Source organism: Brevundimonas sp. UBA5936, assembly GCA_002430835.1.
In the GTDB taxonomy this organism is placed as follows: Bacteria; Pseudomonadota; Alphaproteobacteria; order Caulobacterales; family Caulobacteraceae; genus Brevundimonas.
On sequence record DJDA01000045.1, the window covers coordinates 1 to 54,528 of the forward strand.

At 66.7% G+C, this 54,528-nt stretch carries 59 protein-coding genes (1 of these 59 only partly in view); 34 read left to right on the top strand and 25 right to left on the bottom strand.

Annotation, left to right across the window (positions count from 1 at the left end):
• A partial coding sequence (locus tag B2Y21_RS04590) for a D-alanyl-D-alanine carboxypeptidase family protein (RefSeq protein ID WP_292057434.1) occupies positions 1 to 1,037 on the bottom strand: 1,037 nt, incomplete at its 3' end.
• A gap of 268 nt (positions 1,038 to 1,305) precedes the next feature.
• On the opposite strand from B2Y21_RS04590, the gene B2Y21_RS04595 reads away from it, so the two are divergent.
• Positions 1,306 to 1,776 carry a phasin family protein gene (locus tag B2Y21_RS04595; RefSeq protein ID WP_292057435.1) on the top strand — a complete coding sequence of 157 codons (471 nt, stop codon included), beginning with the start codon at positions 1,306 to 1,308 and terminating at the stop codon, positions 1,774 to 1,776.
• A 56-nt stretch (positions 1,777 to 1,832) separates the two neighbouring features.
• Here B2Y21_RS04595 and B2Y21_RS04600 read toward each other — a convergent pair whose 3' ends face one another.
• Positions 1,833 to 2,372, bottom strand: coding sequence for a nuclear transport factor 2 family protein (locus B2Y21_RS04600; protein WP_292057439.1), 540 nt, complete (start codon positions 2,370 to 2,372; stop codon positions 1,833 to 1,835).
• 140 nt (positions 2,373 to 2,512) lie between these two features.
• Here B2Y21_RS04600 and clpS point away from each other — a divergent pair, with 140 nt between their 5' ends.
• Both clpS and clpA read left to right on the top strand, forming a co-directional pair.
• Positions 2,513 to 2,842 (top strand): ATP-dependent Clp protease adapter ClpS, encoded by a 330-nt coding sequence (gene clpS / locus B2Y21_RS04605; RefSeq protein ID WP_003164443.1) that lies wholly within the window; start codon positions 2,513 to 2,515, stop codon positions 2,840 to 2,842.
• A 12-nt stretch (positions 2,843 to 2,854) separates the two neighbouring features.
• A complete protein-coding gene (gene clpA / locus B2Y21_RS04610) occupies positions 2,855 to 5,161 on the top strand; it encodes an ATP-dependent Clp protease ATP-binding subunit ClpA (protein ID WP_292057440.1) in 2,307 nt (768 codons plus the stop codon).
• Between the two features lie 71 nt (positions 5,162 to 5,232).
• Here clpA and B2Y21_RS04615 read toward each other — a convergent pair whose 3' ends face one another.
• The 4 genes from B2Y21_RS04615 to B2Y21_RS04630 all read right to left on the bottom strand — a co-directional run bounded on the left by B2Y21_RS04615 (position 5,233) and on the right by B2Y21_RS04630 (position 8,556).
• Positions 5,233 to 5,538, bottom strand: a complete 306-nt coding sequence (locus B2Y21_RS04615; RefSeq protein ID WP_292057441.1) for a CsbD family protein — start codon at positions 5,536 to 5,538, stop codon at positions 5,233 to 5,235.
• A gap of 88 nt (positions 5,539 to 5,626) precedes the next feature.
• The gene (locus B2Y21_RS04620) at positions 5,627 to 6,772 is read right to left on the bottom strand and encodes a GNAT family N-acetyltransferase (protein WP_292057442.1); all 1,146 of its coding nucleotides are present in this window, start codon (positions 6,770 to 6,772) and stop codon (positions 5,627 to 5,629) included.
• Entirely contained in the window at positions 6,769 to 7,227 is a 459-nt protein-coding gene (locus tag B2Y21_RS04625; RefSeq protein WP_200166643.1) for a RidA family protein, read from the bottom strand. The genes B2Y21_RS04620 and B2Y21_RS04625 overlap by 4 nt, the downstream gene beginning before the upstream one ends.
• Before the next feature lie 54 nt (positions 7,228 to 7,281).
• Positions 7,282 to 8,556, bottom strand: coding sequence for a DNA polymerase IV (locus tag B2Y21_RS04630; protein WP_292057445.1), 1,275 nt, complete (start codon positions 8,554 to 8,556; stop codon positions 7,282 to 7,284).
• Positions 8,557 to 8,680: 124 nt separating this feature from the next.
• On the opposite strand from B2Y21_RS04630, the gene B2Y21_RS04635 reads away from it, so the two are divergent.
• On the top strand, positions 8,681 to 9,058 hold the full coding sequence (locus tag B2Y21_RS04635) for a response regulator (RefSeq protein WP_003164449.1): 378 nt from the start codon (positions 8,681 to 8,683) through the stop codon (positions 9,056 to 9,058).
• The gene (locus B2Y21_RS04640; RefSeq protein ID WP_292057447.1) at positions 9,055 to 10,416 is read left to right on the top strand and encodes a PleD family two-component system response regulator; all 1,362 of its coding nucleotides are present in this window, start codon (positions 9,055 to 9,057) and stop codon (positions 10,414 to 10,416) included. The genes B2Y21_RS04635 and B2Y21_RS04640 overlap by 4 nt, the downstream gene beginning before the upstream one ends.
• 92 nt (positions 10,417 to 10,508) lie before the next feature.
• On the opposite strand, the gene rpmG is transcribed toward B2Y21_RS04640, so the two are convergent.
• Positions 10,509 to 10,676, bottom strand: coding sequence for a 50S ribosomal protein L33 (rpmG, locus tag B2Y21_RS04645; RefSeq protein WP_003164451.1), 168 nt, complete (start codon positions 10,674 to 10,676; stop codon positions 10,509 to 10,511).
• A gap of 126 nt (positions 10,677 to 10,802) precedes the next feature.
• Here rpmG and B2Y21_RS04650 point away from each other — a divergent pair, with 126 nt between their 5' ends.
• Positions 10,803 to 11,417 carry a hypothetical protein gene (locus B2Y21_RS04650; RefSeq protein ID WP_292057449.1) on the top strand — a complete coding sequence of 205 codons (615 nt, stop codon included), beginning with the start codon at positions 10,803 to 10,805 and terminating at the stop codon, positions 11,415 to 11,417.
• A gap of 18 nt (positions 11,418 to 11,435) precedes the next feature.
• Here B2Y21_RS04650 and B2Y21_RS04655 read toward each other — a convergent pair whose 3' ends face one another.
• Complete coding sequence (locus B2Y21_RS04655; RefSeq protein WP_292057450.1) at positions 11,436 to 12,143, bottom strand: NUDIX hydrolase; 708 nt, start codon at positions 12,141 to 12,143, stop codon at positions 11,436 to 11,438.
• A 178-nt stretch (positions 12,144 to 12,321) separates the two neighbouring features.
• A complete protein-coding gene (gene rnr / locus B2Y21_RS04660) occupies positions 12,322 to 14,637 on the bottom strand; it encodes a ribonuclease R (protein ID WP_292057452.1) in 2,316 nt (771 codons plus the stop codon).
• Between the two features lie 112 nt (positions 14,638 to 14,749).
• Here rnr and B2Y21_RS04665 point away from each other — a divergent pair, with 112 nt between their 5' ends.
• The 3 genes from B2Y21_RS04665 to B2Y21_RS04675 are packed head-to-tail and all read left to right on the top strand — an operon-like array spanning position 14,750 to position 18,615.
• Positions 14,750 to 16,153, top strand: a complete 1,404-nt coding sequence (locus B2Y21_RS04665; RefSeq protein ID WP_292057453.1) for a pyridoxal-phosphate dependent enzyme — start codon at positions 14,750 to 14,752, stop codon at positions 16,151 to 16,153.
• 4 nt (positions 16,154 to 16,157) lie between these two features.
• Positions 16,158 to 17,321: a cystathionine gamma-synthase gene (locus B2Y21_RS04670; protein WP_292057456.1), complete on the top strand. Its 1,164-nt coding sequence runs from the start codon at positions 16,158 to 16,160 to the stop codon at positions 17,319 to 17,321.
• A gap of 55 nt (positions 17,322 to 17,376) precedes the next feature.
• Entirely contained in the window at positions 17,377 to 18,615 is a 1,239-nt protein-coding gene (locus B2Y21_RS04675) for a mechanosensitive ion channel family protein (RefSeq protein WP_292057458.1), read from the top strand.
• Between the two features lie 96 nt (positions 18,616 to 18,711).
• On the opposite strand, the gene B2Y21_RS04680 is transcribed toward B2Y21_RS04675, so the two are convergent.
• From B2Y21_RS04680 to B2Y21_RS04700, 5 genes are all read right to left on the bottom strand, one after another.
• Positions 18,712 to 18,924, bottom strand: coding sequence for a cold-shock protein (locus B2Y21_RS04680; RefSeq protein WP_003164457.1), 213 nt, complete (start codon positions 18,922 to 18,924; stop codon positions 18,712 to 18,714).
• Between the two features lie 169 nt (positions 18,925 to 19,093).
• Positions 19,094 to 19,300, bottom strand: a complete 207-nt coding sequence (locus B2Y21_RS04685) for a hypothetical protein (RefSeq protein WP_087141357.1) — start codon at positions 19,298 to 19,300, stop codon at positions 19,094 to 19,096.
• A 64-nt stretch (positions 19,301 to 19,364) separates the two neighbouring features.
• Positions 19,365 to 20,072, bottom strand: a complete 708-nt coding sequence (locus B2Y21_RS04690) for a TorF family putative porin (RefSeq protein WP_292057462.1) — start codon at positions 20,070 to 20,072, stop codon at positions 19,365 to 19,367.
• A gap of 36 nt (positions 20,073 to 20,108) precedes the next feature.
• A complete protein-coding gene (locus B2Y21_RS04695) occupies positions 20,109 to 21,035 on the bottom strand; it encodes an NAD(P)H-dependent flavin oxidoreductase (protein WP_292057464.1) in 927 nt (308 codons plus the stop codon).
• 358 nt (positions 21,036 to 21,393) lie between these two features.
• On the bottom strand, positions 21,394 to 21,825 hold the full coding sequence (locus B2Y21_RS04700; protein ID WP_292057466.1) for a TonB family protein: 432 nt from the start codon (positions 21,823 to 21,825) through the stop codon (positions 21,394 to 21,396).
• Between the two features lie 94 nt (positions 21,826 to 21,919).
• Between B2Y21_RS04700 and queF the strand changes: the two genes are divergently transcribed.
• Positions 21,920 to 22,381, top strand: coding sequence for a preQ(1) synthase (gene queF / locus B2Y21_RS04705; RefSeq protein WP_253109718.1), 462 nt, complete (start codon positions 21,920 to 21,922; stop codon positions 22,379 to 22,381).
• A gap of 31 nt (positions 22,382 to 22,412) precedes the next feature.
• On the opposite strand, the gene B2Y21_RS04710 is transcribed toward queF, so the two are convergent.
• Positions 22,413 to 23,345: a hypothetical protein gene (locus B2Y21_RS04710; protein ID WP_292057470.1), complete on the bottom strand. Its 933-nt coding sequence runs from the start codon at positions 23,343 to 23,345 to the stop codon at positions 22,413 to 22,415.
• 136 nt (positions 23,346 to 23,481) lie between these two features.
• Here B2Y21_RS04710 and B2Y21_RS04715 point away from each other — a divergent pair, with 136 nt between their 5' ends.
• The gene (locus B2Y21_RS04715; protein WP_409410816.1) at positions 23,482 to 24,339 is read left to right on the top strand and encodes a DUF817 domain-containing protein; all 858 of its coding nucleotides are present in this window, start codon (positions 23,482 to 23,484) and stop codon (positions 24,337 to 24,339) included.
• A 33-nt stretch (positions 24,340 to 24,372) separates the two neighbouring features.
• Here B2Y21_RS04715 and B2Y21_RS04720 read toward each other — a convergent pair whose 3' ends face one another.
• On the bottom strand, positions 24,373 to 24,975 hold the full coding sequence (locus B2Y21_RS04720) for a nitroreductase family protein (RefSeq protein WP_292057471.1): 603 nt from the start codon (positions 24,973 to 24,975) through the stop codon (positions 24,373 to 24,375).
• Between the two features lie 45 nt (positions 24,976 to 25,020).
• On the opposite strand from B2Y21_RS04720, the gene B2Y21_RS04725 reads away from it, so the two are divergent.
• From B2Y21_RS04725 to B2Y21_RS04735, 3 genes are all read left to right on the top strand, one after another.
• Entirely contained in the window at positions 25,021 to 25,650 is a 630-nt protein-coding gene (locus B2Y21_RS04725) for an NUDIX domain-containing protein (RefSeq protein WP_292057473.1), read from the top strand.
• Positions 25,651 to 25,679: 29 nt separating this feature from the next.
• Positions 25,680 to 26,501, top strand: a complete 822-nt coding sequence (gene cysE / locus B2Y21_RS04730; RefSeq protein WP_292057476.1) for a serine O-acetyltransferase — start codon at positions 25,680 to 25,682, stop codon at positions 26,499 to 26,501.
• An 89-nt stretch (positions 26,502 to 26,590) separates the two neighbouring features.
• A complete protein-coding gene (locus B2Y21_RS04735) occupies positions 26,591 to 26,797 on the top strand; it encodes a DUF3126 family protein (protein ID WP_003164469.1) in 207 nt (68 codons plus the stop codon).
• 80 nt (positions 26,798 to 26,877) lie between these two features.
• Here the strand turns inward: B2Y21_RS04735 and B2Y21_RS04740 are convergent, their stop codons facing one another.
• Positions 26,878 to 27,468 carry a hypothetical protein gene (locus B2Y21_RS04740; protein WP_292057479.1) on the bottom strand — a complete coding sequence of 197 codons (591 nt, stop codon included), beginning with the start codon at positions 27,466 to 27,468 and terminating at the stop codon, positions 26,878 to 26,880.
• A gap of 81 nt (positions 27,469 to 27,549) precedes the next feature.
• Between B2Y21_RS04740 and B2Y21_RS04745 the strand changes: the two genes are divergently transcribed.
• Positions 27,550 to 28,416: a 50S ribosomal protein L11 methyltransferase gene (locus B2Y21_RS04745; protein ID WP_292057481.1), complete on the top strand. Its 867-nt coding sequence runs from the start codon at positions 27,550 to 27,552 to the stop codon at positions 28,414 to 28,416.
• A gap of 78 nt (positions 28,417 to 28,494) precedes the next feature.
• Here the strand turns inward: B2Y21_RS04745 and B2Y21_RS04750 are convergent, their stop codons facing one another.
• Genes B2Y21_RS04750 through B2Y21_RS04760 form a run of 3 tightly spaced genes read right to left on the bottom strand, consistent with a single transcriptional unit; the run spans position 28,495 to position 29,718 of the window.
• A complete protein-coding gene (locus B2Y21_RS04750) occupies positions 28,495 to 28,713 on the bottom strand; it encodes a tautomerase family protein (protein ID WP_292057483.1) in 219 nt (72 codons plus the stop codon).
• Positions 28,714 to 28,726: 13 nt separating this feature from the next.
• The gene (locus B2Y21_RS04755; protein ID WP_292057485.1) at positions 28,727 to 29,104 is read right to left on the bottom strand and encodes a nuclear transport factor 2 family protein; all 378 of its coding nucleotides are present in this window, start codon (positions 29,102 to 29,104) and stop codon (positions 28,727 to 28,729) included.
• Positions 29,101 to 29,718, bottom strand: a complete 618-nt coding sequence (locus B2Y21_RS04760; RefSeq protein WP_292057487.1) for a glutathione binding-like protein — start codon at positions 29,716 to 29,718, stop codon at positions 29,101 to 29,103. Before B2Y21_RS04760 ends, B2Y21_RS04755 begins: the two co-directional genes overlap by 4 nt.
• A 117-nt stretch (positions 29,719 to 29,835) precedes the next feature.
• Between B2Y21_RS04760 and B2Y21_RS04765 the strand changes: the two genes are divergently transcribed.
• The 5 genes from B2Y21_RS04765 to B2Y21_RS04785 all read left to right on the top strand — a co-directional run bounded on the left by B2Y21_RS04765 (position 29,836) and on the right by B2Y21_RS04785 (position 34,417).
• A complete protein-coding gene (locus B2Y21_RS04765) occupies positions 29,836 to 30,204 on the top strand; it encodes a winged helix-turn-helix transcriptional regulator (protein WP_292057490.1) in 369 nt (122 codons plus the stop codon).
• Positions 30,205 to 30,335: 131 nt separating this feature from the next.
• A complete protein-coding gene (locus B2Y21_RS04770; protein ID WP_292057492.1) occupies positions 30,336 to 32,159 on the top strand; it encodes an aminopeptidase P family protein in 1,824 nt (607 codons plus the stop codon).
• Between the two features lie 4 nt (positions 32,160 to 32,163).
• On the top strand, positions 32,164 to 32,529 hold the full coding sequence (locus B2Y21_RS04775; protein ID WP_292057494.1) for a CidA/LrgA family protein: 366 nt from the start codon (positions 32,164 to 32,166) through the stop codon (positions 32,527 to 32,529).
• Positions 32,526 to 33,218 (top strand): LrgB family protein, encoded by a 693-nt coding sequence (locus B2Y21_RS04780; protein WP_292057496.1) that lies wholly within the window; start codon positions 32,526 to 32,528, stop codon positions 33,216 to 33,218. The genes B2Y21_RS04775 and B2Y21_RS04780 overlap by 4 nt, the downstream gene beginning before the upstream one ends.
• A gap of 215 nt (positions 33,219 to 33,433) precedes the next feature.
• Complete coding sequence (locus B2Y21_RS04785) at positions 33,434 to 34,417, top strand: aldo/keto reductase (RefSeq protein ID WP_292057498.1); 984 nt, start codon at positions 33,434 to 33,436, stop codon at positions 34,415 to 34,417.
• 228 nt (positions 34,418 to 34,645) lie between these two features.
• Here the strand turns inward: B2Y21_RS04785 and B2Y21_RS04790 are convergent, their stop codons facing one another.
• From B2Y21_RS04790 to ligA, 3 genes are all read right to left on the bottom strand, one after another.
• Positions 34,646 to 35,068: a DUF2147 domain-containing protein gene (locus B2Y21_RS04790; protein WP_003164483.1), complete on the bottom strand. Its 423-nt coding sequence runs from the start codon at positions 35,066 to 35,068 to the stop codon at positions 34,646 to 34,648.
• A 182-nt stretch (positions 35,069 to 35,250) separates the two neighbouring features.
• On the bottom strand, positions 35,251 to 35,886 hold the full coding sequence (locus B2Y21_RS04795; protein WP_292057501.1) for a 3'-5' exonuclease: 636 nt from the start codon (positions 35,884 to 35,886) through the stop codon (positions 35,251 to 35,253).
• The gene (gene ligA / locus B2Y21_RS04800; protein WP_292057503.1) at positions 35,865 to 38,189 is read right to left on the bottom strand and encodes an NAD-dependent DNA ligase LigA; all 2,325 of its coding nucleotides are present in this window, start codon (positions 38,187 to 38,189) and stop codon (positions 35,865 to 35,867) included. The genes B2Y21_RS04795 and ligA overlap by 22 nt, the downstream gene beginning before the upstream one ends.
• A gap of 146 nt (positions 38,190 to 38,335) precedes the next feature.
• Between ligA and B2Y21_RS04805 the strand changes: the two genes are divergently transcribed.
• The 3 genes from B2Y21_RS04805 (at position 38,336) to B2Y21_RS04815 (ending at position 40,529) form a co-directional block, all read left to right on the top strand.
• On the top strand, positions 38,336 to 39,301 hold the full coding sequence (locus B2Y21_RS04805; protein WP_292057504.1) for a M20/M25/M40 family metallo-hydrolase: 966 nt from the start codon (positions 38,336 to 38,338) through the stop codon (positions 39,299 to 39,301).
• Between the two features lie 92 nt (positions 39,302 to 39,393).
• Complete coding sequence (locus B2Y21_RS04810; RefSeq protein WP_292057507.1) at positions 39,394 to 40,017, top strand: methyltransferase family protein; 624 nt, start codon at positions 39,394 to 39,396, stop codon at positions 40,015 to 40,017.
• 5 nt (positions 40,018 to 40,022) lie between these two features.
• Positions 40,023 to 40,529, top strand: coding sequence for a hypothetical protein (locus B2Y21_RS04815; RefSeq protein WP_292057509.1), 507 nt, complete (start codon positions 40,023 to 40,025; stop codon positions 40,527 to 40,529).
• A gap of 24 nt (positions 40,530 to 40,553) precedes the next feature.
• Here B2Y21_RS04815 and B2Y21_RS04820 read toward each other — a convergent pair whose 3' ends face one another.
• Positions 40,554 to 41,018, bottom strand: coding sequence for a peptidylprolyl isomerase (locus B2Y21_RS04820; protein ID WP_087140057.1), 465 nt, complete (start codon positions 41,016 to 41,018; stop codon positions 40,554 to 40,556).
• Between the two features lie 80 nt (positions 41,019 to 41,098).
• Here B2Y21_RS04820 and B2Y21_RS04825 point away from each other — a divergent pair, with 80 nt between their 5' ends.
• Positions 41,099 to 41,821: an RlmE family RNA methyltransferase gene (locus tag B2Y21_RS04825; RefSeq protein ID WP_292057510.1), complete on the top strand. Its 723-nt coding sequence runs from the start codon at positions 41,099 to 41,101 to the stop codon at positions 41,819 to 41,821.
• Positions 41,822 to 41,992: 171 nt separating this feature from the next.
• Here B2Y21_RS04825 and B2Y21_RS04830 read toward each other — a convergent pair whose 3' ends face one another.
• Positions 41,993 to 42,565: a DUF2061 domain-containing protein gene (locus B2Y21_RS04830; protein WP_292057511.1), complete on the bottom strand. Its 573-nt coding sequence runs from the start codon at positions 42,563 to 42,565 to the stop codon at positions 41,993 to 41,995.
• A 128-nt stretch (positions 42,566 to 42,693) separates the two neighbouring features.
• Between B2Y21_RS04830 and guaB the strand changes: the two genes are divergently transcribed.
• The 10 genes from guaB to B2Y21_RS04880 all read left to right on the top strand — a co-directional run.
• A complete protein-coding gene (gene guaB, locus B2Y21_RS04835; protein ID WP_292057513.1) occupies positions 42,694 to 44,154 on the top strand; it encodes an IMP dehydrogenase in 1,461 nt (486 codons plus the stop codon).
• A gap of 65 nt (positions 44,155 to 44,219) precedes the next feature.
• Positions 44,220 to 44,618: an MAPEG family protein gene (locus tag B2Y21_RS04840; RefSeq protein ID WP_292057515.1), complete on the top strand. Its 399-nt coding sequence runs from the start codon at positions 44,220 to 44,222 to the stop codon at positions 44,616 to 44,618.
• A gap of 1 nt (position 44,619) precedes the next feature.
• A complete protein-coding gene (locus tag B2Y21_RS04845) occupies positions 44,620 to 45,915 on the top strand; it encodes an RsmB/NOP family class I SAM-dependent RNA methyltransferase (RefSeq protein WP_292057516.1) in 1,296 nt (431 codons plus the stop codon).
• A complete protein-coding gene (locus B2Y21_RS04850; RefSeq protein ID WP_292057518.1) occupies positions 45,912 to 46,607 on the top strand; it encodes a 5'-methylthioadenosine/S-adenosylhomocysteine nucleosidase in 696 nt (231 codons plus the stop codon). Before B2Y21_RS04845 ends, B2Y21_RS04850 begins: the two co-directional genes overlap by 4 nt.
• Positions 46,604 to 48,166 carry a glutamine-hydrolyzing GMP synthase gene (gene guaA, locus B2Y21_RS04855; RefSeq protein ID WP_292057520.1) on the top strand — a complete coding sequence of 521 codons (1,563 nt, stop codon included), beginning with the start codon at positions 46,604 to 46,606 and terminating at the stop codon, positions 48,164 to 48,166. The genes B2Y21_RS04850 and guaA overlap by 4 nt, the downstream gene beginning before the upstream one ends.
• A gap of 254 nt (positions 48,167 to 48,420) precedes the next feature.
• Positions 48,421 to 49,998: a serine hydrolase gene (locus B2Y21_RS04860; RefSeq protein WP_292057521.1), complete on the top strand. Its 1,578-nt coding sequence runs from the start codon at positions 48,421 to 48,423 to the stop codon at positions 49,996 to 49,998.
• 9 nt (positions 49,999 to 50,007) lie between these two features.
• A complete protein-coding gene (locus tag B2Y21_RS04865; RefSeq protein ID WP_292057522.1) occupies positions 50,008 to 50,724 on the top strand; it encodes a helix-turn-helix domain-containing protein in 717 nt (238 codons plus the stop codon).
• A 194-nt stretch (positions 50,725 to 50,918) separates the two neighbouring features.
• Positions 50,919 to 51,899, top strand: a complete 981-nt coding sequence (locus B2Y21_RS04870; RefSeq protein WP_292057524.1) for a dipeptide epimerase — start codon at positions 50,919 to 50,921, stop codon at positions 51,897 to 51,899.
• A 31-nt stretch (positions 51,900 to 51,930) separates the two neighbouring features.
• Positions 51,931 to 54,159 carry a TonB-dependent receptor gene (locus B2Y21_RS04875; RefSeq protein ID WP_292057526.1) on the top strand — a complete coding sequence of 743 codons (2,229 nt, stop codon included), beginning with the start codon at positions 51,931 to 51,933 and terminating at the stop codon, positions 54,157 to 54,159.
• Positions 54,160 to 54,191: 32 nt separating this feature from the next.
• Positions 54,192 to 54,528 carry the 5' end (the start) of a peptide MFS transporter gene (locus B2Y21_RS04880; protein WP_292057528.1) on the top strand. The gene runs 926 nt beyond the window's last position, so 337 of the gene's 1,263 nt are visible here — the first part of the coding sequence; it begins with the start codon at positions 54,192 to 54,194; its stop codon lies off the right edge, out of view.

Genomic DNA, 54,528 nt, shown 5'->3' on the forward strand with positions numbered 1-54,528 from the left:
GACGGCGGCGGCGTCACCTCGGTCGGCAGGTTGCGCGGCGGCGGCCCGGCGACATAGGCCACCTCGGTCGAGGAGCCGACGCCTTCGCCATCTTCGTCGGACAGGGAGGCGTAGGCGATGGGCGGCGAAGGATCGGCGCTGACGCCGTAGCCGCGCTGTTCGAAGAAGGCCTGGGCCAGTTGGATGCGCTCGCCCTGGCCGCGGCGACGCTGAACCTCGAAGCCGGTGTCCATCAGTTCGGCGACGTGGTCGTTGCGGCTCTTGGTCGAGCGGCCGCCCATGACGATGGTGATGATCCGCTTGCCGTCGCGCACCGAGGACGCCGCGAGGTTGTAGCCTGAGGCGTTGGTGAAGCCGGTCTTGATGCCGTCATAACCGCGCCCGGTGGCCAGCAGGCCGTTGGTGTTGCGGTAGTCGCGGCCCTTGTAGAACCAGTCATGCAGGCCGAGGTAGCGGTAATATTGCGGATAGTCGCGCATGACCGCGCGGCTGAGGATCGACAGGTCGCGCGCCGTGGTCGCCTGGCGCGTGTCGGGCAGGCCGTTGGCGGTGGTGAAGCGGGTCTGCTCCATGCCCAGCTCGCGCGCCTTCTCCGTCATCATCTGGGTGAAGCGGCCTTCGGAGCCGCCGATATGCTCGGCGATGACCACGGCCATGTCGTTGGCGCTGCGGACGGCCGTGGCGCGCATGGCGTCGTCCAGGCTGATCGTCTGGCCGGCGGCAAGGCCCAGCTTGGAGGGCGGCTGCGACGCCGCGCGCGGCGAGACGGTCAGGTTGTCGTTCAGATTGACCTTGCCCGACTCCAACGCCTCGAAAGCCAGATACAGGGTCATGACCTTGGTGATGGAGGCCGGATAGCGTCGCGCGTCGGCGAAACGCGAGAACAGGACTTCACCCGAGGCGGCGTCGACCACGATGGCCGCATACCGACTATCGGACGACTGCGCTTCCGGCGGCGCGACGCCGATTGTCGGCGTCAGGACGACGCCTCCCAGGACCAGGGCGGCCAGGAAACGACGGCGGAATAGGGCGTTCATGGGCAAGCTACTAGCCTCGTCACTGTGGCGCGAAGACGGCTGCGATCACGCACGTTACAAAGGCTAACATCCGCTTCCCCGGTTTCGAGAGGGTTAACGGCGCGTCAACAGACTTGTGATCGCTCGCCGCATCCAGAGGGCAGGTTATCAGCGATCATATTGTGCGTCGCACAAATTTCACTTGAAGTCTTTTCGCAGGTGCACCATATCGCCGTTGTCGCGATGGGCTCGCCTGTCGCAAGAACCCTTTTGCTTCAGGAGACTCCCCATGGCTGACGCCGCTGAGACCGTGAAGAAGACCGTCGAACAAACCACCGCCAAGGCCAAGGCCCAGGCTGAATCCATCCAGGCCGCCGGCGCCAAGGCGTTCCGCGAAGGCGTCGACAAGTCGGTCGCCTCGCTGAGCGAGATCAACGCGCACGGCAAGAAGAACCTGGAAGCCGTGGTCGAATCCGCCGCCGCCGCCCAGAAGGGCGCCGAGGCCCTGTCGCAACAGGCCGTGGCCTACAGCAAGAAGTCCTGGGAAGACGGCGTCGCCGCGGCTCAGTCCTTCTCGCAGGCTCGTTCGGTGCAGGAACTGTTCGAACTGCAGACCAACTGGGCCAAGTCGGCCGCCGAGGCCTATCTGGCCGAGTTCGGCAAGGCGACCGAGACCATGACCGCCTCGGTCAAGGACAGCTTCAAGCCGATCAACGAGCGCGTTTCGGCCGCTATTGAGCAGTTCCAAGCCGCCCGCTAAGGCGCGACTGCACGCTTAATGCGAACGAGGCCCCGGCGGAGACGCCGGGGCCTTTTTCATGGCTTCGCTTCGGCGCTTATGGGCGCGTGGTCGATGCTGAAGGCGCGGGCCAGCCGCCAGCGTCCGTCCGGCTCCAGCCGCCACAGGACGGAGAAGCGGGCGCGTCCGACCAGGGTTTCCGGCCCGTCGCCCTGCCGTTCGTAGAACAGGTGGCTGCCTTCTTCGACGGCGCCGACGCCGGGGATGGCGTAGACCCGCATCGTGCTGGGCACGAGTTCGCGCCGTGAGCGCCAGGCGTCAGGGGCGGTCCGCGCGGTGCAGCCCTGGCGATAATCGTCGATGAAGCGCGCCCGCGTCGCCGTCAGTCCGCCCCGGTCGTGATAGAATTCCAGGTCGTCCGTCACCAGATCGGCCAGGGCCTCGGGATCGCATCGGTCGAACATGACCGAAAACAGGGCCGCGTCCCGTTCAGCGATGATGGGGGGGAGGGCGGCGTCATCGGTCGGGGCGGCGGGCGCCTGGCCCAGCGTCAGGGCGACGAACAGTCCGGCGATCAGGGGCATGGCGGCGGTCCGGGGCAGGGAACGGAAGCGCATTGGTGCGGTTCCTGAGCCGAGATGTCCCGTGAATCTTTGGTCAGGCGACCGGGGTCACGCAGGCTGTGACTGGACGCATCTACAAATCAGGCCATCATTCCCTATCTGATCTTTTGACACTCCCCGATTACGGACCACGAATGCCTAACAGACGGCCAGGTGAGCAAGGCGGAGGCGCAGGCGCCGCCGTCGTCACCGAGACAAAGCCGAAACTTCAGCGGCCCTCGCTCTATCGGGTGCTGATCCTGAATGACGACTACACCCCCATGGAGTTCGTCATCTACGTGCTGGAGCGGTTCTTCCAGAAGAGCCGCGAGGACGCGACCCGCATCATGCTGCACGTGCACCAGCATGGCGTCGGGGTCTGCGGCGTCTTCACCTACGAAGTGGCCGAAACCAAGGTCGCCCAGGTGGTCGAGACGGCGCGACGCCACCAGCACCCCCTGCAATGCACGATGGAAAAGGACTGAGAGGAACCTGCCATGCCTTCGTTTTCCCGTCCTCTCGAAGAGACCCTGCACCGCGCGGTCCACTACGCCAACGAGCGCCGGCATGAATACGCCACGCTCGAACACCTGCTGCTGGCCCTGATCGACGATCCGGACGCCTCGGCCGTGATGACGGCCTGCAACGTCGATCTGGGCGCGCTGAAGGCGGCGCTCGGCTCCTATGTCGACACCGACCTGGCCGCCCTGGCCACGGCCGACGGCGACGACGCCAAGCCGACGGCCGGTTTCCAGCGCGTGATCCAGCGCGCGGTCATCCATGTCCAGTCGTCCGGCCGCGAGGAAGTGACCGGCGCCAACGTCCTGGTCGCCATCTTCTCCGAACGCGAAAGCCACGCCGCCTATTTCCTGCAGGAGCAGGACATGACGCGGTACGACGCGGTCAACTTCATCGCCCACGGCATCGCCAAGAAGGCCGGGGCTAATGAAGCCCGTTCGGTGCGCGGCGGCGCCAGCCCGGAAGAGGCCGAGGACGGTTCGGTCGTCAAGCAAGGCGGCGAGGCGCTGGAAGCCTACTGCATCGACCTGAACGAGAAGGCCCGCAACGGCAAGATCGACCCGCTGATCGGTCGTCAGGCCGAGGTCGATCGCTCGATCCAGATCCTGTGCCGCCGGACCAAGAACAACCCGCTTCTGGTCGGCGACCCCGGCGTCGGCAAGACCGCCATCGCCGAAGGCCTGGCGCGCAAGATCGTCAACGGCGAGGTGCCGGAGGTTCTCAAGGGCGCAACCATCTACAGCCTCGACATGGGCTCTCTGCTGGCGGGCACCCGCTATCGCGGCGACTTCGAGGAGCGGCTGAAGCAGGTCGTCAAGGAGCTGGAGAACCACGAGAACGCGGTCCTGTTCATCGACGAGATCCATACGGTGATCGGCGCCGGCGCGACGTCGGGCGGGGCCATGGACGCCTCCAACCTGCTGAAGCCAGCTCTGGCGTCAGGCAGCCTGCGCTGCATGGGGTCGACCACCTACAAGGAATACCGCCAGCACTTCGAGAAGGACCGAGCCCTGGTGCGCCGCTTCCAGAAGATCGACGTCAATGAGCCGACGATCGAGGACACGGTGAAGATCCTCAAGGGTCTGAAGACGACCTATGAGACGCACCACAAGCTGCGCTACACGGACTCGGCCATCCGCACGGCGGTTGATCTGTCGGCGCGCTACATCACCGACCGCAAGCTGCCGGACAAGGCCATCGACGTGATCGACGAGGCGGGGGCGTCGCAGATGCTGCTGCCGGAATCGAAGCGCAAGAAGGTCATCGGTCAGAAGGAGGTCGAGGCCGTCATCGCCAAGATGGCCCGCATCCCGCCCAAGTCGGTGTCCAAGTCGGACACGGAATCCCTGCGCGAACTTGAGACCGATCTGAAGCGGACGGTCTATGGTCAGGAACAGGCCATCGATCAGGTGTCGTCGGCGATGAAGCTGGCGCGGGCGGGTCTGCGCGATCCGAACAAGCCCATCGGCGCCTTCCTGTTCAGCGGCCCGACCGGCGTCGGCAAGACCGAGGTCGCCAAGCAGCTCGCCGCCACGCTCGGCATCGAGATGCAGCGCTTCGACATGTCGGAATACATGGAGCGTCACACGGTTAGCCGCCTGATCGGCGCCCCTCCGGGCTATGTCGGCCATGACCAGGGCGGTTTGCTGACCGACGCCGTCGACCAGCATCCGCACTCGGTGGTGCTGCTGGACGAGATCGAGAAGGCGCACCCCGACGTCTACAACATCCTGCTGCAGGTGATGGACAACGGGACGCTGACCGACGCTATCGGCAAGAAGGTCGATTTCAGGAACGTCATCCTGATCATGACCACCAACGCCGGGGCCGCCGACAACGCTCGCGCCTCCATCGGCTTCGGCCGGGGCAAGGTCGAGGGCGAGGACGACAAGGCCATCCAGCGCCTGTTCGCGCCGGAGTTCCGCAACCGCCTGGACGCCATCGTGGCCTTCAAACCGCTGGGCGCCGAGACGATCCGCTCGGTGGTGACCAAGTTCGTGATGCAGCTGGAAGCCCAGTTGGCGGACCGCAACATCACCATCGAACTGACGGACGAGGCGACCGACTGGCTGGCCAAGAACGGCTTCGACGAACTGTATGGCGCGCGTCCCCTGGCTCGCGTCATTCAGGAACACATCAAGAAGCCGCTGGCCGACGACATCCTGTTCGGCCGCCTGACGCGCGGCGGCCACGTCAAGGTCGAGCTGAAGGACGGCAAGATCGCCTTCGACATCACCCCGGCCAAGGGCGCGGCGGTGAAGGAAGAGGAAGAAGCAACGGCCTGATTTCCGTCAGGCTCAAAGCGAAAGGCCCGGACGGCGAGTCCGGGCCTTTTTTGTATTCGCCGCCGGGCGGCCTAGCGCTTGCGGCCCAGGGCGCTCAGCAGAGCGGCTGCGCCGGCGAGGATGCCGACCGTCAGAAGAGGCTTTTCGCGGGCGAATCCCAGCGCCTTGCGGGCCGGTTCGCGTACGTCGGACGGCGCGCGGTCGACCATGTCGTCCAGCCCGTCGATGACGCGGCCATAGGCGTTCTTGGCGCGGCCCGAGACTTCCTTGACGGCGCCCTCGACCTGAAGCTTGCTGTCGCCGAGCAGACGGCCTGCGCCGCGCTGGGCCTTGCCTTCGAATTCCTCGACGGCGCCTTCGATGCGTTGATTTGCCATGACTATCTTACCTGTTGGGGAGGGAAAGCCCCCAAGAAGCGCGCAAAAACGGCCAAGGTTCCGGCGTTCTGTCAGGTGCGACGCGATGTCAGCCCTGGCGATAAGGCGACAGCTCCGCCGTCATCGCGTGCATCTCCGTCTCGACCGCCGGGCGCTCCTGTTCCAGGTAGCGGGCGACCGGATCGCGCAGCGCCGGATCGGCGATGAAGTGGGCTGAATAGACGGGGGAGGGCAGGTAGCCGCGCGCGATCTTGTGATCCCCTTGCGCGCCCGCTTCGACCCGCGACAGGCCGCGCGCGATGGCGAAGTCGATGGCCTGATAATAGCACAGCTCGAAATGCAGGAAGGGCCGGTCGACCAGCGTTCCCCATTGGCGGCCATACAGGGCGTCTCGGCCGATGAAGTTGAGTGCTCCCGCCACCGGCGCCTCGCCCTTGAACGCCATGACCAGGGCGATGCGGTCGGCCATGCCGGCCCCGACGCGGGCGAAGAAGTCGCGCGTCAGATAGGGCCGCCCCCATTTGCGGTCGCCGGTGTCCATGTAGAAGGCGAAGAAGGCGTCCCAGTGCGTCTGCGTGATCTCGGCCCCGGTCAGGACGCGGATGTCGAGACCGCTTTGCGCCTCGCGTCGCTCGCGCCGGATGGTCTTGCGCCGGTTGGACGACAGGGCGGCCAGGAAGTCGTCGAAGCTCCGATAGCCGTCGTTGCGCCAGATGAACTGGATGTCCCGGCGCGGCAGCAGACCCGCCTCGGTCATGACGCGCCATTCGGCCTCAAGCGGGAAGTTGATGTGCAGGGACGAGACGCCCAGCCGCTGGGTCAGCGTCAGCGCGCCTTGCAGCAGGGCCTCGCGCACCGTGGCGGCGTCTGTGCCCGGCGCGTTCAGGAAGCGCGGGCCGCTCGCGGGGGTGAAGGGCACGGCGCCCAGCAGCTTGGGATAGTAACGCCCGCCCGCGCGCTCATAGGCGTCGGCCCAGCTGTGGTCGAAGACGTATTCGCCCTGGCTGTGGCCCTTGAGATAGAGGGGCATGACGCCGATCACGGCGCCGTCTTCATCATGCAAGGACAGGTGGCGCGCCGCCCAGCCCTCAGACGGGACGGCGCTGCCGGACGCCTCGCAGGCGTCAAGGAAGTCGTAGGAGACGAAAGGATCGCCGCTTGGAGCCGCACAGGCGTCCCATGCGTCCCGGCCTATGGCGGCGATCCGGTCGTTTACCTGAAGGGTGAAGCTCACTTCACCTCGATGATGGCGTCCACTTCGACGGCGAAGCCGAGCGGCAGCTTGTAGACGCCGACGGCCGAGCGCGAGTGCTTGCCTGCGTCGCCGAAGACCTGGACCATCAGGTCCGAGCAGCCGTTGATCACGCCGGGGATGGCCTCGAAGTCCGGCCCCGCCTGGACGAAGCCGCCCAGCTTGACGATGCGGACCACGCGATCTAGGTCGCCGTCGACGGCGGCGTTGATCTGGGCCAGCAGGTTGATGCCGCACAGGCGGGCGGCCTCGGCGGCCTGCTCCGGGGTCACGTCCACGCCGACGGTGCCCTTGATGCCGCCGCTGGCGTCGTTAGACAGCTGGCCCGAGATGAAGATCTGCTCGCCCGAGCGGACGTAGGAGACATAGCTGGCGACCGGCTTGGCGGGCTCGGGCAGGGTGATGCCGAGTTCAGCGATGCGGGCGTGAATGCTCATGGGGCGACTCCGTATGAAAGGGTGGAGGGGGTTTAGCGCGGCGCGGCGGCCGCGTCATCCGGGGCGTTCATTTGGTCGCTTCAACGCGCGTCCAGCCACCACGGCTGCGGCCCCGAACTTGTCGCGCAGGGCGTCGATGGCGGTCTCGGTCTTCAGGGCTCGCGTCTCGGCCGTGGCGAACAGGCCGGCGGGGGCGTCATGGGCGTCGGCGATGTCGGCCATGCCGATGCCGATCAGTCGATAGGGCGCGCCCAGTTCCGGTTTCAGCAGGTCGCGCCCGGCGGCGAACAGAGCGCGCGCCGTCTGCACCGGCTCGGCCAGGGTGATGCGGCGGGTGACGATCTTGAAGTCCGTCTTGCGCAGCTTCAGCACCACGACGCGGCTGGCTACGCCGTCGCGCCGGGCCTTGGAGGCCAGCTTCTCGCACAGGGGCCACAGCTCGGCCTCCAGCGCCTCGGCCGTGGTCAGGTCGTCGTTGAAGGTGGTCTCGGCGCTCATGCCGCGTCGGTCGTGATCCGGGTTCACCGGGCGGCTGTCGCGCGCGTGGCTGAGGTCGTGCAGGCGCAGGCCCGTCTCGCCATAGCGCCGGACCAGATCCTTGACCTCGGCGGCGGCCAGGTCGCCGATGGTCGCGAAGCCGTCCGAACGCAGGGTGCGTCCGAACACCGGCCCGACGCCGGGCAGGGTGGTCACGGGGCGCGGCGCCAACAGGCCTTGCGCCTCAGCCGCGCCGATGACGGAGAAGCCGCGCGGCTTGTCCAGTTCGGACGCGATCTTGGCCAGAAAGCGGTTGGGCGCCAGGCCGATGGAGACGCTGAGGCCCGTCTCGTCCTCAATCCATTTCTGCAGGCGCGCCAACTGGAAGGCGGGCGGGCCGCCGTTCAGCCGCTCGGTGCCCTTCAGGTCGATCCAGGCCTCGTCCAGCGACAGGGTCTGGACCAGCGGCGTCAGGCGATGAACGGCGCCGAAGATGCGCTCGCTCTCGGCCACATATTTGCGGAAGTCCGGCTTGATGACCACGGCGTCGGGGCAGGCCTTCAGCGCCTTGAACATCGGCATGGCGGAGCCGACGCCGTACAGCCGCGCCACATAGCAGGCGGTGGAGACCACCCCGCGCTTGCCGCCGCCGACAATCACCGGCTTGTCGCGCAGTTCGGGCCGGTCGCGTTTCTCCACCGAGGCGTAGAAGGCGTCGCAGTCCAGGTGGGCGATGTGCAGATCGCTCAGCTCGTCATGGGCGATGACCCGGCGGGAGGCGCACGACGGACACCGCGCGACCTTGCGGTCGCCGGTCCACAGGCAGTCGCGACAGAGGGCCGTGATGGCCAAGCATGAACTCCGTTTGTCTCGGCTTCACGTCAACTTAAGACTGCTGCGCTCACAGTGCACCCAAGAAGGCGCAACAGCCCACCGCGAAAGCGGATGAACAAGAGGCGCAACAGCCGGGTGGCGGATGTCCAAGAAAGTCCTCATCGTCGAGGATAATGAGCTGAACATGAAGCTTTTTCATGATCTGCTCGATTCCCAGGGGTATGAAGTGCTGCAGACCCGCGAAGGGCTGCAGGCGCTGGCGATTGCGCGCGAGCACCGCCCCGATCTGATCCTGATGGATATCCAGTTGCCGGAAATCTCGGGCCTTGAAGTCACCAAATGGCTCAAGGACGACGAAGAGCTGAACCATATCCCCGTCATCGCCGTTACAGCCTTCGCCATGAAGGGTGATGAGGAACGGATTCGGCAGGGAGGCTGCGAGGCTTACATCTCCAAGCCGATTTCGGTCATTTCCTTCCTGGAGACGGTGCGCAGGCACCTGGGTCAGGGGGCGGCATGAGTGCGCGAATCCTGGTGGTCGACGACGTCGAGGCGAACGTCCGGCTGCTCGAAGCCAAGCTGACCCTCGAATACTACGACGTGCTCACCTGCCATGACGGCGCGACCGCCATCGCCCTGGCCGGCGCCGAGCAGCCGGACCTGATCCTGCTGGACGTGATGATGCCGGGCATGGACGGCTTCGAGACCTGTCGCCGGATCAAGGCGGCGGCGGAGACGCGCCATATCCCTGTGGTGCTGGTGACGGCGCTGGATGGGCGGCACGACCGGATCAAGGGGCTGGAGGCCGGGGCCGACGACTTCTTATCCAAGCCGCTGGACGACGTGATCTTGATGGCGCGGGTCCGCAGCCTGACCCGGCTGAAGATGGTCATGGACGAGCTGCGCGAGCGTGAGGAAAGCGGGCGTCGGGTCGGCGTCGACACCGGCGGCGTGGCGCGGCTCAAGGGGTCTGGCGGGCGTGTGCTGATCGTCGACGACAACACGCTTCAGGCTCAGGTGATGGCGCAGGAACTGTCGCGAGAACACCGCCCCCTGATCGAGCCTTCCGCCGAGGCGGGGCTGGAGACGGCGCGCGGTCCGGTCGATCTGGTGATCGTCAACATCACGTCCGAGCGGTTCGACGGCTTGCGTCTGATCGCCCAGCTTCGTTCCAAGGAGCCGACGCGGCGCCTGCCTGTTCTGGCCGTGGTGGAGACCCAGGACCGGCCGCGCCTGCTCAAGGCGCTGGAACTGGGCGCGCACGACCTGCTGATCCGTCCCATCGATCCCGAAGAACTGGCGGCGCGGGTGCGAACCCAGGTGCGGCGCAAGCGTTACGGCGACTTCCTGCGCGAGAAGCTGGACCACAATCTGGAGATGGCGGTCACCGACCCCCTGACCGGCCTGCACAACCGTCGCTACATGAACGGCCAGTTGGACGCCCTGGTGGCGCGCGCCAATCGCGGCGGCGATCCGGTGGCGGTGCTGGTGCTGGACATCGACCACTTCAAGGCGGTCAACGACAGCCTGGGCCACGACGCGGGCGATGAGGTGCTGCGCGAGTTTTCGGTGCGGCTGGCGACCAATGTGCGGGCCGTGGACCTGCCGTGCCGGTTCGGCGGCGAAGAGTTCGTGGTGGTCATGCCCGGCACGACGCTGGAGGACGCCCATCGCATCGCCGAGCGGATTCGTCGCGATGTCGGCGCCTCGGCCTTCCGCATCCTGGGCGGTGAGCCGTTGAGCATCACCGTCTCGGTCGGAGTGGCGGCGACCTGGGGGGCGGACGACACGCCGGCTTCCCTGCTGAAGCGCGCCGACGAAGGCGTCTATGAGGCCAAGAAGGCCGGCCGTAATCGGGTGGTGGCGCGCGCCGCCTGACGCTTCTGTCGTCGCATTACCGACAACGAAAAACGCCCGGTCCTGCGACCGGGCGTTTCGATTCTTGCAGGTTCAAGCGGAGGGCTAAGCCCTTACTTGATCTTGCCTTCCTTGAACTCGACGTGCTTGCGGACGACCGGGTCGTACTTCTTGACGACCATTTTCTCGGTCATCGTACGGGCGTTCTTCTTGGTGACGTAGAAGAAGCCGGTGTCGGCGGTGGAGTTCAGGCGGATCTTGATGGAAGCCGGTTTGGCCATCGGAAGTACCTTTGCGACGGCGAAAGCCGCATGAAACGAGAGGCGCGGAACATACTCAGGACGGGCCCAAAGTCAACGGTTTCGATGTCGCGTTGAGCGCCGCCGCAGAAGCGCTAGTGTTTCGACATGAAAACGCCCCACTTCAAGCCCGCCCGCGCCCTGTCCGTCGCCGCCATTGCGGTTGGATTGACCCTGTCCGCCTGCTCGTCTGAGCCTGCGACGCCCGCCGCAACGGCCGATGCAGCCCCGGCCACGGCCCAGGACGCCTTCTTCGCCAATCTGACCGAACTGTGCGGCCAGCGCTTTGAGGGCAAGGTCGTCACGACCGAGGCCGCCGACTCGGACTTCGTCGGCAAGCGCCTGCTGATGCATGTGCGCGACTGCTCGAAGGATGAGATTCGCATTCCCTTCTGGGTCGGCGAAGACCGCTCGCGCACCTGGGTCGTGACCCGCACCGAATCGGGCCTGCGCCTGAAGCACGATCACCGACAGCCGGACGGCAAGACCGATCCGCTGCACTGGTATGGTGGCGATACTGCGAGCGAAGGCACGGCCGAGCGTCAGGAATTCCCGGTCGATCAGGAATCCATCGACCTGTTCAACGCACAGAACGCCTCGGTCTCCACGACCAACGTCTGGGCGATGGAGGTCCACCCGGGCAAGACGTTCACCTATGAGCTGCGCCGCCCGAACCGCCACTTCCAGGTCGATTTCGACCTGACCAAGCCGGTCGCGGAATAGGACGAAAAGGCCGCTGCGTCAGTCCTGATGGTCGATGACGTGGCGGCCGCGCACCATGTGGACGAAGGGCAGGGGACGTTGCGGCGTCTCCAGCCGCCCGGCGACCTCGCCCAGCACGAAGCGGGTGATGGCGGGCACGTCCAGCGCCTGCGCCTCATCCAGCGGAATCCAGGCGATCTCGTCCAGTTCGCCTGAGCCTTCGATGCGGTCGGGATCGCGCAGGGCCTCGACCGGGGCCATGAAGAATCGGGCGTCGAACCGACGCGTGCGGCCCGGCGGGGTGATGGCGCGCGCCACATAGGACAGGACCGACAGATCGGGCAGGGCGCCTGCCTGACGATACTCCCGCCACGGTCCGGCGACCGAGGCGGGGGGCGCCGAACGGCCCAGGATCAGGCCGGTTTCCTCAAACGTCTCGCGCACGGCAGCCAGAGCCAGGGCGCGGGCGCGGCGGGCGGGCATCTCCGCTTCCAGCCTGCGCGCGGCGTCATGCGACAGGGCGCCGTCGTCGGCGGCGTTGAAATCCGCCCGTTCGATACGGCCGCCCGGAAACACCCACTTCGACGCCATGAAGACATGGCCCGGCGCCCGGCGGCCCATCAGCACCTCGGGGCGCCTGGCGTCGCGGGTCAGGATCAGGGTCGCCGCGTCCTTGGGACGTTGAGCGCCGCCGACACGGGGCGCGTCGGCCAGGTCTTGGGCTGCGTCGAAGGGGCGGGGGGTCATCGCAAAAACTCCTGCCTTCTCCCCATCGGGGGAGAAGGTGGCTCGCGGAGCGAGACGGATGAGGGGGACGCTTGCTGCGTCCTCAACGTCTGTCGTCCTGCGTGCGGATACAGCCCCCTCATCCGAGCGCCTCCGGCGCCCACCTTCTCCCTCGAGGGGAGAAGGGACGTGATATTCCTCACCGCCGCTTGCCCTTTCGGACGCCTTTCAGGCCGCCGGAAGGCTTGGCGCCGTTGCGGGGCTTGGGACCGCCGGGGCGGCCTTTGCCACGCTTGGGCGGGCCGTCTCCACCGCGTCCGCGCATGCCGTAGCGCGGGGCCGGGGCGTTGGGATCGCGCGGGTCCGGTTCGGACAGCATTTCTAGCACCAGACCGCCGGTGACGGGGGTGGCCTCCATCAGCCGCACCTCGACGCGGCGGCCCAGCGGGAACCGCTTGCCGGTGCGCTCGCCGACCAGAGCGTGGGCGCGGTCGTCGTGGGTGAAGTATTCGTCGCCCAGCGTCGAGACGGGGACCAGGCCGTCGGCGCCCGTCTCGTCCAGCCGGATGAACAGGCCGAAGCGGGTCACGCCGGTGATACGGCCGCTGAAGGTCGCGCCGACGTGCTCTTCAAGGAAGGCGGCGATGTAGCGATCCATTGCATCGCGCTCGGCGGCCATGGAGCGACGCTCGGTTTCGGTGACATGATCGGCGATGCCGCCCAGTTCGGCGATCTCGCGGTCGGTCAGGCCGTCCGAGCCCAGCTTCAGCCCCCGGATCAGCCCGCGATGGACGATCAGGTCGGAATAGCGCCGGATCGGCGAGGTGAAGTGGGCGTAGCGGTCCAGATGCAGACCGAAGTGGCCGACGTTCTCGGGGCTGTAGATCGCCTGCATCTGGGTGCGCAGGACGACTTCGTTGACGACCTCGGCGTGCGGAGTGTCGCGGGTCTCTTCCAGCAGCTTGTTGAAGCGTTTGGTGTTCGGCGCCTCGCCCTTGTTCCAGGGCTTGCCGATGGTGTGCAGGAAGTCGGCCAGGTTGAAGATCTTCTCCTGGCTGGGCGTGTCGTGAACGCGATAGATCAGCGGCGTGTGCGTCTTTTCCAGCGTCTCGGCGGCGCAGACGTTGGCCTGGATCATCATCTCTTCGATCAGGCGATGGGCCTCCAGCGACTTGCGCGGCTCGATGCCGGCGATGCCGCCGTCGGGCGACATGATGATGCGGCGCTCGGGGCTTTCGATGGCCAGGGGGCTGCGGCGCTCGCGGCCCTTCAGCATGGTGCGATAGGCGTTCCACAGCGGATAGAGGATCGCCTCCATGATCGGCCCGGTGGCGTCGTCGAGCAGGCCGTCGATGGCCGACTGCGCCTGTTCGTAGGACAGCTTGGCGTGGCTGCGCATCAGGCCGCGCGTGAACTTGTGCCCGGTCTTGCGGCCGTCCTTGTCAAAGACCATGCGCACGGCCATGCAGGCGCGGTTCTCGCCCTGCTTCAGGCTGCACAGGCCGTTGGACAGCACCTCGGGCAGCATGGGCTCGACCCGGTCAGGGAAGTAGGTCGAGTTGCCCTTGGCTCGCGCCTCGCGGTCCAGCGCCGTGTTCGGGCGCACATAGGCGGCGACGTCGGCGATGGCGACCCAGACGATCCAGCCGCCGTCGTTCTTGGGGTCTTGGTCGCGCTCGGCATAGACGGCGTCGTCGTGGTCGCGCGCGTCGGCCGGGTCGATGGTGATGAAGGGGACGTGGCGCAGGTCTTCGCGTCCCTTCAGCGTCGGGACGGCCTGATCCTCGGCCTCGCGCTCTACCGCGTCAGAGAAGCCGGTCGGCACCCCGTGGGCGTGGATGGCGATGATGGAGGCGGCGCGCGGGTCGTCCTCGCGGCCGATGTTCTCCAGGATCTTGCCGCGCTTGGGGCCATAGCGATGCTCGCCCTTCTCGACGGCGGCCAGCACCAGATCGCCGTCGCGCAGGTCCGCCGTCTGGGCGGCGGGCACCAGCAACACGTCCTTGGAGCGCTTGTCGACCGGCTCGACCCGCGTCTCGCGCGCTGATTTTCGAATGACGCCCAGCACGCGGTCGGTTCCGGCGTCCAGCCGCTTGACCAGACGCGCCTCCCAACCTTCGACGCCCCGGCTGAACTTGACCAGCAGGCGGTCGCCCATGCCGGGCGCCGGGCCGCGCCCTTCCCGGTCGGGCATCAGGACGGCGCGCGGCGCGTCCTCACTGCTCTTGACCAGTTCGACATACAGCTCGCCGTCAGCGTCGCGATCCACGACATCGACCACGCCGACGGGGGGCAGGGCGCCGGCTTCGGAAAAGCCCTTGCGGCCGCGCTTGCCCAGGCGGCCCTCGGCCTCCAGCTCCTTCAGCATGTCGCGCAGGGCGCGGCGTTCGGCGCCCTTCAGGCCGAAGGCGCGCGCGATGTCGGCCTTTTCAGCTTCTCCGGCCTCGCGCAGGAAGGCGATGAGGGATTCTTTGTCGGGCAGGCCCGCGACGGGGCGTTTCGGTGTCTTGACCATTGCGCCCTTTCTAACGCGCTTCGCGGCGAAAGGGTGAAAACTTGCATGAGTTGACCGCGAGGGTCGCGACGCCCAGCTTCCCCCTGAAACCCGTGCAACGGAGCCTGCCTTCATGTCGATGACCGACACCCCTGTTCTCAGCCGTCCGGCGAAGACCCTGCTGGACCTGATCGGCAAGACGCCGATGGTCGAGGTGACGCGGATCGACACCGGCCCCTGCCGTCTGTTCCTGAAGCTGGAAAGCCAGAACCCCGGCGGCTCCATCAAGGACCGCATCGCCCTGTCGATGATCGAGGCGGCGGAAAAGCAGGGCTGGCTGAAGCCGGGCGGCACCATCGTCGAGGCCACGGCGGGCAATACGGGCCTGGCCCTGACCCTGGTCGGCAAGCAGAAGGGCTACAACGTCTTGCTGGTCATCCCCGACAAGATGTCGAAGGAGAAGATCCAGCACCTGCGCGCCATGGGCGCCGATGTGCGCCTGACTCGATCGGACGTGCCGCACGGCCACCCGGAATACTACACCGACATGGCCGAGCGCCTGGCCCAGCAGATTCCGGGCGGCTATTTCGTCAACCAGTTCGCCAACGACGCCAACTCCGAGGCCCACTTCAAGACGACCGGCCCGGAAATCTTCGAGCAGATGGACGGCGACATCGACGCCTTCGTCGCCGGCATCGGCTCGGGCGGGACGATCACGGGCAATGCGCAATACTTCAAGTCGCAGGGCTCCAAGGCCAAGATCATTCTGGCCGACCCGGTCGGCTCGGCGCTGGCGGGCCTGATCAATGACGGTGTCGCCGGGCCGGACGGCAGCTATACGGTCGAAGGCATCGGCCAGAACTTCATGCCCGAGACGACGGATCCCGACCTGATCGACGTCGCCTATTCCATCCCTGACGCCGAGGCGATCGCCACGGTGCGCGAACTGTTGCTGAAGGAGGGCATTCTGGCGGGCTCGTCGTCGGGCACCCTGATCGCCACGGCCCTGCGCTGGTGCCGCGAACAGACCGAGCCGAAGCGGGTCGTGACCTTCGTCTGCGACACCGGCGCCAAGTATCTGTCCAAGGTCTACAACGACGCCTGGCTGGCCGATCAGGGCCTGGCCGAGCGCGAACTGCACGGCGACCTGTCGGACCTGATAAACCGCAAATACGCCGCCGGCGACGTGGTGGTGATCGGGCCGGAAGACACCCTGGATACCGCCTTCAAGCGGATGCGCGGCGATGGCCTGTCGCAACTGCCGGTCATTCAGGACGGCCGTCTGGTCGGCATTCTGGATGAAAGCGACATCGTCCACATCATGAACACCGACGAGATCACCCGTCAGGAGCGCTTCGCCAAGCCGGTCGCCTCGGCCATGACGCGCGATCTGGACACGCTGCAGGTGACGGAATCGCTGGACGCCCTGATCCCGGTCTTTGACCGCGACCGCGTCGCCATCGTGCTGGACGGCGAGACCTTCGTCGGCCTGATCACCCGCACCGACCTGATCAACCACCTCAGCCTGAACCGGTAAGCCCATGTCTGAACTGAAGAACCGTCAGGGCTTTTCGACCCGCGCCATCCATGCGGGCCAGCAGCCGGACCCGACGACGGGCGCGGTGATGACGCCGATCTACGCCACCTCGACCTACGCCCAGGAAAGCCCCGGCGTGAACAAGGGCTATGAATACGCCCGCGGCAAGAACCCGACGCGCGAGGCGTTTGAGGCCTGCATCGCCGATCTGGAGGGCGGGGTTCAGGCCTTCGGCTTCGGCTCGGGCATGGCGGCGACTTCGACGGCGCTGGAACTGCTGGACGCAGGGTCGCACATCATCACCGGCGACGACCTGTATGGCGGCTCGTGGCGGCTGTTCGAGCGGGTGCGGCGCCGGTCGATGGGGCTGGACTTCAGCTATATCGACCTGACCGACCTGGCGGCGGTCGAGGCGGCGATCACCGACAAGACGCGGATGCTGTGGGTCGAGACGCCGACCAACCCGCTGATGAAACTGGCCGATATCGAGGCCCTGTCGAAGATCGCCAAGGCGCACAAGCTGATCCTAGTGGTCGACAACACCTTCGCCACGCCGTGGAGCCAGCAGCCGCTGGCCTTGGGCGCCGACGTGGTCATGCACTCGGCGACCAAATATCTGAACGGCCACTCCGACATCGTCGGCGGGGTGTTGGTCGCCAAGGACGCCGAGATGGCGACCCAGCTGAAGTTCCTGCAGAACTCCATCGGCGGCGTCATGGGGCCGTTCGACGCCTTCCTGGCCAACCGGGGCCTGAAGACCCTGGGCCTGCGCATGAAGGCGCACAATGAGAACGCTCTGGCGGTGGCCCGTTGGCTGGAAGACCGAGCTGGCGTGGCCAAGGTCATCTATCCGGGCCTGGTCAGCCACCCGCAACATGAGCTGGCGGCGCGCCAGATGAACGGCCGTTTCGGCGGCATGGTCACGGTGCTGATCGACGGCGACCTGGAGCGCACGAAGCGGGTGCTGGAGCGGGTGCAGGTCTTCACCCTGGCGGAGTCTCTGGGCGGCGTGGAAAGCCTGGTGAACCACCCGGCCATCATGACCCACGCATCTGTGCCCAAAGAGGTGCGTGAGGCGGGCGGGGTCACCGACAACCTGATCCGCCTGTCGGTCGGGGTCGAGGATATCGACGACCTGATCGCCGACCTGGATCAGGCCATCGGCTGAGACTGATTGAGGCGCCGGGGTTCAAATCCCCGGCAGGCCTGCCTAGGCTGGCGTCATGTTTGATTTTGTCGCCATGCGTGATCGCCTGGCGGAGTTCCCGATCGCGGAGATGCTGATCGGGCTCTGTCTTCTCGTCCTAGTCGCCTTTATCGCGGACTTTGTGGTCCGCCGCATCCTGACCCGGTTGATCCTGCGGATCGTCGGTCGGGCGGTGCATGATCTCGACGTGCTGCTGCGCCCTGTGGTGCGCAGCTTCACCCGCGTCGTGCCCGCCATCATCATCCATCAGGGCGTCAGCGGCGTGCCGCATCTGGCGACTGGCTTCGTCACCCTGGTCCAGAACGTGGCCGGGGCCTTCATGATCGTGGCCGTGGCCATCGGCATCGGCGCGGGCCTGGATATGGCCAACGCCCTCTACGCCCGCTCGCCGCGCGCGCATCGCCGCAGCATCAAGGGCTATCTGCAGGTTCTGAAGATCGTCATCTACGCCATCGCCACCATTCTGGTGATCGCGGCCCTGATCGACCGGTCGCCGCTGCTGTTGCTATCGGGGCTGGGTGCGCTGGCGGCGGTGCTGATGCTGGTGTTCAAGGACACCATCCTGTCGCTGGTGGCGTCGGTTCAGCTGAACTCCAACGACATGCTGCGCGTCGGCGACTGGATCGAGATGCCCCAGGTCAACGCCGATGGCGACGTCATCGACATCGCCCTGCACACGGTGAAGGTCCAGAACTGGGACAAGACCATCACCACCATCCCGACGTGGCGACTGATCAGCGAATCCTACCGCAACTGGCGCGGCATGCAGGACAGCGGCGGGCGCCGCATCAAGCGGTCCCTGCTGATCGACCAGACCAGTGCGCGCTTCCTGACCGAGGCCGAGCGCGAGCGGATGCGGCGCTTCCTGCTGATCGACGACTACCTGGCCGACAAGAGCGCCGAAATGGCGGACTGGAACGCCAAGCTGGTCGAGGCCGGACGCGATCCGGTCAATATGCGGCGTTCGACTAACATCGGCGCCTTCCGCGCCTATGTGCAGAACTATCTGGAGAACCATCCGCGCATCCGTCAGGACATGACGCTGCTGGTGCGCCAGATGCAGCCGACGGAGACGGGCCTGCCGCTGGAGATTTACGCCTTCACCGCCACCGTGGCCTGGGCCGAGTATGAGGCGATCCAGGCGGACATCTTCGATCACCTGCTGGCGATCCTGCCTGAGTTCGATCTGCGCCTGTTCCAGTCGCCCAGCGGGGCGGACTTCGTCCAGCTGCGGCGGCCCTCGCTGGCGGCCTAGGGGCAAAAGAAAAGCGCGCAGAGGGCGACCCCTGCGCGCTTTAAATCCTGTCATCGTCGGCCCGTCATTGCTGACGCGGCCGGCGATGGAGCCGGATCAGCCTTCGGTCTTCAGTTGACCAGCCGATTCCTTGCCCGAGCGACGGTCGCGCTCGATTTCGTAGGAAACCTTTTGGTTTTCGTCCAGGCCGCGCAGGCCGGCTTGCTCAACAGCCGAGATGTGGACGAAGACGTCCTTGCCGCCGTCGTCCGGCTGGATGAAGCCGTAGCCCTTGGTGGAGTTGAACCATTTAACAGTGCCGGTAGCCATTTTCAGGACCTCCGCTAGAAGTTGGCCTCAGAGAACGTCCCTGAAGACCTGTCGGGTCTGTATGGATCGGCTTAGACCTCGGTGCGCGGGGCAGAAGGCAGAGCGTTACGCAGAGAGATCGACCCCTTTAGGGTGGACCCTCCGGTGTCCTAATGCAAGAGCCGGTGCGTCAGGGCTCGGCCGTTTCCGGCGGCGACACCCAGTTCTCCTGACACAGCTTACGCAGGGCCGAGGTGATGGTCGAGCCGTAGAGCGCATCCTGGATCCGCTCATAGCCCTCCAGCTTCAGGGCCTGTTTGACATCGCCTACCGTCCGGCAGGAGCCGCTTTCGGCCAGTTGGTACGCACGTTCCAAAGTCGTCGGTCGAAAAGTCATGACCGCAACCTAGGCCCTTTCGAGCGAAAGATGAAACCGGGCGCCTGAAACGGCGGCGCATCGGTCAGAAGTAGACGCTGATCCCGGCGACCAGGGCGTCGGCGTATTGCTCGCCGGGAACCTTGGCGTTGGTGCCGTGCCAGCGCAGTTCGGCCTCCAGCTTGGGCGTCAGGGCATAGGTCGCGCCGATGTTGTAGCCGGTGTAGTCGACGCTGTTGTCCTGCTCGCGGCGGCCGACCTCGGCCGAGACGTTCAGCTTGTCGGTGAAGTCCCAGCCGCCGCGCAGGGCGACCCAGGTCCAGGCCTCGACCGATCCGGCGCCGTCGGGCGAGTGCTGCAGCCGCAGGCGTGCGCTGGCCGGGCCGATCGAACGCTTCATGTCAGCCGTGAACTCCCAGGCGTTGGCGTCATAGCCGGGGTTGGCGTCCACCCGCCACTTGTGCGCGACGTTCAGGTCGAAGTCGAAGCCGGCCCACTGGGGCTTCACCCCGCCGGTCAGCTCCAGCTCCAGCTCCGAGCCGCCGCTCTTGATCGTTTCGGCGGCGGGGCTGACGTAGAAGAGGCCGCTTTCGCTTTCCCATTCCGCCGCGCCCCACACGAAGGCGTCGCCGTCCGACTTGGAGGCGTCCTTGGAGCGGTTGTCGCTGGCTGCGCCGGCGCTGAAGCTCCAGCGGCCGGGCATGTCCTGCGCCTGTGCGGCCGTCGAGGCCAGGATCAGGAGCGGGGCGGTCGCCAAGACGGTCGTCTTCAGGGCGGTCGTCAGGATGCGCATGAATCGGCCTCGATAGGGGAGTGTCGAGGCCGCTTCCTAGAGGCGCTTCTTGTCGAATTTATCACAGGCTTGCGAAAACTCGTCCGTCAGCCGAGCGACAAGCTGAGCCGTGGTCGGCACGTCGTGGATGGCGCCCGAACCCTGGCCCGCTGACCAGATGGTCTTCCAAGCCTTGGCTTCCTCGCCCATGTCCAGCTTGTGCTCGGGCAGGGACTTCGGGTCGATCTTGTTCTCGACCAGGGAGGGGGTCAGGAAGTTGGCCGGAATACCCGAGACGGCGGGGGTGTAGGTGATGTCCGCCGAGCCCGACTGGACGATCAGATCCTTGTAGTGGGGCTGAGCCTCGCTCTCGGTCGTGGCGATGAAGCGGGTGCCCATATAGGCGAAGTCGGCCCCCATCATCAGCGCCGCGGCCACGTCCTGACCGGTCGACAAGGCGCCCGCCAGAATGATGGTTCCGTCATAGAAGCTGCGGACCTCATTGATCAGGGCGAAGGGGTTGACGACCCCCGCGTGCCCGCCCGCGCCGTTGGCGACCAGGATCAGCCCGTCGACGCCCGCCTCGGCCGCCTTCCTCGCATGGCGCACATTGGCGATGTCGTGGAAGACCACGCCGCCATAGCCGTGCACCGCATCCACCACGTCGCGCACGGCGCCCAGCGAGGTGATGATCAGCGGCACCTTCTCCTCGACCGAGACCATCATGTCGGCCATCAGGCGCGAATTGGTCGGGTGGATGATGTGGTTGACGCCGAAGGGCGCGGCGTCGGGCGTCAGGCGCGACTTGATCTCGTGCAGCCACTCCCGATAGCCCTCGGTCGTGCGCTGGTTCAGCGAGGGGAAGGTGCCGATCACGCCCGCATTGCAGGCCTCGACCACCAGGTCCGGCCCGGACACCAGGAACATGGGCGAGGCGATCACCGGCAGCTTCAGGCCGGACTGCAGGGAAGCGGGAATGGCCACGGGTCGTCTCTCCTGAAGGAATGCGTTGTTTTAAGCCACGCTAACCGGGTGTCGTCGGGGAAGGCAATCAGTGATCCTTCTCCCCTTGTGGGAGAAGGTGGCTCGCGCAGCGAGACGGATGAGGGGTGTGAGCGCCTCCGTGTCCGGCTATCGCACAAGGGAGACGCAGAGCAGCGGGAGTCGCGCCGACGCCCCTCATCCGAGCGCCTCCGGCGCCCACCTTCTCCCACAGGGGGAGAAGGAAAAAAGAGAGTCCAATTCGTCTGAATCGTCTGAAATCGCCCCTCCGTCGCGACGGCTTTTCCCTTGGCTGAGGCGCAGCCTAGCACAGGTGAAAAGGGGGGCTGGCCGATTGCGGTCAGTCGAGGGTGAAGGGCACGCGGACGGTGAAGCGCGGGCCGACGCTCTGGTCGTCTTCCAGCACGGGGCGGGTCAGTTGGCCGCGCTCGACGATGCGGCGGGCGGCGGGGCCGAAGCCCAGGTCGGAAGGGGTTTCGGACTCGATCTCGCAGTCGGTCGGTCGTCCGCGGGGCGAGACGCGACAGGTGATGATCGCCTCGCCGCTGGCCGCAGCGCGCAGGGCTTTGGCCGGATAGTCGGCGGCGGTGGGGGCAGGCGGCCGCACCCAGCGCGGTTCGACCGAGACCGGGATTGCGAACGGGTTCGACAGGTGCAGCGAAGGCAGGGTCAGCGTCGGCGCCGCCTGCGGATAGCGCGCGAAATAGAGGGCGGCCGACAGCGACGCCGCCAACCCCAGAAGGGTCAGGATTTGTGTCCAGAAGGTCTTCACACTATTTGGCCCCCCGACCCCAGCGCGCCAATGGACCAACCTTGACGGTCCGGCGCAAGCCTTTCGATCAGAGCCGCCCGCAAGAGCCCGTCCCATGACCCACTATACCGACAGCCTCAGCCAGCTCGGCGCCCAGACCGCCGCCCCGACCAACCCGGAAGAGGCGGTGTTGGAGCGCGTGCCCAATCCGCACGCCGACACCCTCTATGTGGCGCGCTTCACCGCGCCGGAGTTCACCAGCCTGTGCCCGGTGACGGGCCAGCCCGACTTCGCCCACATCGTCATCGACTATGTGCCCGGCGACTGGCTGGTCGAGAGCAAGAGCCTGAAGCTGTACCTGACCAGTTTCCGCAACCACGGCGCCTTCCACGAGGACTGCACCGTCGCCATCGGCAAGCGCCTGGCCGAACTGCTGCAACCGAAATGGCTGAGGATCGGCGGCTATTGGTATCCGCGCGGCGGCATCCCCATCGACGTCTTCTGGCAGACGGGCGCGCCGCTGGAGGGCGTGTGGCTGCCGGATCAGGGCGTGGCGGGGTATCGCGGGCGGGGGTGAAGTTTAGCTGGATTTGGAGCTGAGTGTGGGCTTACTTGTACTTTGCCGCGTACTCCGCAGGTACTCCTATGAAACCGTCGTAAGCCCGAACAACTGACGCAGTTGCTGCCTCTGATGCGCTTTCCGAGTCTCGAGGCGGCACACTTGATGCTGCAACGTATATTATTCCTGGTTCTTCGAAAATTGTCGTTACGGTTGTGTAAGAGCTGGAGATTTGATCTAGAATCGTGGAGGCCGTAGCGAGGGGCAGAGAAAAGAATGCCGTACTCTTAGATTTTTCACTCCTAAAACGAACGATCCCTCGATCGATGCTTGGGCGTGGGAGTGGAGGCGAAATTCTTCGCCCATCGCTCCTTGGTAGGCGTTTAGCTAGATCGTCGAGGCGTTCGAGAATTAGTTCGTTCATAGGTATTGCCCTGGTCTCAGGGCTGGCGACATCTACGACGACTTTTCCAAGAAATGGCTCGTATGTCCCGTTAAGTATCGCATTGTGTTTCGCTTTTAATGAATCTACTAAAAGATCAAAAAAATCCTCCATTTCGAGAATATTTAAGTCTCTGGGGTACTGGAGGACATGGAAATCTCGAATATCGAAGGGTATGTCTCCTCCTCTATTTGCTATAACGATCGTTGGTTTCTTCGAGGCAAGGCGAAGGCCGAGTTCCAGCATGACGTTTGGATTGAGGTCGCTAATATCTGCGACGATTATGTCGTGAGAGAATATATTTCCAACAATTCTCTCTGAAATTCTATCGATAACCTCGCCTGACCAAACGTTGATTGGTGCCATGTCGGCCTTGCGGATGGCTCTGTGCAGTAAAACTTGCACATTGCTCCAATGTTTTTCTGTATGAGTGTCAGTCGCTGAGATCGGCATTATGATGCCGCATTCTACCGATTTTGTGCTTTCGGGTGCGTCGGTGGGCGCTGTAGCCCGGCTACTTTTTTTGGGTTCGGCCGTCATCGATCACTCCAATCCTTGTGCGATAGCTGCACAGTGGCGGGCGATAATCAACGTTTGGGGGATTGATGTTCGTATTGGCGTGTTCGTGCTCTCTCGACCTGAGCTGATCCTAGGCATTCACGTTTAATCTCCGCCCATGACCCCATCCTCCCGCCTCCCGCTCGAAGTCTGGGGCCGTCGCCTGATGACCCACGCCGAGGCGTGGGCCGACCGCTCGCGCCTTCGCCGGTACGCCTATGAGTTCCTGTGGTTCGGGCTGAAGCAGGGGTGGGCGTGTCTGTTCGGCGGGGCGATGCTGGCGCTGATCCTGGGGACGTTTCTGTTCTGGCCCGAGGAAGCGCCGCTGGCGCGCTATGACTTTCTGGTGCTGGGGGCGCTGGGGATACAGGCGGCGATGCTGGCCCTGAAGCTGGAGAGCTGGGAGGAGGCGCGGGTCATCTTCCTGTTCCATGTCGCCGGGACGATCATGGAGCTGTTCAAGACCTATCACGGGTCGTGGATCTATCCGGAAGAGTCGGTGCTGAGGATCGGCGCCGTGCCGCTGTTCTCGGGCTTCATGTATGCGGCGGTGGGCAGCTACATCGCGCGGGTGCAGCGCATCTTCCATATCCGGGTGCGGAACTATCCGCCGCTGTGGACGACGTGGGTGCTGGCGGCGGCGATCTACGTCAACTTCTTTGCGCACCACTGGCTGCCGGACGTGCGGCTGGCTCTGTTCGCGGCGACGGGGCTGCTGTTCATGCGGGGGTGGTTCTTCTTCACCGCCGACCGGACGCGGCGGTCGATGCCGCTGCTGTTGGGCTATGGGCTGGTGGCGCTGTTCATCTGGTTCGCGGAGAACCTGGGGACGTTCGCGCGGGCCTGGGTCTATCCGGGGCAGGAGGCCGGATGGCATATGGTCAGCCTTAACAAGCTGGGGGCGTGGTTCCTGTTGATGATCATCTCGGTGGTGCTGGTGTCGATCGTGCACCGGCCGGAGGAGGAGGGGCGCTGATGCGTCCTTCTCCCACAAGGGGAGAAGGGCGCGTTACGGTCTGGCCGTCACCTTGTGCTCCAGATTGGGGCGGGGGCGCTCCAGCGGGGGCTCGGACAGGGAGCCGACGTGGATGAAGCCGGCGATGCTCTCGCCGTCCTCGACGCCGAACAGGGCGACGGCGGCGGGGTCGTAGGAATACCAGTCGGTGATCCAGCTGGCCGAATAGCCCAGCGCATTGGCCGCGTGTTCCAGGTTCATGCAGACGGCGCCGGCGGACAGTTGCTGCTCCCATACCGGCACCTTGTGGCCCTGGATCGGGGTCGAGACGACCATGACGGTCAGCGGCGGGTTGGCCAGCTTGGCCAGGGCGGCGATTTCCTTGCCGGTACGGGCCTGCGCCTCGCCCAGGACGGCCAGGGCATCGGACAGCTCGGCGCGGCTGCGCGGACCCAGGATGACGAAGCGCCAGGGAAACAGCTTGCCGTGGTCCGGCGTGCGGGCGCCCAGCAGCAGCATCTGCTCGATCTCGGCGTCCGAGGGGCCGGGCAGGGACAGCGACTGGGCCGGGGCCGAGCGGCGCACGGCCAGGCGTGACAGCAGCTCGTCCGAACGGACGGGCAGGGGCAGGGCGGAAGCGAGGTCTGACTGGCTCATGGCCGATAGCTAGGCTTTCGGGACGCGCTGCGCCATAGCAGGGGCATGAGCAAGATCCGCGACATCAAGCCTCGCTGGGCCGAGAACCTGCCCGACACGCCGCCGTGGCGCAGCCTGGGCGACAGCGTCCTGGTCGACACGCCATGGATGCGGGTGACGCGCCACCCGGCGATCGCGCCGACGGGGGCTGACGCCGACTATGTGGTCGTGCGGCCGAAGAATGTGGGCACGGGCGTGCTGCCGCTGCATGACGACGGGACGGTCAGCCTGGTCGGGCAGCACCGCTTCGCCCTGATGCGTTATTCGTGGGAGATGCCCGAGGGCGGGGCGCCGGAAGGGGAAGACCCGTTTGAGGCCGTCAAGCGCGAACTGGCCGAGGAGGCGGGGCTGACGGCGACGCACTGGCGCGCGGCGCTGGACCTGGACCTGTCCAACTCCATCACCGACGAGCGGGCGATGGCCTGGGTGGCCTGGGGCTTGAGCGAGACCGAGACGGCGCCGGACGAGACCGAGGTCTTTCTGACGGCGCGCGTTCTGTTCCGCGATCTGATGGCTGAGGTCGCGCGAGGGGCGGTGCGCGACGGGCTGACGGTGGCGACGGCGTACCGCGCCTACCATATGGCGCGGGAGGGCGAACTGCCCGCCGCGCTGGCGCGCGCCATGCTGGGCGCGTAGGATCGCCGTCTGAATTCGAAGGAAGCCTGATGGCCAAGCTGGAAGTCGTGCCCAAGCAGCCGGACCTGTGGACGCAACTGCGCGGCGCCGCCGAAGACGCTGCGCGCGAGGAGCCGCGGCTGGCGTCGCAGTTGAACGCCGTCGTCCTGGCGCACGAGGATTTCGCCGGGGCGCTGAGCTTCCAGATCGCGCGCAAGCTGGGTGATGCGGAGCTGGGGGCCATGACGGTGCGCGAGGTGGCCCTGTCGGCCTTCGCCGCCGATCCGGGCATCGTGGCCGCCGCCGAGGCGGACCTGAAGGCGGTGCAGGAGCGCGATCCGGCGATCCGGTCGCTGTTGCAACCTTTCATGTATTTCAAGGGGTTCCAGGCGCTGCAGGCCTGGCGCGTGGCGCACTGGCTGTGGGAGCAGGACCGCGACACCCTGGCCTTCCATTTCCAGAGCCGGATTTCGGAGCTGTTCCAGCTGGACATCCACCCGGCGGCGCGGATCGGCTCGGGCGTCTTTCTGGACCACGGCACGGGCATCGTCATCGGTGAGACGGCGGTGATCGGGGACGAGGTGTCCATGCTGCACGCCGTGACCCTGGGCGGGACGGGGGCCGAGCGCGGCGACCGCCATCCGAAGATCGGGCGCGGCGTTCTGCTGGGCGCCGGGGCCAAGGTGCTGGGCAACATCACGGTCGGCGACTACGCCAAGGTGGCGTCCGGCTCGGTGGTGCTGAAGCCGGTGCCGGCGGGCTGCACCGTGGCGGGGGTGCCGGCGCGGCTGGTCAACTGCCCGACCGACGCCACGCCCGCGCGGACCATGGACCATACGCTGTCCGACATCGTCTATGACTTCGTGATCTGAGACGCGGCTGTGGGCTGATGCCGTGCGGGCTTCCAATCGGCAGAGGGCTTCTCTAGGGTCCGCCGCCAACGAGATGAACGAGGCTACCCGTGACCGAGAATGATCTGAAGCGCGTCGAGACGCACCTGAAGCGCACCTTCAACCACGGCGGCATCAAGGTGAAAGCCCGCAAGGTCGCCGATTCCGCCGAAGTCTATGTCGATGACGAGTTCATCGGCGTGGTGTTCGAAGATGAGGACGAAGCCGGTTCCTTCATGTTCGAAATGGCGATCCTGGCCGAAGACCTGCCGGAATAAGCCGTCTCAGCCATGAGAATTGAAGAAGGCCGGAGAGGGCGTCCTCTCCGGCCTTCTTTGCGTTTGGGATCAGCCTTTGATCACCAGCCGAACAGACGGGCGAAGAAACCCTTCTTCTGCGGGGCGGGGGCCTCGACCGGCTTGACCGGCTCGGCGGCGGGCTTGGGCGCCGTGGCCTGAACGGGCGGCTCGACCTGAGCGGGGGCCGCAGCGACGACCGGCTCGGGCTTCGGCGCGGGCTTGGTCTCGGCGATGGGCGCGGGGGCGAGGGAGGCGGCGACCGGCGTCTCGACCGGGGCCGGAGCGGCGGCCTTGGGCGCGGCGGGCTTCTTGGGCGCAGCAGCCTTCTTCGGCGCGGCGGCCTTGGCCGTGGTCGCCTTTGCTGCAGCCGGAGCCTTCGGCGTTGCGGGTTTCTTGGCGGCCGGCGTCTTCGCGGCGGTCTTTGGTGCGGCTGCTGCCTTCGGCGCAGCGGCGGTCTTTGCCGCAGCAGGCTTGGCAGCCTTGGGCGCAGCCGCCTTGGCGGGGGCCTTTGTCGCGGCGGGCGCCTTTACGGCCTTGGGCTTGGCGTCAGCTTTTGTCGCTGTCGCGCTCGACTTTGCCGCCGGTTTCGGCTTGGAAGCGGCGGAGGCCGCTTTCGCGGCAGGTTTCGTTTCAGACGGTGCTTTGGCCATAAACTCCCCGACCCCTCGTTGGACACGGGCGTAAGAACCAAGCCCGCACTGGCGATTCGTCATTATAACGGTGTTTGAGAAATGTCCGAATCCGCAGTTCAGGTGATCGCGCGCGGCGATCGCGCCCCGGCCGAAGCCGCCGCCGCCGCTATCGACGCCAACCCCCTGTTGGAAAATGCGACCTATTCCATCCTGGAAGAGGACGAGGACAAGGAAATCTGGCGCATCGACGCCTTCCCCACGACCGATGAAGAGGCCGAGGGCATCGCCGAAATCCTGCGCGCCACGCCGGGACTGGAGGTCGTGGTCGAGAAGCTGGCCGACGCCGACTGGCTGGCCATGAGCCTGTCGGGCCTGCCGCCGGTCGAGGCGGGACGCTTCTTCGTCTACGGCGCACACGATCAGGGCAAGGTGCCCGAGGGCCGGGTCAATCTGAAGATCGATGCGGGCGCCGCCTTCGGCACCGGCCACCACGGCACGACGGTCGGCTGCCTGGAGGCGTTCGACAATCTGCTGAAGACCGAGACCTTCGAGAAGGTTCTGGACGTGGGCTGCGGCACGGGCGTGCTGGCCATCGCGGCGGCCAGGACGGGGTCGCCCATCGCCGTCGGCACCGACATCGACGAGCCTTCGGCCCGCATCGCCAATGAGAACGCCCAGATCAACGACGCCAAGTGCGAGTTCTATTTCGCCGACGGCCTGAGCGATGCGCGCATCGCCCAGCACGCGCCCTATGACCTGGTGTTCGCCAACATCCTGGCCGCGCCGCTGGTGTTCCTGGCGCCCGAGATCGGGGCGGCGCTGAAGTCGGGCGGGGTCGCCATCCTGTCGGGCCTGCTGCGCACGCAGGAGGAGCGGATTCTGGAGGCCTATCTGCCGCTGGGCTTCGTGGTCGAGCAGACGATCCATCATGATGCGTGGAGCGCGCTGCAACTGCGCAAGAAGTAGGGCGCAACGGGGGTTGTTCGCAAACAAGCGCAGCCCGGCTGAAGGGGCCGGGCTGCTTTGTCGCGCGGGCCGGGCGTACTAGCTTTTCGGCGCGGCGGCGAGGGACTGGCGGTATTCATCGACGGGCAGGCCGCCGACGCCCCAATCCTCCAACGGCACCTCGTCTATGACCACGAAGGTCACGGCGGGCGGCTTGTCGAGCACCTCGTAAAGAAGGTTGGTGACGCCGGCGATCAGTTGCGCCTTCTGTTCTCGTGTCGCGCCTTCACGGGTGATCCGGATGTTGACGTAAGGCATTGTCGCGCCCCTCCTAGGCTTTGCGTTCGATGATCTGGAAGACCTTGGCGATGATCCACCACTGGCCGTCGGTGCGCACGAGAGACAGGAAGTCGACGAAGTCCCGGTCGCCGATCGAGCAGCGAACCCGCGCAAGCGCCGTGTTGTCGCCGGCCAGCTGAATCTCGTCGATATGATCCCGCCTCGGCTCCTGGCGCGAGGCGGGCGATTGCCGGGCTGCGACGATGGGGAGGTATTCCTCCATGGTGCGGAACAGCAGGGGCGTCTCGTCGGCGGTGGCGTAGACGGCCTGCGGGTGGAAGACCGACGTCAGCTTTTCGACATCGCAGTCGTAGAGACCGTCGAAATAGTCCGTGAGCAGGCGCGTGATCTGGGGGAAGGGGGCTGTCATGCGGCGTCCTTCAGCAGGCCTTCCTGCAGCAGGGCGGTCCTTACAGACGCATGGGCGCCCATGCGCGACATGAAGTCGTACAGGCGCGGCCAGCCCTGAAGGCTGAAGCCGATGAAGCTCGTCCAGTTCAGCACGACGAACAGATAGATGTCCGCCACGCTCATCTGGTCTCCGAGCAGGTAGGGGCTTTCCTGTCCGAGCATCTGTTCGACCTCGCCGAGGCGTCGTTTGAGCAGGGCCTCGGCGGGCGCCCGGCGTTCGTCCTGCGCCTCGCCGTGGAAGAAGGGCGAGAAGGCCTTGTGAAGCTCGGAAGAGATGAAGCTCAGGGCCTCCTGCAGACGCACGCGATCCCAACTTCCGGCGGCGGGCGCCAGACGATCGGGCTGCAGGTCGGCCAGATACTGAAGCACCGCCGGGTTCTCGGTGATGACCCGACCGTTCTTGAGTTCCAGAGCCGGCACATAGCCGCGGGGATTGACGGCGCGATAGTCGCGACCGTCCTCGGTCAGGCCCGCGTCGGTATCGACCCTGATCGCCTCGAACGTCTGGCCGAGTTCGATGAGGACGATCCGGGAGGCGAGCGAACACGCTCCCGGCTTGAAGTAGAGGCGCATGGAAAAGCTCCTGTCTGAAGAGAGGGCAGACCTAGGCGTCGAGGTTTCCATTGCCAATGAAGTTTCCAATGGTTATCGCATTATGGAGTTTCTTCCCGGTAACCGGCGGCCTTCGACATGACCCTCAAGATGCGCAAGAACCGCAGCGCGCCGCCGCCGGAACGATGCGACCTGACCGAATGCATGGCGGTGATCTCGGGAGCCTGGGCGGCGAATGTGATCTGGCATCTGCGCGAAGGCCCGCGGCGGTTCAGCGAGCTTCGCGCCGATATCCCGCCCGTATCCGCCAAGGTGCTGTCCCAGCGCCTGCGCGAGTTGCAGACGCGGGGCGTTCTGGATCGACGGGTCGTGCCGACCTCGCCGCCTTCGGTCGAATACGCCCTGACGGCGCTGGGCGGCGAACTGATCCCGGCGCTGACGGCCATCGTCGAGGTCGGCCATCGCCTGAAGGCGGTGGCGAAGGATGCACGGAAAGACGCCGACTGAAGCGCGGACACGCAGAATCCGCTTCGCTTTTGAACTGCTTGTCTGAAGGTCGGGGCGAAAAAGCATGAACGCGGCGGATGGGCTGGAAAGCCGCCTTCTCGCGCCGGACGAGAAGGGTATAAGTGCGACCCATGCGCCAGACATTCGACGAAACCACCGATCCGTCCTTCGGGGCCAAGCACCTGCCTCTGCTTCGCGCCGAGATGGCCAAGCAGGGCCTCGACGGCCTGCTGGTCCCGCATGAGGACGAGCATCAGAACGAATACCTGCCCGACGCCAATGAGCGGCTGGCCTGGGTCAGCGGCTTCACCGGCTCGGCCGGGGCGGGCGTGGTGCTGAAGGATCGCGCGGCGGTCTTCGTCGACGGCCGTTATACGGTGCAAGCCAAGGCCCAGACGGACGAGGCCCTGTTCGAGCGCCAGCCGCTGAACAAACTTGCCGACTGGCTGGCGGCTGTGCCGTCGGGTTCGATGATCGGCTATGACCCGCGTCTGCACAGCCCCGATGCGCTGGCGAGCCTGCGCGCGGCGGTCGAGAAGGCCGGGGGGACGCTGAAGGCGGTCGAGGCCAATCCGATCGACCTGGCCTGGGGCGACGCTCGCCCGGCTCAGCCGCAGGCGCCGGTGGTTCCGCATGAGGACCGCTATTCCGGCGAGGACGCCGCGTCGAAGCGCGCCCGCATCGGCAAGGCCATCGCCGACGCCGGGGCCGAGGCCGCCGTGCTGACGGCGCCGTCGTCGCTGGCCTGGCTGTTCAATATTCGCGGCGGCGATGTGATCCGCACGCCGCTGCCGCTGGGTCAGGCGGTGGTGAAGGCGGACGGGACGGCGAGCGTCTTCCTCGACCCGGCCAAGGTGACGAACGAACTGCCCGGCTGGTTGGGCGACGCCGTGACGCTGGAGGCGCCCGAGGCGCTGCCCGGCGCGCTGGACGCCCTGTCGGGCCGCAAGGTGATGATTGATCCGGCCGTGTCCTCGGCCTGGTATTTCGACCGACTGGAAGCGGCGGGCGCGAGCATCGTGCGCGGCATGGACCCCTGCGCCCTGCCGCGCGCCCAGAAGAACGCCGTCGAGATCGAGGGCAGCCGCCAGGCGCACATCCGCGACGGCGCGGCCCTGACCCGGTTCCTGCACTGGGTCGATACGGTCGCGCAGAAGACCCTGCCGGACGAGCGGGCGGTGGTCGAGGCGCTGGAGGGCTTCCGCGAGGCGACAGGGATGCTGAAGGATCTGTCCTTCGACACCATCGCCGGGGTCGGACCGAACGGCGCTTTGCCGCACTACAAGCCGGTCGGGGCCAAGATCCGCCCGATGGAGACGGGCAGTCTGCTGCTGGTGGACGGCGGTGGTCAGTATCTGGACGGGACCACGGATGTGACCCGCACCATGGCCATCGGCGAGGGCACGGCCGATCAGCGCCGGATGTTCACCCTAGTCCTGAAGGGCCACATCGCCATGGCGGTGATCCGCTTCCCGGCCGGGACCAGCGGGCGCCAGCTGGACGCCATTGCGCGCCAGCCGCTGTGGAACGCGGGCTTCGACTTCGACCACGGCACGGGCCACGGTGTGGGCTCCTATCTGGGCGTGCATGAGGGGCCGCAGCGCATCGCCGGCTGGGGCACGGATCAACCGCTGCTGACCGGCATGATCCTGTCGAATGAGCCGGGCTATTACCGCGAAGGCGAGTGGGGCATCCGCATCGAGACGCTGCAGGTCGTCACGGCCTCGGCCCAGGTTCCGGGCGGCGAGCGGCCGATGCACGGGTTTGAGCAGTTGACGCTGGCGCCGCTGGATCGCCGTCTGATCGACGTGGCGCTGCTGACGGCGGATGAGCGGGCTTACGTGGACGCCTATCACGCCGAGGTTCTCGCCAAGGTCGGGCCTCTGCTGGCCGACGGCGTGCAGAAGGACGAGGCGGCGCTGGCGTGGCTGAAGACGCAGACGGCGCCGCTCTGATCCGATGATCGGCGCCATCGCCCTGCTGCTCGTCTGCCAGTTGGCGGGCGAGGTCATCCACCGGCTGACGGGCCTGCCCCTGCCGGGGTCGGTGATCGGCATGGTGCTGCTGCTGGCGTGGCTGGCCCTTGTTCCGAGGGAGCGGCTGACGCTGACGCAGGTGACGGGCTGGCTGACGGCGCATCTGTCGATCATGTTCGTGCCCGCCGCCGTTGGGGTGATGGAGGAGGGGGCGATCCTGTCGCGCCATGGTCTCGGCATTATCGTGGCGGTGGCGGTCTCGACCCTGCTGACGCTGGCGATGACGGCGCTGGTGTTCCGCGCCGTGGCGGGGCGCGAGCCAGAGGCAGATAGCGAGGAGGCGTCGTGAGCGACCTGATCGCGACGCCTTTGCTGTGGCTGGCGGTGACGCTGGTGGTGTTCGAGGCGGCGGACGTGCTGTCTCGGCGCAGCGGGCGCCATCCGCTGTGCCATCCGGTGCTGCTGGCGACGCCGGTGCTGATCGGGGTGCTGCTGGCGACGAAGACGCCCTACGCCACATACGCCGAGGCGACGCAGGTGCTGGGCTTCCTGCTGGGACCGGCGGTGGTGGGGCTGGCCGTGCCGATCTGGGCGCAGCGGGCGACGATCCGGCGGCTGGCGAAACCTCTGGCCTGCGCCCTGCTGGCGGGAGCCGTAACGGCCATCGTCAGCGCCGTGGGCATCGTCTGGCTGTTCGGGGCGCCGGTCGAGATCATGGCTTCCATCGCGCCGCGCGCCACGACGACGCCGGTGGGCATGGCGGTGGCCTCTCAGCTGGGCGGCATACCGGCGCTGGCGGCGGTGATCGTGCTGATGTCGGGGGTGTTCGGAGCGATGACGGCGACGCCGCTGCTGAACCTGCTGAAGATCAGGGACTGGCGGGCGCGGGGCTTTGCGGTCGGGGTGTCCGCGCACGGCTTCGGCGCGGCGCGGGCGTTTCAGGTGGACCAGACGGCGGGCGCCTTCGCCAGTCTGGGCATGGCGCTGAACGCCGTGGCGACGGCGACGATCCTGTCGGTTGTGGCCAGTTTGCTGTGATCCATCCGCTCATCCCGGCGGAGGCCGGGACCCAGTAAGAGCCCCGCGCTCCGCACATGAACAATATGCTTGAAGCCAAAGCACTGGGTCCCGGCCTCCGCCGGGATGAGCGGGGAAGTGAGGGGCGCGCCCCTTGAAATAAGGCCATACGGCGCCCATCTGAAGAGCGTCGGCGGATGCGCCGCCGACCCCCTCACATCAGAAGGAATGCGCGGATGAAGATGCGCAAGCTGGGCCGTAACGGCCCTGAGGTCTCGGCCGTCGGTCTGGGCTGCATGGGCATGAGCGCCTTTTACGGCGCAGCGGACGAGGCCCAATCCATTGCGGTGATCCACCGCGCGCTCGACCTGGGCGTCAGCCTGTTCGATACGGCCGAGATGTACGGCCCCCACACTAATGAAGTCCTGCTGGGCAAGGCGCTGAAGGAGCGCCGTGACGAGGCCTTCATCGCCACCAAGTTCGGCATCAATCGCCAGCCGGACGGCTCGGCCGTCACCGACGGCTCGCCCGCCAACGTGCGCCGCGCGGTCGAGGGCAGTCTCAGCCGCCTGGGCGTCGACCACATCGACCTCTATTACCAGCACCGCATCGACCCCAATACGCCGATCGAGGAGACGGTCGGGGCGATGGCCGAGCTGGTGAAGGAGGGCAAGGTCCGCTTTCTAGGCCTGTCCGAGGCTGCGCCCGCCACCCTGCGCCGCGCCCATGCCGAGCATCCGATCACGGCCTTGCAGACCGAGTATTCGCTGTGGAGCCGCGACCCGGAGGACGAACTGCTGGGCGTGGTGCGTGAGTTGGGCATCGGCTTCGTGCCTTACAGCCCGTTGGGCCGGGGCTTCCTGTCGGGGGAGATCAAGTCGATCGACGACCTGGCGCCGGACGATTTCCGCCGGACGAACCCGCGCTTTGCAGGCGACAACTTCCAGAAGAACCTCGATCTGGTCGATGCGGTCGGCGCCATCGCGGCGGACAAGGGGGTGACGGCGGCGCAACTGGCCCTGGCCTGGGTGCTGGCGCAGGGGGACGATCTGGTTCCCATCCCCGGCACGCGCCGGATCACGACGCTGGAGCAGAACGCGGCAGCGGCGGATATCGTACTGACGCCGGATGATCTGGCGCGGATCGAAGCCGTCTTCCCGCGCGGAGCGGCGGCGGGCGAGCGGTATGCGCCCGGCGGCATGAGCTCGCTGAACCGCTGATGTGAAAACGCCTCCCTCGCGATCGCGGGGGAGGCGTCTTTCATAGCTGGATTGATGTTGAGCGTTGATTGCGACCTAGCTCCGCTCGTCCCGGCGGACGCCGGGATCCAGCAAGAGCCACGCGCTCCACAACTGACCAATGGGGTTGAAGCCAAATCACTGGATCCCGGCGTCCGCCGGGATGAACGGGAGTGAAGGGGCGCGAGCGCCACTCAACGCCAATCAAGTCTACTGAACGCGGGTCCAGGTCTGGGTCTTGCACAGGGGGGCGACGATGCAGCCGCGCAGGCGCAGGGTGTTGTCGTTGGTCAGGGTGATGGTGCCGCGATAGGTGCCGCCGTCTTCGGGGTTATAGACCGAGCCGCCGCGCCATTCGGTCGGGCCGCCGGTGAAGCCCGACAGCATCCGCAGGCCACGCAGGGGGCGGGTCCGCAAGGACTCGTCCTTGTTGCGGGCGTCGCGCACGTTCGGATCGGCGCGGATATGGCTGGAGGTGACGAGGACGCCGCACAGGGCCTGGCCGCAACGCTCGATGCGGACCTGACCGCCGTTGGTCGGGGTCTGCCACAGGCCGGTCGGGTCGCTGGCGAGGGCCGGAGAAGCGAGGGCGGCGGCTGCGACGGCGAGCGCCGTCAGGACGGAGGTCTTCATCGGCGTTTTCCTTCTGACGGATCGTTGAGGCGATCCCTTGGACGAAGGATGATCCGGGGTTCGGTCTGAAACAAGGCCGAAATTGTGAACTTCACTCAACGATTACATGACCTTAGGTCAAGTTGACCGCGCTGCGGGCGCCTAAGGCGATGGATTCGGGCGTCTTTTGCGGGAGGCATCGGTCAGCCGCCGCGCGGGCGGCGGGGGCGGGTTCCGGCGTTGGAGCAGGGGGTGTAGCCGTCGCGCCAGATGCGGCCGGGCGTCAGGCGGCTGGCGTCGGCCAGTGCGCGGCAGTCGGCCGCCTGATGCACTTGAGCCGCCGCCAGGGCCACGGAGGCGCAGGCGAAGGCGTCCTCGGCCGCGTCGTGGTGGCGGAAGGCGACGCCCAGTTCGGCGCAGACGTTGTTCAGCTTGTGCGAGGGGAACTCAGGCCAGCTGATCTGGGCCAGCTTGACGGTGCAGAGGTAGTCGAACTCGGGATAGGTCAGGCCGTAGTGGTCGCAGGTGTTGCGGATGACGCTGACGTCGAAGGCAGCGTTGTGGGCCAGCACCGTGCGGCCTTCGAGACGCGGGGCGATGGCGGCCAGGACGGCGGGGAATTCCTCGGCGTCCTCCACCTGTTCGGGGCCGATGCCGTGGAAGGCGATGTTGAAGCTGGCGAAGCGCATCCCCGGCGGGCGGATGTAGTGGTGCTCGACGGATTCGATGACGCCGTCGTTGATCCAGGCCAGGCCGATGGAGCAGGGGCTGGCCCGCTGCTCATTGGCGGTTTCGAAGTCGATGGCGACGGCGTGCATCAGGAAATAAGCGCCAGCCACTCGTCCTCGGTCAGGACGGCGACGCCGTGCTTTTCGGCGTCCTTCAGCTTGGACCCGGCGCCGGGTCCGGCGACGACGTAATCGGTCTTCTTGGAGACTGAGCCGCTGACCTTGGCGCCGAGGCTTTCGGCGCGGGCCTTGGCTTCGTCGCGGGTGAAGCGTTCCAGAGAGCCGGTGAAGACCACGGTCTTGCCCGCGACGGGGCTGTCGGTCACGGGGGCGGCCACGTCCTCGACGCGCTCGAGCTGGGCCAGCAGAGCGTCGACGACCTGAAGGTTGTGCGGTTCGTGGAAGAAGTGGGCCAGCGCTTCGGCGGCGACCGGGCCGACGCCGGAGACGCCCGCGATCTGGTTCAGCATGTCGGACGGGCCTTCATCGCGCGCGACGGCGGCCCAGCGGGTCAGGTCGGACCAGCCTTCGGAGATTTCCGCCAGCGAGCGGCGGGCGGGTGCGGCCATGCCGGGGAAGGCGAGGGCGATCTTCTGATCCATCGGCGCTTCCGGCCACGGATCGTCGGCGGGAGGCTGCGCCTCGGCCATCAGGCCCAAGACGCGGGTCGAGATGGCGTGGGTCGCGGCCAGGGTCTTCCAGTCATCGCTGGCGAGGCCGTTCGCGGCGGCCATGCAGGCGTCGCGGAAGGCGGTCCAGCTGCCGAAGGCGCGCGACAGGACCAGCGAGGTCTGCTCGCCGATCTCACGCACGCCCAGACCGAAGATCAGGCGGTCGAGGCTGATGACGCGGCGCGCGTCGATGCCGGCGATCAGGTTGCGGACGCTGGTCTCGCCATAGCCGTCCTCGGCGCGCAGCAGGGCCAGCTTCTCCTCGTCGCGGGCCAGGCGGAAGATATCGGCGGGCTCCTTGATCCAGCCGCGCGCGTGGAAGGCGATCAACTGCTTTTCGCCGAGGCCTTCAATGTCGAAGGCGCGCCGGCTGACGAAATGCTTGAGGCGTTCGACGATCTGGGCGTCGCAGATCAGGCCGCCGGTGCAGCGGCGCTTGACCTCGTCCCCCTCGCGCACGGCTTCGGAGCCGCAGACGGGGCAGACGGTGGGGAAGACGTAAGGGACGGCGCCCTCGGGACGCAGCGTATCGACCACGCCGACGATCTGGGGGATGACGTCGCCGGCGCGTTGCAGGACGACGGTGTCGCCGATGCGGACGTCCTTGCGGGCGATCTCGTCCTCGTTGTGCAGGGTGGCGTTGCGGACCACGACGCCGCCGACGGTGACGGGATGCAGGCGGGCGACGGGGGTCAGGGAGCCGGTGCGGCCGACCTGGATGTCGATGCCTTCCAGAACGGTCGTCGCCTGCTGCGCCGGGAACTTGTGGGCGATGGCCCAGCGGGGGCTGCGAGCGATGAAGCCGAGGCGCTGCTGCCAGTCCAGCCGGTCGACCTTATAGACCACGCCGTCGATGTCGTAGCCGAGGCGGCTGCGGTCGGCCTCCAGCGATTGATAGACGCCGATCAGCCCTTCGGCGCCCTCGACGCGGGCCGAGCGGTCGTTGACCTGAAAGCCCCAGCTGCGGAAGGCCTCCAGCGCGCCTGCCTGCGTCTCGGCGAACGGGGCGGAGGTTTCGCCCCAGGCGTAGGCGAAGAAGGTCAGGGGGCGCAGGGCCGTGATCTTAGGGTCTTTCTGACGCAGCGACCCGGCGGCGAAGTTGCGGGGATTGGCGTAGGTGCGCTTGCCTTCGGCCTCGGCCGCCGCGTTGAAAGCGTCGAAGGCGGCGTTGGGGGCGTAGACCTCGCCGCGAATCTCGATGACGTCGGGCCAGCCCGAGCCGGTGAGGGTCTGGGGGATGCTGTCCAAAGTGCGCAGGTTGGCGGTCACGTCCTCGCCCGTCCTGCCGTCGCCGCGCGTGGCGCCCTGAACCAGGACGCCCTTTTCGTAGCGCAGGCTGGCGGAGAGGCCGTCGATCTTGGGTTCGGCGACGAAGGCGATCGGCTCGTCGCCCGGCAGCTTCAGGAAGCGGGCGATGCGGGCCACGAAGTCGCGCACCTCGCCGTCGTCGAAGGCGTTGTCCAGCGACAGCATGGGCACGCCGTGGCGGACCTCGGCGAACTGGGTCGAGGCGGGGGCGCCGACGCGCTGGGACGGGGAGACGGGGCTGGACAGGGACGGGAAGCGGGTCTCGATGTCGAGGGCGCGGCGTTTCAGGTCATCGTAGTCGGCGTCGGAAATCTCGGGCGCGGCGTCGGCGTAATACAGGGCGTCGTGACGCGACAGTTCGGCCGACAGGCGCTCCAGCTCTTCGCGCGCCTGGGCTTCGGTCTGGGTTTCGACGGGCGTGAGAAGGTCGGACATGAGAATCGCAGGAAGTCGGCAAAGGCGGAACGGTTCCTTATCATCCCCCGACCTTGATGGCAGACGCGGCATGACAGAAAGGTAATCTGACGCGGCGGCCGGGGGCCGCTAGCGTCGCGCCTCAAAGATTCCTGCCGGAGCCCTCCATGCGTCCTGTCCTCGTCAGCCTGTCCGTGATCGCCGCCGCCCTGACGCTGGCCGCCTGTGAGACGATGACCGTCCCGGCCGCGTCGGAAACGCCCATCGCCGCCGCCGCCTCGGCCGATTACGCCCAGTTGATGGATGATCTGCGCATCCTGTCGGCCGACGACATGCAGGGGCGCGACACCGGCTCGGAAGGCGGGGCCAAGGCGCGTGAATACATCGTGGCGCGGCTGGAGGCGCTGGGCGTCCAGCCCTCGCCGATGGGGCGTCTGCAGCCGTGGGAGATGCAGGGCCGCACGCGCGAGGGGACGAAGACCTACAGCGGGACCAACATCATCGGCGTGATCCCCGGCACGCGCGTGGCCGACAAATACATCGTGGTGACGGCCCACTATGACCACGTCGGCGTCAATGACGGCCAGATCTACAACGGCGCGGACGACAACGCCTCGGGCGTGGCGACCATGCTGGAGCTGGCCAGGCGGCTGAAGGCCAACCCGCCCGAGCACAGCGTGCTGATCGTGGCGCTGGACGGCGAGGAGCGGGGCCTGCTGGGCGCCAAGCATTTCGTCGAGGCGCCGCCGGTGCCGCTGCACGCGATCGCGATGAACCTGAACTTCGACATGACGGCGCGGGCCGACAGCGACGGCAAGCTGTGGGTGACGGGGACGTATCAGCACCCCTATTTCCGCCCGGTGCTGGATCAGGTTCCGGCGCGCCGGAACGTCGCCTTCGCCTTCGGCAAGGACACGCCCGAGGACAAGGGCGCCGACAACTGGGTCGAGGCGTCGGACCATGCCGCCTTCCACCGCGCGGGCCTGCCGTTCCTGTATTTCGGGGTGAACTATCACACGGACTATCACCGTCCGAGCGACGACTTCGAGAAGGTCAATCCGGCGGTGTTCCAGGACTCGACCGAACTGGCCATCGGCGGCTTCCGGGCGCTGGACCGGTGGCTGGATCAGTGACGACTGTCGCAAAACGCTTGCAAAGATAGGCCTTGAAACCGCCTTTAGAGCGGCGTTCTGTCGCACCTCTCATCAGTCGAGGAAATACAGAGATGTCGGCGACGCAGGGCTTTGATCTTCAGCGGGTGCAGAAGCTGCGGAAGGCGGCGCTGCTGGTCGGACTGATCGGCGTGGTCGGGCTGGCCTTCGTCAGCCGGTCCATTGGCGGCGAGACCATGCTGCATGAAGGGCTGGAGGCGTTCGGTCTGGGCCTGATCGCCGTCTGCATTGTCGGGCGGGCCTGGTGCTCCCTCTATATCGGCGGGCGCAAGAAGGCCGAGATCGTGGATCGCGGACCCTATTCGATCAGCCGCAACCCGCTGTATGTCTTCAGCTTCATGGGGGCGTTCGGCGTGGGCGCGCAGACAGGCAGCATGACGCTTGCGACGGTCTTCCTGTTGCTGACCGTGGCGGTCTTCTACGCCACGGTGAAGCGCGAGGAGGCGTGGCTGGCGGGCGCCTTCGGCCAGACCTATGCGGACTATTGCGCGCGGACGCCGCGTTTCGGGCCGGACTTCTCCAAATGGCGCGACGCCGACAGTCTGGAGGTGCGTCCGCAGTTCTTCCTGACGACGCTGCGCGACGGCCTGGTGTTCCTGCTGGCCGTGCCTTTGTTCGAGTCGGTCGAGCGGTTGCAGGATCTGGGTTGGCTGTCGGCCCTGGTGCGTCTGCCTTGAGGGCCTTGCCGATCTTGCTGGCGGGGGCGCTGGCCCTGACGGTCGCGGCCTGCGACCGTGGCGCGACGCCCGACAAGACAGCGCAGGCGGCCGCCTTCAAGCACGACCTGCCGGAGGACGTGTCCGGCTATTACATACCCACGACGGCGGTGCAGGTCGGGGACTGGCGGCTGCATCACCTGTTCATGGGGCAGGTTCCCGACTTCATGAGCTGGCGCGACGGGGCGCGGACGGCGGGCTATGCGCCGATCATGCTGGAGTTCGCGGCGGGTGATGAGGCGCGGCGCACGCGGCTGATCCCGACGGCCTATGACGTGACCGAGGACCATGTGCGCTTTGAGGCGCGGTCGCGCGATCTGGGCGCTGTGTCGTTCGATGGAAGGCTGGACCAGGATGCGCTGGCGAAGGCGCGGCGCAATCTGGGCGATCAGGGCGTGGTCCTGAAAGGGACGCTGAAGGTCGGGGGCCGGACCTTCGACGGGGTGTCGATGCGGTGGTGGGCGGGGGACTGATCCCCCGCCGCTGAACCTTCGTCCTTAGGCGACGGTCGCCTTGACGATCTTGCCCGGCGCGCGGGGCGGCTCGCCCTTGGGCAGGGCGTCGACGTGATCCATGCCTTCGATCACTTCGCCCCAGACGGTGTACTGGCCGTCCAGGAAGCGGGCGTCGTCGAAGCAGATGAAGAACTGCGAGTTGGCGCTGTCCGGGTTGGCGGTGCGGGCCATGGAGCAGACGCCGCGGACGTGCGGCTCCTTCGAGAATTCCTGCTTCAGGTTGGGCTTCTTCGAGCCCGAGGTGCCGGTGCCCGTCGGGTCGCCGCCCTGGGCCATGAAGCCCGGAATCACGCGGTGGAAGACCACGCCGTCGTAGAAGCCTTCCTTGGCCAGATCGGTGATCTGCTTGACGTGGTTGGGCGCCAGGTCGTCGCGCAACTTGATGACGACGTTGCGGTCTTCGCCGTCGCCGGTGTCCAGGGTGAAGGTCAGGGTTTGGTCGGCCATCGGGCGCTCCTTGAGGTTATGCGAGCCGGAATTGTGCGCGGGTCATAGCGGCTGAACGCCGTCAGGGCTATGTGGGAAGCATGAGTGAAGACGAAAAGCCCGCCGACAAGCCGCAGGAACGCCGCCGCATGGTGCGCCTGCCCACGGGCGGTACGGCCTCGGGCCGCAAGGTCGGCCAGAAGATCAAGACGGCCGACAAGAAGTCGCTGTCCAGTCAGGCGTGGATCAAGCGGCAACTGTCCGACGAATGGTCGGACCGCGCGCGGGCCGAGGGCTGGCGCAGCCGCGCGGCTTTCAAGCTGATGGAGATCGACGACAAATACCGGTTGATCAGGCGCGGCTCGCGGGTCATCGACCTGGGCGCGGCGCCGGGCGGTTGGGTGCAGGTGGCGCTGGATCGCGGCGCGGCGGCGGTGGCGGGCGTGGACCTGCTGATGATCGAGCCGATCCCCGGCGCGACGCTGATTCAGGCGGACTTCACCGATCCGGGCGTGGATCAGCAGATGCTGGACGCCATCGGCGGGCCGCCGGACCTGGTGCTGTCGGACATGGCGCACAACACCATCGGCCATCGCCAGACCGACCACCTGAAGATCATCGCCCTGATCGAGATCGCGGCCGACTTCGCTATCCGCACCCTGCGGCCGGGCGGGAATTTCGTGTCGAAGAACTTCCAGGGCGGCGACGCCGGCGGGGTGCTGACGCGCCTGCGCGAAGAGTTCGAGACGGTGAAATACGTGAAGCCCGAATCGAGCCGCAAGGGCAGCGCCGAGGTTTTCCTGGTGGCGCTGAATAAGCGGTAGGGCGCTGGCTCGCTGTCTTCCCACCCATAAATAACAGCCGTCATCCTCGGGCTTGACCCGAGGATCCAGCCTTTCCGTCTGCGTGACGTCGGCGAGGATGAGCGCGTCGCCGCACTGGATCCTCGGGTCAAGCCCGAGGATGACGGCGTGTGGGAGAGCTGACGGCGTCGGTTACGCCGATGCGCCTTCAGCCGCCGCAGCGGCGCGGCGGGCGGCTTTCTTGGCCTCGACTCGCGTCCAGATGCGGTCGTGCAGGGTGAAGAAGACCGTCTGCACCAGCGGTTCGATCGTGCCGATGGCCAGGGCGATGCGGATGTCGCGCGTCAGGGCGAAGGCCACCAGAACCGCCACCGTGAAGTGCATGACGCCGTAGGTGACGGTCTTCAGCGCCACCTGCTTCAGGTTGCGGGGCAGGGCGTGGCTGTGCCCGTGTCCGTGGCCGTGGTGGTTGTGCGCGCGGTTCTGCTCGTGCGCGTTCATCACCTCCAGACGGGCGGTGAAGGCTTCGGCCGTCTCCTCGACGCCGGACAGCATCTTGCGGCGCTCGACCCGGTGCCAGACGCGGTCGTGGATGGAATAGGCGATGGTCTGGAAGATCGGCTCGACCACCCCGACCGCCAGGGCCAGCCGCCAGTCGCGGGTCAGGGCGAAAGCCACCAGGATCGCCACGATCAGGTGCATGGCGCCGTAGCTCGCAATCTTGAGAGCGAGCTGTCGCGCCGTGTTGATCAAGATGCGAACCATTATCGGGAAATGCGGCCTCTCGCCGTCCGTTTCAAGGCAATTCCTCTTATATGCACGATAGCGCGGGCTTGGGGTTGCGGTTCCCCGCAAACGGGGGCTATACGCGGCCCGCAAAATGGAGGCTCCAAATGGAGATACGCGAAGGCCTAACCTTCGATGACGTTTTGCTCGAACCCGGTCCGTCCGAGGTCATGCCGGCTGAGGTTGATGTCTCGACCCAGCTGACACGCGAAATCAAACTGAACATCCCGCTGCTGTCGTCCGCCATGGACACGGTGACGGAAAGCCGCCTGGCCATCGCCATGGCGCAGGCGGGCGGCATGGGCGTGCTGCACCGGAACATGACCATCGACGAGCAGGCCGAAGAGGTCCGCGCCGTCAAACGCTATGAAAGCGGCATGGTGGTGAACCCGGTCACGGTCGCCCCCGACACGACGCTGGGCGAAGTCCTACAGATCGTCGAGCGCAAGAAGATCACCGGCTTCCCCGTGGTCGACCCCAAGAGCGGCAAGCTGGTCGGCATGCTGACCAACCGCGACATGCGCTTTGAGACGGATCTGAACCTCAAGGCCGCCGATCTGATGACGACCGGCGAGCTGATCACCCTGCGCGAAGGCTCGGCCGGGCGCGAGGCGGCGCGCGAGCTGCTGCGCACCCGCAAGATCGAGCGGGTCATCGTGGTGGACGACGCCTATCGCGCCGTCGGCCTGATCACCATGAAGGACATCCAGAAGGCCCAGGCCTTCCCCAACGCCTGCAAGGACGAGCAGGGTCGTCTGCGCGTCGGCGCCGCCTCGACCGTCGGCGACGCCGGGTTCGAGCGCGCCATGGCGCTGGCCGATGCGGGCGCGGACGTGGTGGTGATCGACACCGCCCACGGCCACTCGGCCTCGGTCGCCCAGGTGGTCGAGCGCATCAAGCGCGAGAACAACCGCGTCCAGATCATCGCCGGCAACGTCGCCACCTATGACGCCACCCGCGCCCTGATCGACGCGGGCGCCGATGCGGTGAAGGTCGGCATCGGGCCGGGTTCCATCTGCACCACCCGCATCGTCGCGGGCGTGGGCGTGCCGCAACTGACGGCCATCGTCGACGCCGCCCGCGCGGCGCAGGGCACGGGCGCCTCGGTCGTCGCCGACGGCGGCATCAAGTTCTCGGGCGATCTGGCCAAGGCCATCGCGGCGGGCGCCAATGTCGCCATGATGGGTTCGATGTTCGCAGGCACGGACGAAAGCCCCGGCGAGGTCTTCCTGTACCAGGGCCGGTCCTACAAGTCGTATCGCGGCATGGGCTCGGTGGGCGCCATGGCGCGCGGCTCGGCCGACCGCTACTTCCAGAAGGAAGTCTCGTCCGAGAAGCTGGTCCCCGAGGGCATCGAGGGCCAGACCGCCTATAAGGGGCCGATCGCCCCGGTGGTGCACCAGCTGGTCGGCGGCCTGCGCGCCTCGATGGGCTATGTCGGCGGCGCCACCATCGCGGACTTCCAGGAGCGCGCGCGCTTCGTCCGCATCACCAATGCGGGCCTTCGTGAAAGCCACGTCCATGACGTGATGATCACGCGCGAGGCGCCCAACTATCGTCAGGGCTGACCTGATCCGCTCCCGGCCCCGGCCGGGAGCGGTTTTGTTTTGGGCTAGTGGAACAGGAGACCGGCGTGACGACTGAACTCACCTATCTGGCGGCGACGCTGGTGCTGGCTTTGGTGCAGGTCTTCCTGCCCGCCTTCGCCCGGACGCGCGAGTTCGGCCTGTCGTGGAACGCCGGGGCGCGGGACACGACGCCCGAGGCGCACAGCCCTGTCGTCGGCCGTCTGGAGCGGGCGCAGGCCAATCTGTTCGAGACCCTGCCGCTGTTCATCGGCGCCGTGCTGATCGCCCAGGTCGCCGATCGGACCGGCGCGCTGACGGCGTGGGGCGCGGCCCTCTACTTCTGGGCGCGCGTCGCCTATATCCCGCTGTACGCCCTGGGCGTTCCCTATATCCGGTCGCTGGTGTGGCTGGTCTCGCTTGCGGGACTGGCGATGTGCCTTCTGGCCCTTTTCATCCGAGACTGATTTGACCCCAGCCGCCCGTCTGGCCGCCGCCGCCGCCATCATCGACAGCATCTCGCAGGGCCGCCAGCCCGCCGACGCCGTGCTCAAGGCCTGGAGCCAGCAGAACCGCTACGCCGGTTCGGGCGACCGCCGCGCCATCGCCGAGCGCGTCTATCAGGTGCTGCGCGCGCGCGGCCGCCTGTCGGCCTTCATGGGCGGGCGTCAGGACGGACGCGCCCTGATCGTCGGCGCCCTGTCGGTGCTGGACGGCGCGACTCTGGAAGAGATCGAAGGCCTCTACAACGGCGAAGGCTATGGCCCGCGTCCCCTGTCCAAGCACGAGCGCGGCCGCGTCATGGCGGGCGAGGACGCGGTCGATCTGGCCGAGGTCGCCCTGCCGGACTTCGTGACGGCGGACCTGAAGGCGGTCCACGGCGACCGCTGGCGCGAAGAGGTCGAAGCCTTGAGCGGCCGCGCGCCGGTCGATCTGCGGGTCAACAGCCTGCGCGCCACGATGGAGGAGGTCGAGACCGAACTGCGCGACGCCGGTCTGTCGCCCCAGCGCACCGAACTGTCGGGCTGGGGGCTGCGTCTGGACGCCGAGCCTGCGCCGAACGTGCAGCCGCTGGACGGCTTCCAGAACGGCCATTTCGAGATTCAGGACGAGGCCAGTCAGATCGTCGGCTGGCTGTCCGGCGCCTTCCCCGGCGCGACGGTGGTGGATTACTGCGCGGGCGGCGGCGGCAAGACGCTGGGTCTGGTGCAGGCCATGCAGGGGCAGGGGGCGCTGATCGCCTGCGACGTCTCGGCCAAGCGTCTGGACAACGTGAAGCCGCGCCTGGCCCGTGTGGGCGTCGAGGCCGACCTGCGCCTGCTGGGCACGAACGGCGGCGGGGTCGAGGATCTGAACGGTCAGGCCGATGTGGTGCTGGTCGACGCGCCGTGCTCGGGCTCGGGCGCCTGGCGGCGTCGGCCCGAGGACAGCTGGCGCCTGACGGCTGAGGAAGTGGCCCGTCTGCACGCGCTGCAACTGCGTATTCTGGGGCAGGCGACCAAGCTGGTGCGGCCGGGCGGTCGTCTGGCCTATGTCACCTGCTCGGTGCTCGGCGCCGAGAATGAGGCGACCGCCGCCGCCTTCGAAGCCGCGCACGCGGACTTCAAGCCCGTTCCCGTCGCCGATGCGGCGCACAGCGCGGACCTGACAGAGGCGGGGCGCGAACGCCTGACCGCGCTGGCGCAAGGCAACCGTCTGCGTCTGTCGCCCGCCGCGACCGGCACGGACGGCTTCTTCATCGCCCTTTATGAGCGCGTCTCATGAGGCTGGAGCGCTACGGCGCCGTCACGGTCCTGCCGGTGATGGCGGCGCCCGCCGAGTATGGCGAGCACCTGCGCGCCCGCATCGACCCGCTGATGACCGGCATCGGGCCGGTCGAAGGGGCAGTGGCGCTGACGGCGGCTCTGGCGCGGCTGGAGGCGAGGGGAGAGGCGCCGGACCTGATCCTGTCGCTGGGCTCGTGCGGGTCGCGCGTGTTGGATCATGCGGCGGTCTATCAGGCGTCGTCCGTGGTCTATCGCGACATGGACGCCAGCGCGCTGGGCTTCCCCAAAGGCGTGACGCCGCTGCTGGACAGGCCCGCCGTCCTGCCGCTGCCGTGCCCCATTCCCGGCGTGCCGAGCGCGCGCCTGTCGACCGGCGGAAACGTCGTCTCGGGCGCCGCCTATGACGCCATCGACGCCGAGATGGTGGACATGGAGACCTGGGCGCTGGTCCGCGCGGCCCAGACCTTCGGCCGGCCGCTGGCGGCGCTGCGCGGCGTGTCGGACGGCAAGGCCGAGCTGACGGGCCTGCACGACTGGACCTCGACCCTGCATCTGGTGGATGAGAACCTGGCTCGCGCTGTCGACGGCTTGGTTTCCGTGCTGACGGATCACGGCCTCTTCGCCCTTGAAATTCCGGCCCTTCAGGGCCAAACCCTCGCCCAATCGCTCGCCCCGGATTCGACCTCATGACCCAGCCGACCCAACACCAGAAGGTGCTCATCGTCGATTTCGGCAGTCAGGTGACGCAGCTGATCGCGCGCCGCCTGCGCGAGGCCGGCGTCTATTGCGAAATCCATCCGTACAACAAGGCCGGCGAGGCTTTGGCGGCGATGCAGCCGCAGGCCATCATCCTGTCGGGCGGCCCCAACTCGACGACCGAGGCGGACAGCCCGCGTGTCGATCACGCCGTCTTCGACTACGGCGCGCCGATCCTGGGCATCTGCTACGGCGAGCAGCTGATCTGCGCCGAGCTGGGCGGCAAGGTGGAGAGCGGCCACCACGCCGAGTTCGGCCGCGCCGAGATCGTCATCACCCGCGAAAGCCCCCTGTTCGCCGGCATCGGCGCCCTTGATCACCGCGAGCCGGTGTGGATGAGCCACGGCGACCGCGTGACGGCCCTGCCGGAAGGCTTCCACGTCATCGCCACCTCGGAAGGCGCGCCCTTCGCCGCCATCGCCGATGAGACGCGCAAGATCTACGGCGTGCAGTTCCACCCCGAGGTGGTGCACACCCCGCGCGGGGCCCAACTGCTGAAGAACTTCACCCACGGCGTGGCGGGCCTGACCGGCGACTGGACCATGGCCGCCTATCGTGACGAGCAGATCGCTAAGATCCGCGAACAGGTCGGCGACGCCAAGGTCATCTGCGGCCTGTCGGGCGGGGTCGACTCATCGGTCGCCGCCGTGCTGATCCACGAAGCCATCGGCGACCAGTTGACCTGCGTCTTCGTCGACACCGGCCTGCTGCGCAAGGACGAGGCTAAACAGGTCACGGAACTGTTCCGCGAGCACTACAACATCCCGCTGGTGCACGTTGATGCGTCTAAGGAATTCCTCGGCGAACTGGCCGGGATTTCGGACCCGGAAACCAAGCGCAAGACTATCGGCCGCGTCTTCATCGAGGTGTTCGACCGCGAGGCCGCCAAGATCGAAGGCGCCGCCTTCCTGGCCCAGGGCACCCTCTACCCCGACGTGATCGAGAGCGTGTCCCCGACCGGCGGCCCCTCGCACGTCATCAAGAGCCACCACAACGTCGGCGGCCTGCCGGACTTCATGAAGCTGAAGCTGGTGGAACCCCTGCGTGAACTGTTCAAGGACGAGGTTCGGGCGCTAGGCCGCGAACTGGGCCTGACCGACGCTTTCGTAGGACGCCACCCGTTCCCCGGACCGGGCCTGGCCATCCGCATTCCCGGCGAGATCACGCCGGACGCCGTCGCCACCCTGCAGGACGCGGACGCCATCTATCTGGACGAGATTCGCAAGGCGGGCCTGTACGACGACATCTGGCAGGCCTTCGCCGTGCTGCTGCCGGTCAAGACGGTCGGCGTCCAGGGCGACGCCCGCACTTATGAAAAGGTGCTGGCCCTGCGCGCCGTCACCTCGACCGACGGCATGACGGCCGACTTCTACCAGTTCCCCTGGGACGTCCTGGCCAAGACCGCCACGCGCATCATCAACGAAGTCCGCGGCGTCAACCGCGTCGTCTACGACGTGACCTCCAAGCCGCCCGGCACCATCGAGTGGGAATAATTCAGACGTTTCGGGAGCATTTCTGAATGCGCCTCTAAGCGCCCGATGTGGAACTGAATTTATACGAGGCCCTTCGAATTTTTCGGAGGGCCTTTTCCTTTGTTGGCGCCATTTCTGACGGCGCCGTCAAAAGCGCCTCGAGTGTAATGACGGCCCCTGTGAGCATGGCGTTCCTGGGAAATCGTGCTCAGCGCGGCGCTATTTTCTTGCAGAAATAGCAAAATGAAGCCAGCCTTTGTGCAAGGGAGGCTATCATGATGTCACTGCTACGCAATTCCGGTGCATTTATTGGCCTTGCGGCCTTGGTGGCCGGTGGAGGCGCGGCGGCGGCCGAGCCCGATCGCACGATCAGCGAGCGACAGATTGATGAGGTCGTCACGACGGCGCTCGCGTCGTTTGAAATCCCAGGCGTCGCCATCGCGGTGATCCAGCCGGGACAGGCGCCCTATCTGAAGGGTTACGGCGTCGTGGACTATCGGACGCAGACGCCCGTCAATGCTGACACCCTGTTCGGCATCGGGTCGATCTCCAAGGCCTTCACCACCACGGTGATCGCTCAACTGGAACAGGAAGGGCGGCTGGACTGGGATGACGCGGTCATCGACTATGTGCCCGAGTTCCGTCTGTCGGATGCGTGGGTGACGCGCGAGTTCACCATTCGCGATCTGGTCAGCCATCGATCGGGACTGGCGCCCTATGCCGGCGACCTGGTGATGCTGACGGAAGGCAAGGCGAACAAGGCGCAGGTCTATCAGGCGCTGGCGCATCTGGAGCCCAAGTCCAGTTTCCGCACCGAGTTCGCCTACGACAACCTGCTCTACATCGTCGCCGGCGACCTGATCGAGCGCGTGTCGGGGCGGTCCTGGCAGGATGAGGTCCAGTCCCGTTTCCTGACCCGTCTGGACATGCGGAGCTGCGTGCCGGACCAGAAGCAGCTGGCGCCGAGCGCGGCGCGATCGCTGGCGCATGATTATGCTGACGGTCAGCTGACGACGGTGGATTTCCCCTTGCCGGACATCACCCTGGCGGCGGGCGGCATCTTCTGCAACGCGCGCGGCATGGCTCAATGGATGGCCTTCAATCTTGATCCGGACAAGGGGCCTGAATTGGACGCCGTGCGCCGCGCGGATTTGTTCAGCCCGGTCACCCTGATGCCGGTCGGACGTGCGGCCTCGCCCTATCAGGCCGGGACGACCTTCAGCGCCTACGCCCTGGGCTGGATGGTGCAGGACAGCTTCGGTCGTCGTGAGGTCCAGCACGGCGGCGGTCTGCCCGGCATGGTCAGCTATCTGAGCCTTTATCCTGACGACGGTTTCGGCGTCATGGTCATGACCAACAAGACCAGCGGCGCCGCCCGCGCCATCGCACAGCAACTGGCCGCGTTGAAGTTCAGCGCCAGCCCGGTGCGCGCCATCGCCGATCAGGGCCGGGCGGAGGTGGCCGCCATTCGCGCCGCCCAGGCGGACGCGGCGGTCGCCGGGACCGAGGTCGCGGCGGCGGGAGAAGCGCCGCGCCCGGCACTGCCTCTGGCGCAGTACGTCGGACGCTATGACGACGCCTGGTTCGGTCCGGTCGAGGTGCGGCTGGAGGGCGAGGATCTGGTCATGGATCTGGGCTCTGAAGCCATGACGGGACGGCTGCGGCACGTCGACGGCGACCGCTTCATCGCCGCCTGGAGCGACCGGGCGCTGAACGCCGACGCCTATGTCAACTTCCGCCTCGATCCACGCGGCCAGGTTCGCGACATCGAAATGGCGCCTGTATCGGCGCGCACTGACCCATCGTTCAATTTCAGAGACCTGCGGCTGGTCAGGGCGGCGAAGCAACCGTAGGAAAAGGGCATGACGCGCCCCTACCTTCCGCCGGTCGATGATGAAGCCGCCACAGGCGGCGCGGCGCTGCGCCGTATCCGCAAGAGCCGCAAGCTGACGCTGGATCAGCTGTCGCAACTGACCGGCATTCCGACCTCGTCCTTGTCGCGGATCGAGAACACGCGGCTGCGGCTGACGGTCGACAAGATGCATCTGCTGGCCAAGGCTCTGGACGTTCCGGTCGAGCGCCTGCTGGGCGACGCGCCGGACGAGACCGAAGACGCATCCAGCGGTCCAGGCCGGGGAGGGACGCCGCCGTCCGCCAGCGGCGCGGCGCGGCTGACGGTGGATCGGGCGCCGGAGAGACGTCCGGAGCGGTTCTGCGACGCCATGGTCCACTATCTGTTCGGGTCGGACGAGACACGCGCGCTCGACTGCGGCCACTTTCATTTCCAGCCGGTCAGCGTCTGGGAATCGGAGTTCGTGCGCCATCCGGGCGAAAAGGTCGTCTATGTCATCAAGGGGACGGCCGTGGCCTATGTCGAAGGGCAGGAGCCGGTCCTGCTCGAGGAAGGCGACGCCATGCACATGGATTCCTCGGCCTGGCACAGCGTCGTCGCGGTGAACCAGCCGGCCGAGGTGCTGGTGACATACTTCCACGGCGGCGGACGCGGCTATGACGCCTTCGAGAGCCGCGCCTTCTCGCGCGAGGCCTGGGCGGCCTTCCCGGTAGCCGGCGACGAATAGCCGCCGCGTCCTGCGACGGGCGCTGGCCGGATTTCCTTTGTTCCAGAAGGGTTTGAGCTGGCATCTCGCAGAGATGCGGGGTGCGATTTTGCGCGTGGTGGAATTTGATATGCATTTTTTGCAAAATCTGTTCTTGCCATGTGCAAATTTTCACGAATATTGCTGTGAATGCAAAACGAGTTCTGGGAGGGATCGTGAAGCTCACAGCCTTGAAGCGGCGCCTGGACCTGACGACGCCGTTCCGTGTGTCGTTCGGTGAAATCTCTGGTCTGGACGTGGTCGCGGTGGCCCTGGAGGGCGGCGGCGTGGTCGGCCGGGGCGAGGCCTGCCCCATGCCGATGTTCGGCCATACCGCCGAGGCGGTGCTGAACGCGCTCGCCGCCATCGCCCCCGATATCGAGGCGGGCCGGGTGGATCGCATCGCCCTGCAGTCACGCCTGCCGGCCGGACCGGCCCGCAACGCCCTGGACTGCGCCTTCTGGGACCATGAGGCCAAGGCTGCGGGCCGCTCGGTCTGGGAATTGACCGGGTTGAGCGCGCCGGACCAGCTGGATTCGGATGTGACCATCGGCATCGAGACGCCGGAAGAGACCGCGCGTCTGGCCGCGACCCACCGCTATGCGGGCATGATCAAGCTGAAGCTGGGCGGGCCGAGCGACATGGCCTGTGTGCGGGCGGTGCGTCAGACGTTGCCGGATGTGCGTCTGTTCGTGGACGTCAACGGCGGCTGGACTCTGGAGCAACTGAACGCCCTGGCGCCGGAACTGGCCGCGCTGGACGTCTTCATGATTGAGCAGCCCCTGCCGCGCGGTGAGGACGAGCAACTGGACGGCTATACCGGTTCAGTCCCGCTGTGCGCCGATGAATCCTGTCAGGACCGCAGCGATCTGGATCGGCTGGAAGGGCGCTACGCCTTCGTCAACATCAAGCTCGACAAGACCGGCGGTCTGACCGAGGCCCTGGCCCTGGCGCGCGAGGCCGAGGCGCGGGGGATGCGCCTGATGGTCGGCTGCATGATGGGATCGGGCCTGGCCATGGCCCCGGCCTATCTGGTCGGGACGCTGTGCGAGGTCGTCGATCTGGACGTGTCCCTGCTGCTGAAGAACCCGGCGGACACCGCCGTGCGCCATGACGGCCGCCGGCTGAGTCTGTTCGACCGGACCGTGTGGGGCTGAAGCCATGATGATTTTGGGAGGGAGAACCAAGATGAGCGGCAAGACGAAGTATCTGGGCGTGAGTTCTCTGGCGGTCGTGCTGGCTCTGGCGGCTTCGCCGGCGGCGGCGCAATCGGCTTCCGCGGCGGCTGCGGCGGACCCGGCCACCACGGTCGACGACATCGTGGTCACGGCGCAGAAGCGGTCGCAAAATCTTCAGGACGTGGCCAACTCGGTCGCCGCCCTGTCCGCCGCCGAGATCCTGGAGACGGGCAAGAACAGCCTGGCCGACATGGTGGCGTCGGTGCCCAGCCTGTCCATGGTGTCACAGGGTCCGGGCCTGTCGACCATCGCCCTGCGCGGGGTGTCGACCGGCGGCGTTCGCAACGACGAGCCCCAGAACAAGGAGACGGTCGGCGTCTATATCGACGAGACGCCGATCTCGGTGAACGGCTTCAACCCGGACCTGGGCCTGTATGACCTGTCGCGAGTCGAGGTGCTGCGCGGGCCTCAGGGCACGCTCTACGGTTCGGGCGCCATGGGCGGCGCCATCCGCATCATCACCAACAAGCCGAACCTGACGGACTTCTCGGCGTCGATGGAGGGGTCAGCCTCGCACACCCGTCACGGCGAAGCCAACTACAGCGCCAAGGGCATGGTCAATCTGCCGCTGGTCACGGACGCGGTGGCCCTGCGCGCGGTCGCCTATCACACCTATCAGGGCGGCTATATCGACAATACCGCGACCGGCGAGGACAATCAGAACGACGCCACCACGACCGGCGCGCGCCTGCAGCTGGGGGCCCAGCTCAGCCCCGAACTGCGCGCCAACCTGACCTATATGTACCACGACCTGGAGACGGGCTCGCGCGCCAGCCAGTCGGCGCCGTTTGAGCGCAACATCCGCGCCTTCGACGGCCTGACCGACCGGATCAACATCTTCAACGCGGCGCTGGACTATGACCTGGGCTGGGCCTCGATCAATTCCTCGACGTCCTTCCTGAAGAAGAAGAACACCAACCGCACCAGTCTGGAGTTCCTGACCGAGGCGGCCCTGGGTCTGGATTCGCCGGCGCCCCTGGTCGACACGACCGAGATCGAGGACTTCTCGCAGGAGCTGCGGATCGCCTCCAGCGGGGAAGGGCGGCTGAACTACATCGCCGGCGTCTTCTATCAGGACCGCAAGCGCGACTATACGCAGGACGGCGTCGTGCCGGGGCTGGACGCCCATGTCGGCGCCCCGTCGTCGGACTTCGGCGCGCCGGGCGTGGACCAGGCCTTCTATGGCTTCCAGAACATCCGTCAGGAGCAGAAGGCGGTGTTCGGCGAGATCTCCTACAAGATCACGCCGCGCCTGACGGCGACGGCGGGCCTGCGCTATTTCGACTTCAGCGAGGAGTACGAGACCTTCTCGTCCGGTCTGCTGAACGGCGGCGTGTCGCGCTATGCGGGTGAGTTCTCTGAAGACGGCGTGACGCCCAAGTTCAACCTGTCGTTCGACGCCACGCGGGACAACATGATCTATGTCCAGGCGTCCAAGGGTTTCCGCCTGGGCGGGGTCAACACCACGGTTCCGGCCGACTTGTGTCGCGCCGATCTGGACAAGCTGGGCCTGAAGGAAACGCCGGGCAGTTTCGGTTCGGACTCGGTCTGGAACTATGAGGTCGGCTCCAAGAACCAGTTCATGGATCGTCGCCTGACCGTCAACGCCAGCGTCTATTACATCGACTGGACCGACATCCAGACGACGATGAGCCTGCCGTCCTGCTCCTTCTCGTTCCGCACCAATGCGGGCAAGGCGCGCAGCATTGGGACCGAGATCGAAACCCGCTTCGCCGTCAACGACGCCCTGGACGTCTACGGCACGGTGGGGCTGACCGATTCCACCCTGACCGAGGACGTGCCCTTCACTACCTGGTCGGACGGAGACCGTGTGCCGGGCGTGGCGCGCGAGCAGATCAGCGCCGGCGCGCGTCAGGCCTTTACCGTGTTCGAGGCTCGGGACGCCTACGCCCGGATCGATTACAGCTACACGGGTAAGATGAACACGCGCTTTGACACGGACAACGCGGCCAACCGGGAGTACGGCGACTATCATCTGGTCAACCTGACGGCGGGAGTTCGCCTGCCGGGGCGCCCGATCGAGGCGTCGGTCTTCGTGCGCAACCTGTTCGATGACGACGGCCGGGTGCTGGCCAGCGCCGTCGGCCAGGTCGCGCCGGAAAGCTGGATCACCGTTCAGCCGCGGACCATCGGCTTCACGATCCAGGCCTATTTCTAAAACGGGTCGAGGTCGGGGGAGGACCAAGCCGCATGACCATCGCCGCCAGTGAAAAGAGCTTCCTGGGCCAGCCGCGCGGGTTGACCGTCCTGTTCCTGACCGAGATGTGGGAGAAGTTCTCCTTCTTCGGCATGCGGACCCTGTTGGTCTACTACATGACCACCACCCTGCTGATCGAGCAGGGGCGGGCGTCGATCATCTACGGCGTCTATACGGCGGTCATCTATCTGACGCCCATCTTCGGCGGGGTGCTGGCGGACCGCTGGCTGGGGCGGCGACGCTCGGTGGTTCTGGGCGCCTCCATCATGATCCTGGGCCACTTCATGATGGCGTCGGAGGCGCTCTTCTATCCGGCGCTGGCTGTCATCG

Bases quoted from the DNA above. Each gene is read 5' to 3' on its own strand.
- B2Y21_RS04820 (WP_087140057.1), bottom strand. From the start codon at position 41,018: ATGGCCGACCAAACCCTGACCTTCACCCTGGACACCGGCGACGGCGAA.
- B2Y21_RS04810 (WP_292057507.1), top strand. From the start codon at position 39,394: ATGTCGGCGACGCAGGGCTTTGATCTTCAGCGGGTGCAGAAGCTGCGG.
- B2Y21_RS04680 (WP_003164457.1), bottom strand. From the start codon at position 18,924: ATGGCTACCGGCACTGTTAAATGGTTCAACTCCACCAAGGGCTACGGC.
- B2Y21_RS04640 (WP_292057447.1), top strand. From the start codon at position 9,055: ATGAGTGCGCGAATCCTGGTGGTCGACGACGTCGAGGCGAACGTCCGG.
- B2Y21_RS04765 (WP_292057490.1), top strand. From the start codon at position 29,836: ATGACCCTCAAGATGCGCAAGAACCGCAGCGCGCCGCCGCCGGAACGA.
- B2Y21_RS04875 (WP_292057526.1), top strand. From the start codon at position 51,931: ATGAGCGGCAAGACGAAGTATCTGGGCGTGAGTTCTCTGGCGGTCGTG.
- B2Y21_RS04770 (WP_292057492.1), top strand. From the start codon at position 30,336: ATGCGCCAGACATTCGACGAAACCACCGATCCGTCCTTCGGGGCCAAG.
- B2Y21_RS04825 (WP_292057510.1), top strand. From the start codon at position 41,099: ATGAGTGAAGACGAAAAGCCCGCCGACAAGCCGCAGGAACGCCGCCGC.
- clpS (WP_003164443.1), top strand. From the start codon at position 2,513: ATGCCTAACAGACGGCCAGGTGAGCAAGGCGGAGGCGCAGGCGCCGCC.
- B2Y21_RS04785 (WP_292057498.1), top strand. From the start codon at position 33,434: ATGAAGATGCGCAAGCTGGGCCGTAACGGCCCTGAGGTCTCGGCCGTC.
- B2Y21_RS04740 (WP_292057479.1), bottom strand. From the start codon at position 27,468: ATGGCCAAAGCACCGTCTGAAACGAAACCTGCCGCGAAAGCGGCCTCC.
- B2Y21_RS04600 (WP_292057439.1), bottom strand. From the start codon at position 2,372: ATGCGCTTCCGTTCCCTGCCCCGGACCGCCGCCATGCCCCTGATCGCC.
- B2Y21_RS04805 (WP_292057504.1), top strand. From the start codon at position 38,336: ATGCGTCCTGTCCTCGTCAGCCTGTCCGTGATCGCCGCCGCCCTGACG.
- B2Y21_RS04595 (WP_292057435.1), top strand. From the start codon at position 1,306: ATGGCTGACGCCGCTGAGACCGTGAAGAAGACCGTCGAACAAACCACC.
- B2Y21_RS04635 (WP_003164449.1), top strand. From the start codon at position 8,681: ATGTCCAAGAAAGTCCTCATCGTCGAGGATAATGAGCTGAACATGAAG.
- B2Y21_RS04710 (WP_292057470.1), bottom strand. From the start codon at position 23,345: ATGACGGCCGAACCCAAAAAAAGTAGCCGGGCTACAGCGCCCACCGAC.
- B2Y21_RS04675 (WP_292057458.1), top strand. From the start codon at position 17,377: ATGTTTGATTTTGTCGCCATGCGTGATCGCCTGGCGGAGTTCCCGATC.
- B2Y21_RS04655 (WP_292057450.1), bottom strand. From the start codon at position 12,143: ATGACCCCCCGCCCCTTCGACGCAGCCCAAGACCTGGCCGACGCGCCC.
- B2Y21_RS04755 (WP_292057485.1), bottom strand. From the start codon at position 29,104: ATGACAGCCCCCTTCCCCCAGATCACGCGCCTGCTCACGGACTATTTC.
- B2Y21_RS04690 (WP_292057462.1), bottom strand. From the start codon at position 20,072: ATGCGCATCCTGACGACCGCCCTGAAGACGACCGTCTTGGCGACCGCC.
- ligA (WP_292057503.1), bottom strand. From the start codon at position 38,189: ATGTCCGACCTTCTCACGCCCGTCGAAACCCAGACCGAAGCCCAGGCG.
- B2Y21_RS04670 (WP_292057456.1), top strand. From the start codon at position 16,158: ATGTCTGAACTGAAGAACCGTCAGGGCTTTTCGACCCGCGCCATCCAT.
- cysE (WP_292057476.1), top strand. From the start codon at position 25,680: ATGGCCAAGCTGGAAGTCGTGCCCAAGCAGCCGGACCTGTGGACGCAA.
- guaB (WP_292057513.1), top strand. From the start codon at position 42,694: ATGGAGATACGCGAAGGCCTAACCTTCGATGACGTTTTGCTCGAACCC.
- B2Y21_RS04865 (WP_292057522.1), top strand. From the start codon at position 50,008: ATGACGCGCCCCTACCTTCCGCCGGTCGATGATGAAGCCGCCACAGGC.
- B2Y21_RS04615 (WP_292057441.1), bottom strand. From the start codon at position 5,538: ATGGCAAATCAACGCATCGAAGGCGCCGTCGAGGAATTCGAAGGCAAG.
- B2Y21_RS04685 (WP_087141357.1), bottom strand. From the start codon at position 19,300: ATGACTTTTCGACCGACGACTTTGGAACGTGCGTACCAACTGGCCGAA.
- queF (WP_253109718.1), top strand. From the start codon at position 21,920: ATGACCCACTATACCGACAGCCTCAGCCAGCTCGGCGCCCAGACCGCC.
- clpA (WP_292057440.1), top strand. From the start codon at position 2,855: ATGCCTTCGTTTTCCCGTCCTCTCGAAGAGACCCTGCACCGCGCGGTC.
- guaA (WP_292057520.1), top strand. From the start codon at position 46,604: ATGACCCAGCCGACCCAACACCAGAAGGTGCTCATCGTCGATTTCGGC.
- rpmG (WP_003164451.1), bottom strand. From the start codon at position 10,676: ATGGCCAAACCGGCTTCCATCAAGATCCGCCTGAACTCCACCGCCGAC.
- B2Y21_RS04860 (WP_292057521.1), top strand. From the start codon at position 48,421: ATGATGTCACTGCTACGCAATTCCGGTGCATTTATTGGCCTTGCGGCC.
- rnr (WP_292057452.1), bottom strand. From the start codon at position 14,637: ATGGTCAAGACACCGAAACGCCCCGTCGCGGGCCTGCCCGACAAAGAA.
- B2Y21_RS04715 (WP_409410816.1), top strand. From the start codon at position 23,482: ATGACCCCATCCTCCCGCCTCCCGCTCGAAGTCTGGGGCCGTCGCCTG.
- B2Y21_RS04790 (WP_003164483.1), bottom strand. From the start codon at position 35,068: ATGAAGACCTCCGTCCTGACGGCGCTCGCCGTCGCAGCCGCCGCCCTC.
- B2Y21_RS04725 (WP_292057473.1), top strand. From the start codon at position 25,021: ATGAGCAAGATCCGCGACATCAAGCCTCGCTGGGCCGAGAACCTGCCC.
- B2Y21_RS04745 (WP_292057481.1), top strand. From the start codon at position 27,550: ATGTCCGAATCCGCAGTTCAGGTGATCGCGCGCGGCGATCGCGCCCCG.
- B2Y21_RS04850 (WP_292057518.1), top strand. From the start codon at position 45,912: ATGAGGCTGGAGCGCTACGGCGCCGTCACGGTCCTGCCGGTGATGGCG.
- B2Y21_RS04830 (WP_292057511.1), bottom strand. From the start codon at position 42,565: ATGGTTCGCATCTTGATCAACACGGCGCGACAGCTCGCTCTCAAGATT.
- B2Y21_RS04720 (WP_292057471.1), bottom strand. From the start codon at position 24,975: ATGAGCCAGTCAGACCTCGCTTCCGCCCTGCCCCTGCCCGTCCGTTCG.
- B2Y21_RS04665 (WP_292057453.1), top strand. From the start codon at position 14,750: ATGTCGATGACCGACACCCCTGTTCTCAGCCGTCCGGCGAAGACCCTG.
- B2Y21_RS04760 (WP_292057487.1), bottom strand. From the start codon at position 29,718: ATGCGCCTCTACTTCAAGCCGGGAGCGTGTTCGCTCGCCTCCCGGATC.
- B2Y21_RS04650 (WP_292057449.1), top strand. From the start codon at position 10,803: ATGAAAACGCCCCACTTCAAGCCCGCCCGCGCCCTGTCCGTCGCCGCC.
- B2Y21_RS04775 (WP_292057494.1), top strand. From the start codon at position 32,164: ATGATCGGCGCCATCGCCCTGCTGCTCGTCTGCCAGTTGGCGGGCGAG.
- B2Y21_RS04625 (WP_200166643.1), bottom strand. From the start codon at position 7,227: ATGAGCATTCACGCCCGCATCGCTGAACTCGGCATCACCCTGCCCGAG.
- B2Y21_RS04750 (WP_292057483.1), bottom strand. From the start codon at position 28,713: ATGCCTTACGTCAACATCCGGATCACCCGTGAAGGCGCGACACGAGAA.